Here is a 56,041-nt window from a genome sequence, read left to right as displayed (position 1 = left end):
GTGTGAGCGCGACGTCGCGCGGCCCGGCCGAGGTGGCCAGGCGTGGGCCGAGGTCGCGGCGCACGAGCCGGAGCCGGGCGTCGTCGAAGGACCCGATGCACACCCGGTCGGTGGCGTCATGGCGGCGGATGGCGTCGACGAGCGGCCCGATGGCCCCCGGCGCCTTGATGTCGATGTTGAAGCGTGCTTGGGGGAAGGTCTCGAAGAGCTCGTCCAGCGTGGGGACGGCGTCAAGGCCGTGGATGCGGGCTGCGGAGATTTCGCTCCAGGGCAGCTCGGCGATGGCACCGCAGGCGTCGGTCACCCGGTCGAGCACGTCGTCGTGGAAGGCGACGAGCTGCCCGTCGGCCGTCGCGTGAACGTCGGTCTCGAGGTAGCGGTAGCCGAGGTCGACGGCCTGCCGGAAGGCGTGGACGGTGTTTTCGCGACCGACGTTGGGGGCGTAGGTCGAGCCGCCCCGGTGCGCGAGCGCGAGCGGCGTCGCCTGGTCGAAGTAGGGGTAGTCGCTCGCGGACCTCACGTGGTCACGCTACTCGTCGGGACGGGCACCCCGTCGTCCCCAGGGCTCAGTGCTCGGCGACGCAGAACTCGTTGCCGTCGGGGTCGGCCATCGTCACCCACCGGAAGTCGCCCATCCGGCGCGGCTCGACGACCGAGGCGCCGACGCCGGTGAGCCGCTCGACCTCGGCATCGAGGTCGGATGCCCCGAGGTCGAGGTGCAGCCGGTTCTTCCCCGGCGTCGGGTCGTCGACCCGCTGGAAGGAGAGCATCGGGCCACCGGGCAGCTGGACGGTGACGAACCACCCGTCGTTGGTCTCGCGGACCTCTCCGCCCGTCTGCTCGGCCCACCAGGTGCCGAGCCGCAGGGCGTCCGTCGTGTCGGTCGTGATCATGCCGAGCGTGAGGGTCATGCCCCGACCGTAGCGACGGCCTCTGACTGCGGTCGAGACCTCAGTCGATGAAGGCGTCGATCCGCTCGATCGTCGCCGCCGTCACCGCCGCCTCGTACCCGGGGAGGTCGGGGTCGGTGAAGAGGTGGCCGTGGCCGGGTGCCACGTGGTCCTCGAAGGGAGCCCCGCTCGCCTCGACCGCCGCCCCCAGCAGGGACACGTCCGATGGGGCGATCCACGGGTCGTCGGCGKGGCGGTGCACCWGCACCGGCACGCCGGACCAGTCGTGCCGCGGGGCCGCGACGGAGTGGAGCAGGATCGCGGCGCGGGCGCGTGGACGACGTGCGGCGAGCCGCTGGGCGAACCACGCGCCGAGCGAAAATCCGGCGAGCACCGTCACCGGCGGTAGGGCCGCGGCGAGCTCGCGGACGGTCTCGAAGTACTCGGGGTGGGCGTCGCGGTGCGCGATGCCCGGCGCCTCCTCGTCGAAGACGTGCCCCTCGTAGTAGTCGGGGACGGTCACCTCGTGGCCGCACTCGCGCAGCAGGTCGGCGAAGGCGTGCACGCCCGGCCGCAGCCCGAGGGCGGAGTGCAGGAGCAGGACGTCGGCCATCAGGGCAGCTCGGCCCAGACGGCCGTGTCGGCGGGGACCCGTCCGTCGACGAGCTCGCCGGAGGCGACGAGGACGCTGGCGCCCTCGGGCAGCCCGATCTGCTCGGTGGAGAGGTTGGCCACGACGAGGGTGCGGGCCCCGTCCGGTGCGGTGGCGACGTAGCCGAGGACGTCGTCGCCCGGCCCCTCGACCTCGGCGAGGGCTGCCAGCCCGAGGCGCCGCTCGCGGCGCAGCCGCAGGAGGGTGCGGTAGAGCTCGAGCGTCGACCCCTCGACCCCGGTCTGGGCGTCGACCGCCAGGTCGGAGTAGGCCGCCGGCTGAGGCAGCCACGCGGCACCGGTGGGGGAGAAGCCCAGGGCGGGGGCGCCCTGCTCCCAGGCCATGGGGACACGGCAGCCGTCACGCCCGAGCTCCACTCCGCCGGTCCGGGCGAAGGTCGGGTCCTGGCGCACCTCGTCGGGCAGGCTCGTGTGCTCGGGCAGGCCGAGCTCCTCGCCCTGGTAGACGTAGGCGCCGCCGGGGAGGGCGAGCATGAGCGTCGTCGCCGCACGGGCCCGGCGCAGGCCGCGCTCGGCGTCCGGCTGCGGGTCGTCGGCGCCGATCCCGTTGGGGCGGGGCCGACCGTCGGGCAGCCCGAAGCGGCTCGCGTGGCGCAGCACGTCGTGGTTGCTCAACACCCAGGTCGACGGGGCACCGACGGAGTCGTTGGCCGCGAGCGAGCGGCGGATCGCCGCGCCTAGCGGACCGGCCTGCCACTGGGTCTCGAGGAAGTCGAAGTTGAAGGCCTGGTGGAACTCGTCGGAGCGCACGTAGCGGGCGAGCCGGTCGGCGGGGTTGACCCAGGCCTCCGCGCACATGATCCGGGCCGGTTCGCCGTAGCCGTCGAGCAGCTCGCGCCATGCCCGGTAGATCTCGTGGACCCCGTCCTGGTCCCAGTAGGGGGCCTCGTGGGTCACCTCCATGAGCCCGCCGGGGTGCTTGCCGAAGCTCGGGAAGGTCTGGTCCTTGACGAGGCCGTGGGCGACGTCGACGCGAAATCCGTCGACCCCGCGGTCGAGCCAGAAGCGCAGCGTCGTCTCGAAGTCCTCGCGCACCTGCGGGTTGGTCCAGTCGAGGTCGGGCTGGCTCGGGTCGAAGAGGTGGAGGTACCACTGCCCGGGGGAGCCGTCGGGCTCGGTCACCCGGGTCCAGGCGCCGCCGCCGAAGTTGGCCAGCCAGTCCGTCGGGGGCTGCGACCCGTCGTCGCCGAGCCCGTCCCGGAAGACGTAGCGGGCCCGCTCGGGGCTGCCGGGGCCGGCGGCCAGGGCCTGCTGGAACCACGCGTGGTCGGAGGAGGTGTGGTTGGGCACGAGGTCGACGACGACGCGCAGCCCGAGCTCGTGGGCCCGGGCGATCATCGTGTCCGCGTCGGCGAGGGTGCCGAAGAGCGGGTCGACGTCGCGGTGGTCGGCGACGTCGTAGCCGGCGTCGCGCTGGGGCGACCGGTAGAAGGGGGAGAGCCACACCGCGTCGACACCGAGGTCACGCAGGTGCTCCAGCCGGGAGGTGATGCCCGGCAGGTCGCCGACGCCGTCGCCGTCGCCGTCGGCCCACGAGCGCGGGTAGATCTGGTAGATCACGGCATCGCGCCACCACGGGCTGTCCGCGGGGTCGGCGGCGTGGATCTCGTGGGTCGGCAGGGTCGCGGTCACAGGCGCTGTCCGTCCTCGTCGGCGTTGACGAGCGTGTCGGCGGCTCGTCGGAAGTAGTCGCGCATCGCGGCGTCGTGGGCCTCGGGCAGCTCGAGGCTGTCCATGGCCGCCATCATGTGCCGCATCCACCGGTCACGCATGTCCGGGGTGACGGCATAGGGCACGTGCCGCATGCGCAGTCGGGGGTGCCCGCGCTCCTGGCTGTAGGTGCCGGGCCCGCCGAAGTACTGCTCGAGGAACATCCGCAGCCGCACCTCCGCCGGCCCGAGGTCCTCCTCGGGGTAGAGGGCTCGCAGCGGCTCGTCGCCGGCCACGCCCTCGTAGAAGGCACGCACGAGGCGCACGAAGGTCTCGTGCCCCCCGACCTGCTCGTAGAAGCTGTCTCCGGGCTGGGCGAACATGCCCGTCAGTCTGTCAGGTGCGCCCACCACTGCCCGAGGGGGCGGTCAGATCTGGTGCTGCCCGCCGACGGTCGGGATCGGCGGCCCGGCGATGCCTTCGCGGTCGAAGACCTCCTTGACCCGGCGGCGGATCTCGCGCTGGATGCCCCAGTTCTGGTCGGGGGCGCAGCGCGCGAGGATGCGCACGGTGACGGTGCCGCCGGTGATCGACTCGACGCCGAGGACCTGCAGCTCCTCGCGCAGCACCTGTGACCAGTGGGGTTCCTTGTCGATCTTCGCGACCTCGGTACGGATGATGCCGATGACACGCTCGACGTCCTCGCGGTAGTTGAAGGGGATGTCGACGAGGACCGTCGACCAGCCCTGGCTGCGGTTGCCGATCCGGATGATCTCGCCGTTGCGGACGTACCAGACGACCCCGTCGGGGTCGCGCAGGCGGGTGACGCGCAGCGTGACCTCCTCGACGGTGCCGACGGCCTCACCGGTGTCGATGAGGTCGCCGACGCCGTACTGGTCCTCGAGGATCATGAAGATGCCGGAGAGGAAGTCCTTGACGAGGGCCTGCGCGCCGAAGCCCAGCGCGACACCGCCGACACCGGCGGAGGCCAGCAGCGGCGCGAGTGGGATCCCGCACAGCGACATCACGGTGAGCACGGTGATGACCGCGATGGCGAAGGTCGCGATGGACCGCAGCAGCGAGCCCATCGTCAGGGTCCGCTGGCGGTAGCGCTCCCGCGCCGTCGTCGCGTCGCGGTTCGCGCCGCGGCGCTCCCGCTTGGCGCGGGAGGCCTCGCTCCGGGCGATCGAGGCCGAGACGGCTCGGGTGATCGCCCGGTGGGCGAGCCACCGCGCGAGGAAGGCCACCGCGATGGTCACGACGATCTTCAGCGGCGCGCCGAGCAGCCAGTCCGCGGTGGACTCCCAGGTCAGGTCGACGGCGGGCAACGAGGACATGTCGATCATCCGACCGAGTCTGCGTCACGCTCCTGAGCAGCAACTGCACGCGCGACCGCGTCCCGGCTCTCGGCGACGGTGCGGCGCAGCCCCGCCGGCGCGTCCGGGTGCTCGTCGAGCCAGGCCTGCGTCGTCGCGAGCAGCTCCGGGCCGGCGAGGGCCATCGGGTAGAAGCCGATGACGATGCCCTCGGCGATGGCGTGGGTCCGCGCGGACCACACCTCCTCGAGCACGTCGTGGTACCGCTGGACGAAGGGGGTGAGCAGCGCCGGGTCCGCCGTGCGGCCGAAGCCGAGCCCGTGGGCGTCGACGACCGAGTTGGGGGTGTCGGTGGCGACGACCCCCGCCTGCCAGGCGGCCTCCTTGGCCTCGGCGGTCGGGATGCTCGCGGCGGCGCGGGCGGCACGCTCACGACCGGTGGCGGTGTTGTCCCCCTGCGCCTCCGTGGCCACGGCGTCCGCGTCGGCCTCGCCGGCGGCGGCCAGGCCGGTGAGCAGGGTCCACCGCATGTCGGTGTCGACGGCCAGGCCCTCGAGCGGGGCGCTGCCGTCGAGCAGGCCCGCGACGAAGGCGGTGTCGTCGCCGGGGGCGAGCAGACCCGCGTGACCGGTGACGAGCTGCAGCTGGGCGTCGCTGCCCGGCGCAGCGCGCCGGGCGAGCTCGGCGAGGTGGGCGACGACCTGCTGACGGGTCGTCTCGCGGTGCTCGGGGGAGCTGTAGGTGAGCACGGCGGTCGAGACCTGACCGATGAGCGCTCGCAGCAGCACCGAGTCGCTCAGCCCGTCGAGCACGGGCAGGACGAGCTCGACGTAGGAGCGGGCGGCCATCTCGCCGTCGCGCGTCATGTCCCACGCCGAGGCGAGGGCCAGCGACGCGGGCAGCGAGTCGGCGAAGGCCGTCGGGTGCGCGAGCAGCGTCGCGAGAGAGCGTTCGTCGAGCCGCAGCTTGGCGTACGTCAGGTCGTCGTCGTTGAGCAGCAGCAGATCGGGCTGGCGCTGCCCCACGAGCTGGGGGAGCGGCGTGTGCTCGCCGTCGACGTCCACCTCGATGCGCTCGCGGCGCTGCAGCACACCGTCGACGAGGTCGTAGAGACCGACGGCCAGACGGTGCGGGCGCAGCGTCTCGAAGCCCTCGGCGAAGGTCTGCTCGATGACGGCGTCGACGTAGTGGCCGCGGTCGTCGACCTCGACGAGCGGACGCAGGGTGTTGACCCCGGCGGTCTCGAGCCACAGCTTCGACCAGGCGCGCAGGTCGCGCCCCGAGGTCGCCTCGAGCTCGTCGAGGAGGTCGTCGAGCGTCGTGTTGCCCCAAGCGTGCTTGGCGAAGTACGCGCGCAGCCCGTCGCGGAAGGGCTCCCGGCCGACGTAGGCGACGAGCTGCTTGAGCACGGACGCACCCTTGGCGTAGGTGATGCCGTCGAAGTTGACCTCGACGTCGGCGAGGTCGCGGATCGGGGCGACGATCGGGTGGGTCGAGCTCAGCTGGTCCTGGCGGTAGGCCCAGGCCTTCTCATGGGTGCAGAAGGTCGTCCACGCGTCGGCCCACTCGGTGGCCTCGGCCTGGCAGGTCGTCGAGGCCCACTCGGCGAAGGACTCGTTGAGCCACAGGTCGTTCCACCACTTCATCGTCACGAGGTTGCCGAACCACATGTGGGCCAGCTCGTGGAGCACGGTGAGGGCGCGACGCTCGACGAGGGCGTCGGGCACCTTGGAGCGGAAGACGTACATCTCGTGGAAGGTCACGCAGCCCGCGTTCTCCATCGCGCCCATGTTGTACTCCGGCGTGAAGACCTGGTCGTACTTCGTGAAGGGGTAGGCGCGGTCGAACTCATCCTCGAAGAAGGCGAAGCCCGCCTTCGTCAGGGCGAAGAGGTTGTCGGCGTCGAGGTACTGGGTGAGCGACTTGCGGCAGAAGATGCCGAGCGGCACCTCCTTGTCCCGCGAGGTGAGCGAGTCGCGGACGACGTCGTAGGGGCCGGCGACGAGGGCGGTGATGTAGCTGCTCATCCGCTCCGTCGGCGCGAAGGCCCACTGCGCCAGGTCCCGCCCCGCTGCGTCCTGCACGGGGGTCGGCTCGGGGGTCGGGCTGTTGCCGATGACCTGCCAGTGCGCCGGCGCGGTGACGGTGAGGGTGAAGCTCGCCTTGAGGTCCGGCTGCTCGAAGACCGGGTACATTCGGCGGCTGTCGGGCACCTCGAACTGCGTGTAGAGGTAGACCTCGCCGTCGACCGGGTCGACGAAGCGGTGCAGGCCCTCGCCGGTGTTCATGTAGCGACCGGTCGCCGCGATCGTCACGACGTTGTCCTCGGCGAGGTCGTCGAGGCGGATGCGGTGGTCGGCGAAGACCGCGGCGGCGTCCAGCTGCGTGCCGTTGAGCTCGACCGACTCCACCGACTCACCGATGAAGTCGACGAAGGTGGCGGACCCTCCCTTCGCCGTGAAGTGGATGGTGCTCGTCGTGGCGAAGGTCGTCTCCGACGTCGTCAGGTCGAGGGTGATCTCGTGACGGTCGACCGTGACGAGCGAGGCCCGCTCGGCGGCCTCCTCACGGGTGAGGTTCTTCCCGGGCACGTGTTGCTCCTTTGCCGTACGACTTTTCGCTCATGCTGTCACAGCGCCGCGGCGCGTCTGAGACGATGGCGTCATGACGCAGACCGTGGAGATGTGGTTCGACCCGCTGTGCCCGTGGGCGTGGATGACGAGCCGGTGGCTCATGGAGGTCGAGGAGGTCCGGGACGTCTCTGTGACGTGGTCGCAGATGAGCCTGTCCGTCCTCAACGAAGGGCGTGACCTCCCCGACGAGTACCGCGAGATGATGGACCGTGGCTGGGCCCCGGTCCGGGTGATCGCGGCCGCCCGCAAGGCGCACGGCGACGAGGTGACCAAGCCGCTGTACGACGCCATCGGGACCCGCCTGCACCTCGGCGGCGAGCGCGACTTCGTCGCCGCCACCGCGGCCGCGCTCGCCGAGGTCGGGCTGCCGGCCGAGCTCATCGAGGCCGCCGACACCGACGAGCACGACGCCTTCCTCCGCGAGAGCCACGACCGCGCCATCGCCCTCGTCGGTGACGACGTCGGCACCCCGGTGATCTCCGTGGAGGGCGTCGCCTTCTTCGGCCCCGTCGTCTCGCCCGCGCCGAAGGGGGAGGCCGCCGGCCGCCTCTTCGACGGATGCGTGCTCGTCGCCGGGACCGACGGCTTCTTCGAGCTCAAGCGCTCCCGCACCCGCGACCCGATCTTCGACTGAGAGGTACTGACTTGCGCGTCCACATCGGTGGCGACCACGCCGCATTCGAACTGCACCAGGAGCTGCTGACCTTCCTCGCCGACGAGGGGCACGAGGTCACCGACCACGGTCCCTTCGAGTACGACGCCGTCGACGACTACCCGGTCTTCGTCATCCGTGCGGCCCAGGCCGTTGCGGCCGACCCGGGCAGCCGCGGCATCGTCCTCGGCGGCTCCGGCAACGGCGAGCAGATGGCGGCCAACAAGGTCGCCGGCATCCGAGCGGCGTTGTGCTACAACGCCGAGCTGGCCAAGCTGGCCCGCGAGCACAACGACGCCCAGATCCTGTCGATGGGCGGCCGGATGCAGTCCGTCGAGGAGTCCAAGGAGATGGTGCGCGTCTTCCTCGCGACCGACTTCACCGGCGAGGAGCGTCACCAGCGGCGCATCGACATGATCTCGGCCTTCGAGGCCGACGGCACGGTCCCGCCGCTGCCCTGACCACACGTCCCATAGCAGGTGAGACCCCCCGCGCGGCGAGCGCGGGGGGTCTCACTTTGGTTGCAAGGCTTCCCAGACAGGCGAATCGGTGCCTAAGGTGCGGTCACGGTGCCACGAGGCGCCGTGACGACCGACAGGGGAGGGGCCGCCGAGTGTCCGCGATCTTGCCCGGTCGGCTCCCTGCGTGGGCCGAGGGACGGCGGATGACGCGCACCCTGCCCGCGGTGGAGGGCACACCGCTGCTCGTCGCGGTGCTGACCGCCCTCGTCCTCGTCGCCCTGGCCCACCACACCTGGCCCGACGCCGTCCCGCTCGTCACGCTCGTGCCCCCCTGCCTCGTCGCGACGACCCTGTGCCCGATCCGCGAGGTCCGACTGGTCTTCGGCGTTGTCCTCGCCTACGTCGCCTACTCGGTCGTGGTCGGTCAGGGCAGCTGGACCCGGCAGCTGCCGCTGCTCATCTCCCTCGGCCTGCTCTACGCGCTGGCGACCTCGCGGGCCAGCCACGGCGTGGCCACCTTTGCCGGTGACCGGATGCTCGGCGACCTGCGGACCCGCCTGCTGAAGATGGGCGAGATCCCCGCGCTCGAGCGCGGCTGGCACGCCGAGCGATCCTTCGCGACGGCCCACGGCAATGCCTTCGCCGGTGACTTCAACGTGACGACCCGCAGCCGCTGCGGTCGCAGCCTCGAGGTCGTGCTGGCCGACGTCAGCGGCAAGGGGCAGGAGGCCGGCACCCGCGCGCTCGTCCTCGCGGGCGCACTCGGCGGGGTCATCGGCACGACCGAGCCCCAGCACGTGCTGCCGATGGCCAACGAGTTCCTCGAGCGGGACGGCTGGGACGAGGGCTTCGCGACCGCCGTGCACGTCTGCCTCGACATGGCCACGGGCGAGGTGCTCGTGGCCTCGGCCGGCCACCCGCCGGCGATGCACTACGACGCCGGGAGCGGCCGCTGGTCGGCGCTCGACGAGGCACGTGGCCCGGCCCTGGGCTTCGTGGCCGGAGCCACCTACCCGCAGTCGCGTGCCGTGCTGCAGCGCGGTGACGCGCTGCTCGTCTACACCGACGGCATCATCGAGTCGCGCGTGCGCGACCTCGACGACGGCATCGACTGGATGCTCGGTGAGGCCGAGGCGCGGCTGCGCGAGGGTTTCGCGGGTCTGACCAAGCGGCTCGTGGCGGGCGGACGCGCCGGCGACGAGGACGACCGCGCCGCCGTGCTCATCTGGCGCGACTGACCCCCTTCGTCGGGGCCGTATCCTTGAGCGCCGTGACCTCCTCCGAGCCCGACCCGCACAAGCTGCCCCTGACCGACACCCCGCGCACGGCGGACGGTCGGTACCGGGCGACCGTGCGCACCTTCACCCCGCGCTGGCGGATGTCGCCGCGAGTCGAGGAGCTCATGGAGCGGCTGCTGCCGCGCTACGCCGTCCCGACGACGCCCCTGGACCCGACGCAGGTCTTCGGCCGCGACCTGCCCGTCGTGCTGGAGATCGGGTCCGGCTACGGCGAAGCCGCGGTCGCCTACGCCCGCGAGCACCCCGAGCACGGGATCATCGCGGCCGAGGTGCACGTGCCGGGCGTGGCCACGCTCATGGAAAAGGCCGAGCGCGAGGGCCTGGACAACGTGCGGACCTTCCGCGGCGACGCCCTGGAGTACCTCATCGAGTGCGTCGGCCGCGACCAGCTCGAGGCCGTGCACCTCTTCTTCCCCGACCCGTGGCCCAAGGCGCGCCACGCCAAGCGGCGCTTCGTCCAGCAGGACACCCTCGACCTGGTGCTCGAGCGGCTGCGACCCGGTGGCCACCTGCTCGTCGCCACCGACCACGCGAGTTATGCCGAGCACGTGCGTGAGCAGCTCTCGCAGCACCCCCGGGTCGCGGTGGTCGAGGGGGAGCGGCCGGCCTGGCGGCCCAGCGCGGGCTTCGAGGACAAGGGCCGTGCGGCCGGCCGGGCGATCCACGAGTTCCGGGTCACCGAGGCGGGCTGACCGCGACGGGGCCGGTCGAGGACCACCCGGTCGGCGGGTGCGTCACCAGGTGTGGGCGACGTCGATGACGAGGCGGGTCGAGTCACCGGGGCCGGTGAGCTCGGTGACCTTGAAGGGCAGTCGGGCGCGCGTGCCGACGCCGATCGTCGTCTGCCCCTCCCAGCTGCCGCCCCACGCCACCTGGCGGAGGGTGCGGTAGGACGATCCCGGCGGCGTTGACGTCACCCGGTTGCCCGGAGAAGGGGGACCAAGCGACACCAACGACGCCGGACTGTCCGCGCATCAGAAAAGTCCTGAGCCGCGACACCGTGTCAACGATGTCGCGACTCAGGACACTGGAGCGGGCGACGGGAATCGAACCCGCGTAGCCAGTTTGGAAGACTGGGGCTCTACCATTGAGCTACGCCCGCGCGCTCGCCACCGACTGCGCTGCACGGGTGGAAGAGCAGGGGCTAGCCTAGACCCCGCTCGCGGCCCGGGCACAATCGGGACGCGTCACGGGGTATGGCGCAGGTTGGTAGCGCGTCCGCTTTGGGAGCGGAAGGTCGTCGGTTCGAATCCGGCTACCCCGACCGCTGGCTGCTGCAGCCGCTGGCTCAGTACTGCTGGTAGCCGGGCGTGCTCGCTCCGCCGAAGGCCTCCGACAGGCCCGAGTGGACGCCCTCGGCGTGCAGCCCGCGCTCGAGCCTGGCCGTGATGCGCTGGGTCGGCCACACGTGCCAGGCCATCGACAGCAGCGCCCAGAAGCCTCCGACGAGGTAGGCCCACGCGCTGCCGGTGGCGAAGGCCCACACGAGGGACAGGATCGCCGGCGCCTCGGTGATCGCGAAGCGGGTGATGGTCGTCTGCTGCATCGCGTCGAGGGCCAGGGACAGCGCCGCCTCGGGCTCGGTGCTGCGCGGGATCGCCGGGGCGCGGTAGCCGACGGCCTCGGCGACGGCGAAGGCGGCGACGTTGAGCCCGAAGAGCACGGCAGCGGTGATGGCGGACGGGTACTCGTCGGTCCCGAGCACCACCACGGCGACGACCGCGAAGAGGGGGAGCGCGCCGATGAGGCTCCCGGCGAGGATGCGCAGGGACTGGACGCGTGCGGCGGGTTGCGCAGGTGTGCTGGTCATGCGCCCGAACCTAGCGGGGACCGGCCGGCTGCAGGCCCAGGGCTGTGGACAGTCCTGACCGTTCGCCCGCGCGGTCGAGCCGGCGCTCGAGCGCGCGGATGCCAAGGTAGGCGTGCATTCGGCTTGCGGGCGGTCAGCGGATACAGTGGATCTCCGTGTCCCGGACCACCGGGACGGTGCGTGCGCGCCCGAGAGTCGTCCAACCGACGCGAAGGCCTGCGCCCCAACCCCCTTCGTCGTCCAGATCGTGTGGAGTGCCTGCAGTGAAGAGTGCCGTCGAGAACCTCAGCCCGACCCGGGTCAAGCTGACCGTCGAGGTCCCGAGCGAGGAGCTCCAGCCGCACGTCGACGCGGCCCTGAAGACCATCGGGAGCCAGATCCAGGTCCCCGGCTTCCGCGCCGGCAAGGTGCCCGCTCGGATCATCGAGCAGCGCGTCGGCAAGGGCGCGGTCATCCAGGAGGCCGTCAACGAGGCCCTGCCCGAGTTCTTCGGCAAGGCCGTCGACGAGACCGGTGTCAGCCCGATCGGCCAGCCCGAGGTCGACATCACCGAGGTGCCGATGGCTGACGGAGAGCAGCTGAAGTTCACCGTCGAGGTCGACGTGCGCCCCGAGATCACGCTGCCCGACTACGACGGCATCGAGATCACGGTCGACAACCTCGAGGTCACCGACGAGGACGTCGAGGCCAAGCTCACCGAGCTGCGCGAGCGCTTCGGCACCCTCGTGGGCGTCGACCGCGCCGTCGAGACCGGCGACTTCGTCTCCATCGACCTCAAGGCCGAGATCGACGGCGACGAGATCGACTCCGTCGAGGGCGTCTCCTACGAGGTCGGCTCCGGCAACATGCTCCAGGGCATCGACGAGGCCCTCGTCGGCATGACCGCCGGCGAGACCAAGGACTTCACCGCCCCCCTCGCCGGTGGCGACCAGGCCGGCCAGGACGCCAGCTGCACCGTGACGGTCCAGTCGGTCAAGGTCCGCGAGCTGCCCGAGGTCGACGACGACTTCGCCCAGATGGCCTCCGAGTTCGACACCGCCGACGAGCTGCGTGCCGACCTCGCCAAGCAGGCCGAGCAGGCCAAGAAGTTCGAGCAGGGCATCCAGGCCCGCGACAAGGTCCTCGACCACCTGCTCGACAACACCGAGATCCCGCTGCCCGAGGGCATCGTCGAGGCTGAGATCCACCAGCACCTCGAGCAGGAGGGGCGCCTCGAGGACGACGAGCACCGCGCCGAGGTCGACGAGTCGACCCGCAAGACGCTCACGACGCAGTTCCTGCTCGACGCCCTCGCCACGGCCGAGGAGATCGAGGTCGGCCAGCCCGAGCTCATCGAGTACCTCGTCATGCAGTCGCAGCAGTACGGCATGGACCCCAACCAGTTCGCCCAGCTGCTCGACCAGCAGGGCCAGGTCGAGGCCATGGTCGGTGAGGTCGCCCGCCGCAAGGCGCTCGCCGCCGCGCTCGACAAGGCCAAGATCGTCGACGCCGACGGCAACGCGATCGACCTCGACGACATCGTCCCCGAGTCCGAGCGCGCCGTCACCGACGTCGAGGACCTCGACGCCGACGACGAGGGCACCGAGGCCGTCGAGGCGGAGACCGCCGACGAGCAGGCCTGACCCCAGCACCCCGACGAAGGGGGTCGCCGCCGGATGACCGGTGGCGACCCCCTTCGTCCGTCCCGAGGAGCGTCGGATGCAGGCCGCAGACGTGACCACCGCCCGCAACGCCGTGCTGGCGACCTTCGCCGTGAGCGGCTTCGCCTTCGCGTCGTGGGCCTCGCGCATCCCCGCGATCCGGGAGCAGCTCGACCTCACGCCCGGTGAGCTGGGGCGCACCCTGCTCGTCGGTGCGCTCGGGTCGGTGCTCGCCCTGCCGCTGGCCGGGCGGGTCATCACCGCCGTCGGCGCCGCCCGCACGGTGATGATCGGTGTCGTCACCGTGGTCGTCGGACTGCTCTCGGTGGGGCTGGCCGTCGACGTCCTGGGCGACGTCGCAGTGACCGCCGCCGCGATCTTCGTCGTCTCCGTCGGCATCTCGCTGTGGGACGTCGCGATGAACCACGAGGGTGCCGCCGTCGAGCAGCGCCTCGGGCGCACGATCATGCCGGTCTTCCACGCCTTCTTCTCCGGCGGCACCGTGCTCGGCGCGCTCGTCGCGGCGGGGGTGGTGCGTCTGGGCGCGCCGGTGCTCGGCCACCTCGCCGGGGCCGCGGCGCTCGCCCTCGTCGCGGGGCTGCTCGCCCCGCGACGGTTCCTGCCGCGCCTGCTCGAGGTCGGCGAGGGGGGTCCGGCGCCCGAGCGACCCGGCAGCGCCTGGCTCGAGCCGCGCACGCTCCTCATCGGGCTCGTCGTGCTCGTCGCGGCCCTCACCGAGGGCACCGCCAACGACTGGATCGCGCTCGCGGTGACCGAGGGTCACGACCAGCCGGAGGAGGTGGGGGTGCTCGCCTTCGCGACCTTCCTCGCGGCGATGACCGCCGGGCGCCTGCTCGGGGTGCGTCTGCTCGATCGCTACGACCGGGTGCTCGTGCTGCGGGTGCTCTTCGCCCTCGCCGTCCTCGGCTCCATGCTCGTCGTCCTCGGCACCACGGCGACCGCCTTCGTCGGGGTTGTCCTGTGGGGCGTCGGGGCGAGCCTGGGCTTCCCGACCGGCATGAGTGCGGCCGCGGACGACCCGGCGCGGGCGGCGGCCCGCCTGTCGGTCGTCTCGACGATCGGCTACCTGGCCTTCATCGTCGGTCCGCCCGTGCTCGGGATGATCGGTGATCACACGGGGGTGCTGCGTTCGCTGCTCGTCGTCGGCCTGCTCGCCGTCCCCGCCTTCGTCGCCGTGCCGGCGGTGCGGGAGCGGGAGTCGGCCCGGACCTGAATCCGCATTACCCTAGGGTGATGCGGTTGTACGAGTGTTCAACCCCGCCCCACGAGGAGGACGCATGACCGACGGGACCTTCGTCTCCCCCTTCGCCGTCGAGGACCCGGAGGCGCTGGCCGCGACCGAGCGCGTCCAGGCCGAGCTCGCCCGCACCACGGGCCAGCTCGTCGACGCCGTCGTGCGCACCCGCGTCGACGACGCGACGCTCGCCGAGGTCACCGCGCAGGTCGAGGCGCTCGCCGGGCGGCTCCTGGAGGTCGCCCAGGAGGGGCCGCTCGGTGTCGAGACGGCCAGCGACGGGCGGCTGCGCGACCACGGCAACCCCATGGTCGGGATGCGCAACCCCATCGCGCCGCCGCTGCGGGTGACCGGCGACGACACCGGGCGCACGACGTGCACCTTCACCCTCGGCGCGGCCTACGAGGGCCCGCCGGGGTGCGTCCACGGCGGCATCGTGGCCGCCGTCCTCGACCAGGTCGCAGGCTCCGTCCCCGCGCGGCTCGGCAAGCCCGGTCTGACCGCCTACCTCAACACGACCTACCGCCGCCCCACGCTCCTAGGGCGCGAGCTCGTCTGCAGCGCGTGGGTCGAGCGCGTCGACGGGTGGAAGACCTTCGTCCGCGGCGACATCCGCGACGACCAGGGCCGGGTGACCGCCGAGGTCGAGGCCCTCTTCGTCGTGCCGCGCTGGGCCCGGGAGCACGTGTCGACGCCGGCCGCGGACGCCATCGACGTCCCCTCCGCGGGCGAGGAGACGCCGGGGTCGAGCACCCCGTAGCGTGGCGGCATGACGTCCCCTGACGAGGTCGTGCCCGAGCCGGAGCAGCCGGTGGCCCTCGAGGTGGAGGACCCGGGCGAGCCCGACTTCGCCCGGATCTTCTTCCCGGCCCGGCCACGGGCTCTGCGGCCCCGAGCCCGCCTGCGCCCGCAGGGCGCACCCTCGGCCGACCAGGTGCGCTCGGGCGAGCCGCTCGGGTCCAACCCCGTCTACGTCGAGTGGTTGCGGGGGCAGTCGATGCTGCAGGACGCGAAGGAGATCGCGGCGCAGCTCACCGGGCTGGGCTCGATGTGGCAGAACCCGTACGCGCAGCCGGACCCGCGGGCCGCGGTCGAGACCGCCTCCGTGTGGTTCACCGCCTACCCGATCTCGATGATCACGCCGGCCGGCGCCTCCTTCCTCGGCTCGCTCGCCGACCCGCACCTGTGGCGCACCTTCGAGCGGATCGGCATCCACGCCCTGCACACCGGGCCGGTCAAGCGGGCCGGCGGGCTGTCGGGGTGGAGCCCGACGCCGAGCGTCGACGGTCACTTCGACCGGGTGTCCACCCACATCGACGAGCTCTTCGGCAGCGAGGAGGACTACCGGGAGATGTGCCGGGTCGCCGCGGAGCACGAGGGCACCGTCATCGACGACATCGTCCCCGGCCACACCGGCAAGGGCGCCGACTTCCGCCTCGCCGAGCTCGGCGTCGACGACTACCCGGGCATTTACCACATGGTCGCGATCCCGCAGGAGGACTGGCACCTCCTGCCCGACGTGCCGGCCGGCCGCGACTCGGTCAACCTCCACGAGGCCGCCGAGGCGGCGCTCGCCGAGGCCGGCCACATCATCGGCGCCCTGCAACGGGTGATCTTCCACGTCCCCGGCCTGAAGGACACCAACTGGTCGGCCACCGCCCCCGTGACCGGCCCCGACGGCGTGACCCGACGCTGGGTCTACTTGCACTACTTCAAGGAGGGGCAGCCGTCGATCAACTGGCTCGACCCCACCTTCGCCGGGATGCGGCTGGTCATCGGCGACGCGCTGCACAGCCTCGGCGACCTCGGCTCGGGCGGACTGCGGCTGGACGCCAACGGCTTCCTCGGTGTGGAGCGCTCGCTCGAGGGGCCGGCCTGGTCGGAGGGTCACCCGCTCTCGCTGGCGGCCAACCAGCTGATCGGGTCGATGGTGCGCAAGGTCGGCGGCTTCACCTTCCAGGAGCTCAACCTGTCGATCGAGGACATCCGCGACACCGCCACCGGCGGGGCCGACCTCTCCTACGACTTCGTCACCCGGCCCGCCTACCACCACGCCCTGGCGACGGGGGAGACCGAGTTCCTCCGGCTCTGCCTGCGGCAGGCGATGGATCTCGGGGTCGACGCCGCCGGCCTCGTCCACGCCCTGCAGAACCATGACGAGCTGACCTACGAGCTGGTCCACTTCGCCAGCCGGCACCGCGACGACGACTTCACCTTCCGCGGGCGGACGACGAAGGGGGCCCAGCTCGCCGAGACGATCCGGCAGGAGCTCACCGACGCCCTGACGGGCGAGGCGGCGCCCTACAACCTCGTCTTCACGACCAACGGCATCGCCTCGACGACGGCCTCCGTCGTCACCGCCGCGCTCGGGCTGCGCGACCTCGACGCCCTGACGGCAACGGACGTCGAGCGGGTCCGGCGGGCCCACCTGCTGCTCGCGATGTTCAACGCGCTCCAGCCCGGGGTCTTCGCCCTGTCCGGATGGGACCTCGTCGGGGCGCTGCCGGTGCCGGTCGACGACATCGCCGAGCTCGTCCGCGAGGGTGACACGCGCTGGATCCACCGGCCCGCCTACGACCTGCTCGACGTGGCGCCTCAGGCCAGTGCCTCGGCCTCGGGCATGCCCCGGGCCCGCACCCTCCACGGCCCGATCGACGCCCAGCTCGACGACCCGACATCCTTCGTCTCCCGGCTGCGGGACCTGCTCCACCTGCGCGGGTACTTCGCCATCGCGACGACCCGCCAGGTCGACGTGCCCGACGTCGCCCACCCCGCGATGCTCGTCATGGTCCACGCCTACGAGCAGGTGCCCGGTCAGCTGCAGGTGACCGTGCTCAACTTCGGCGAGGAGCCGATCAGCGGCACGGTGATCAGCGAGCACCTCGAGCCCGGCTCCCGCCTGATGGACATGGGCGACGGGTCGGCCTTCGGCGAGGTCGACCAACTGCACGGTTTCCACGTCGAGCTCGACGGCTTCGCCGGCCTCGCCCTCCTCGTCACCGCCCCCAGATCCGAACTTGCCTAGGTTTCTGTCATCCGCCGGGGAATGTTCGCAGGCGCCTCGTCAGGATCCTCGGCGGATCCGGGCGGAGGGGACGAAGGAGGAGTTCCGCACCTGTTTGCGCAGGTCAGGGTGGGTTACCGTCGGGACGTGACCCACGACCCGAACCGGCGCCGCGTCCAGATCCGCCCCCTCGGCGGTGCACCCGGGTGCCTCGCGATGATCCTCTTTTCGATACTCGCGAGCGTCGTCCTCACCGTGCTCCTCAACCTCGTCTTCTGAGGTCGGAGTCACGGCCACGGCCGCGGCACCGCACCACCCTTCGCCAGTCCCCCTTCGCCCGTCGCCCTCCGACGACGACTCGAGCGACGACCACCAGGACGACGACAACACCTGAGCCGTGGCCGACGTTGCGCTCAGGGCGAACACGTGCGGGAGGCGGGAAACATGCGCAGGGAGCGGGCGTTAGGGTCAGTGAAAGTCGTGAACCACGAGAGCAACCGCCCCACGGCGGAGAAGCGAGTGAGCGTGAGCAACAGCAGCGAGATCGTCGCGGCCGGCCCGCAGGGCGGGATGGGTCTCGACGACCACATCTACCAGCGCCTCCTCAAGGAGCGCATCATCTTCCTCGGCTCGGATGTGCGAGACGACAACGCCAACGCCATCTGCGCGCAGATGCTCCTCCTCGCCGCGGAGGACCCGGAGAAGGACATCTGGCTGTACATCAACAGCCCCGGTGGCTCCATCTCCGCCGGCATGGCGATCTACGACACGATGAAGTGGATCCCCAACGACGTCGCGACCGTCGCGATGGGCCTGGCCGCCTCGATGGGCCAGTTCCTCCTCTCCGCCGGCACCCAGGGCAAGCGGTACGCGACGCCCCACGCCCGCGTGATGATGCACCAGCCCTCGGGCGGCATCGGCGGCACCGCCTCGGACATCAAGATCCAGGCCGAGCAGATGCTCTTCGTCAAGACGCAGATGGCCGAGCTCATCGCCGAGCACACCGGGCAGAGCGTCGAGCAGATCCACAAGGACTCCGACCGCGACCGCTGGTTCGGCGCCCAGGAGGCCAAGGAGTACGGCTTCGTCGACCACGTCTTCGAGCGCTCCGACCAGGCCGGCCGGGCCGACAACCCGGTCAGCGACTGAGCCCCGACCCGCGAGCCCTCCAGGAGACACCATGAACTTCGACGCCCAGCTGCGCACCCACCAGCCCGGGGGTGCCCCCCTTCGCCCGGGGCCGTCCAACCGCTACGTCCTGCCCAACTTCGAGGAGCGCACCTCGTACGGCATGAAGCGGATGGATCCGTACACCAAGCTCTTCGAGGACCGGATCATCTTCCTCGGCGTGCAGGTCGACGACGCCTCGGCCGACGACATCATCGCCCAGCTCCTCGTCCTCGAGTCGATGGAGCCCGAGCGCGACATCCTCATGTACATCAACAGCCCCGGTGGCTCGTTCACCGCCATGACGGCGATCTACGACACCATGCAGTACATCCGCCCGGACATCCAGACCTTCGTCATCGGTCAGGCTGCCTCCGCCGCGGCGGTGCTCCTCGGTGCCGGCGCCCCGGGCAAGCGCTTCGCCCTGCCCAATGCGCGCGTGCTCATCCACCAGCCGGCCCTCGCCGGCGGTGAGTACGGCCAGGCCTCCGACATCGAGATCCAGGCCAACGAGGTGCTGCGCATGCGCACCTGGCTCGAGGAGACCTGGGCCAAGCACTCGGGCAAGACCGCCGAGGAGGTCCGCGAGGACATCGAGCGCGACAAGATCCTCTCGGCCGCGGAGGCCAAGGAGTACGGCCTCATCGACGAGGTGCTCACCCCGCGCAAGGCCTCCCTGGAGGACTGAGCGCGCCGCGCACGGCGTGTCGTCCTGCAGTTCGCGCGACACCACCACGAAGGGCCCCGGGAAGCCGGGGCCCTTCGTCGTGCCCGACCCTGAACTGCAGGACGACATGCGGGAGCGACCGGTCTGACCGGCCCGTTCCGCTGTCAGCGGAACGGCGCGACGCGCCCCCGTCGGACGGTGTCCAATGGGTCCTGAGACGGACCGCTTTGGGTACCGTCGAGGCACGCGGCCCACCGTGGTCGACCCGGGATCGAGAGGACACCTGACGTGGCACGAGTCGGAGAGAGCGGCGATCTGCTCAAGTGCTCCTTCTGCGGCAAGTCCCAGAAGCAGGTCAAGAAGCTCATCGCCGGGCCCGGGGTGTACATCTGCGACGAGTGCATCGACCTGTGCAACGAGATCATCGAGGAGGAGCTCACCGACGGCGGTGACCTCGGCCTCGACGAGCTGCCCAAGCCGCGCGAGATCTTCGACTTCCTCGAGACCTACATCATCGGCCAGGACACGGCGAAGAAGGCGCTCGCCGTCGCCGTCTACAACCACTACAAGCGCATCCAGGCCGACGAGGGCGCCGCCGCCAAGCGCGACGAGGACCACGTCGACATCGCGAAGTCCAACATCCTGCTCATCGGCCCGACCGGCTGCGGCAAGACCTATCTCGCCCAGACCCTCGCGCGGATGCTCAACGTCCCCTTCGCCATCGCCGACGCGACGGCCCTGACGGAGGCCGGCTACGTCGGCGAGGACGTCGAAAACATCCTGCTCAAGCTCATCCAGGCCGCGGACTACGACACCAAGAAGGCCGAGCAGGGGATCATCTACATCGACGAGATCGACAAGGTGGCCCGCAAGTCCGAAAATCCGTCGATCACCCGTGACGTCTCCGGCGAGGGCGTGCAGCAGGCGCTGCTGAAGATCCTCGAGGGCACGACGGCGTCGGTGCCTCCGCAGGGCGGGCGCAAGCACCCGCACCAGGAGTTCATCCAGATCGACACGACCAATGTCCTCTTCATCGTCGGCGGGGCCTTCGCCGGGTTGGAAAAGATCATCGAGTCGCGCGTCGGCAAGAAGGGGTTGGGCTTCGGCTCCGAGCTGCACAAGGCGACCGACCTCGCCCAGGCGATCACCGACGTCATGCCCGAGGACCTGATGAAGTTCGGCCTCATCCCCGAGTTCATCGGCCGCCTGCCGATCATCACGACCGTCACGCCGCTCGACCGCGAGGCCCTCGTCCAGATCCTCGCCGAGCCCAAGAACGCGCTCGTCAAGCAGTACCGCAAGATGTTTGCCATCGACGGGGTCGAGCTCGAGTTCACCGACGACGCCCTCGAGGCGATCGCCGACTCCGCGATCTCGCGCGCCACGGGTGCCCGCGGGCTGCGCGCGATCCTCGAGGAGGTCCTCATGCCGGTCATGTTCGACACCCCGAGCGACGACGGCATCAAGCAGATCGTCGTCACCGCTGAGGTCGTCCGCGACAACGTCCTGCCGACGATCGTGCGCCACGAGGAGAGCGGCAAGCGCAAGCACAAGCGCTCCGCCTGACCCACCACGGTGGCTGAGGAGGCCCCCCGCGGCCGCCTACGCCCACCACGCTGGCTGAGGAGGCCGCCCGCGGCCGCCTACGCCCACCACGCTGGCTGAGGAGGCCGCCCGCGGCCGTCTCGAAGCCTGACAAGATGTGGCTGTGAGCGCCCCCTACCGACTCGTCCAGGGTTCCTCGGGTCCCCGGCAGCAGAGCCCGACGACCTGCGGGTCCGCTTGCGCCACGGTCGCCCGCATGCTCGTCGACGCTCCCTTCGCCCGCTGGATCACCGCCGGTGAGGGCCAGCCCGTCCCCGGGGCCGAAGGGAGCACCCAGGCCGAGCGCTTCGCCGCCTGGGAGCGCACCGTCCACGCACGGACCAATGGCTGGCGCGGGCCGAGCGGCGCCCTGGCGCTGGGCTGGCCACGGGCGCTCGGGACGCCACCGTGGGGACTGCGTCGTGAGCTCGAGCAGGGGGCCTCGCGGGTGGGGACGCGCTACCGCCTCGTGTCCGTGCGTGGGCACTCCGAGGAGTCGCTGCGCGCCCGCTACCGCCGCCTGCTCGACCTCGTCGTCGACGGGGAGCCGGCGGCGCTCTACGTCGGCAGCCGCCTGCTGCCGCGGCACGTCACGCTCGTGCTGCCGGGGCAGCGAGCCGATGCGCTCGACGTCTACGAGCCGGCCAGCGGGAGCGTGCAGCTCCTCGACGAAGATGCTTTTGCTCGGCGTCGGCTGCGCTTGGGCGGGTGGTCGGTGCCGTGGATCCTCGTCCAGCCCACCGGTCACCGCCGGGTGGTCGAGGGGGCGCCAGCGACCAGCCCTTGGCGGGTGCCCCGGCTGGCCCCCGAGCCCTCGCCCGACCTGCTGCGGGAGGCCGACCCCGACTCGGTGTGAGCGGGGCCGGCCCGGCCGTCAGTTCTTCGGCGGCTTGACGAAGGGGATGAGCTCGACGTCGCGCAGCGTGACCTCGTCACCCTCGACGTAGTCGAAGCTGCCCGTGAGGCGCCCCGCGGCCCGCAGGTCGGCCTCGCCGGCGCGCACCCGCTCAGCGGTCGCCGCCGGGGCGACGAGGGTCGCCGAGGTGATCTCGCTGCGCATGCCGACCTTGGCGTCGGACTTGGCCTTGCGCACCTGGCTCAGCGCGGTGCCGACGGCCGTGAGGACCTGTGGGTCGCCGGCCTCGGAGAGCGCCAGCTCGCTGGCCTCGGGCCAGGTCGCGCGGTGCACCGAGCCCCCCTGCCACCAGGACCAGACCTCCTCGGTCGCGTAGGGCAGCACCGGGGCGAGCAGGCGCAGCAGCACCGACAGGGCCAGTCGCAGCGCGGCCCGGGCCGAGGGGTCGCCGCCGTGGGCGCGGTCCTTGACCAGCTCGATGTAGTCGTCGCAGAAGGTCCAGAAGAAGGTCTCGGTGACGTCGAGCGAGCGGGTGTAGTCCCACGCCTCGAAGCCGTTGGTCGCGTCCTTGACCACCTGCTCGAGCGCGGCGATCATCGCCCGGTCGAGCGGCTCGGTGATGACCGACGCCAGGCCCTGCCGGTCAGCGAGCTCGGGCTCGCCGAAGCCGAGGGCGAACTTGCTCGCGTTGAGCAGCTTGATGGCCAGGCGGCGGCCGATCTTCATCTGCCCGGTGTCGTAGGCCGCGTCGGTGCCCAGACGACCCGAGGCGGCCCAGTAGCGGACCGCGTCCGCGCTGTGCTCGACGACGACGTCCTCGGGCGTGACGACATTGCCCTTGGACTTGCTCATCTTCTTGCGGTCGGGGTCGAGGATCCACCCGGAGATCGCGGCGTTCTTCCACGGCGCGGTGCCGTGCTCGAAGTGGGCGCGCACGACGGTCGCGAAGAGCCAGGTCCGGATGATGTCGTGGCCCTGCGGGCGCACGTCCATCGGGAAGACCTTGTCGAAGAGGTCGCTCTCGCCGCGCTCGCCGGCGAGCCAGTCACCGGCGATCTGCGGGGACAGCGAGGAGGTCGCCCACGTGTCCATGACATCAGGGTCGCCGGTGAAGCCACCCGGCTGGTCGCGCTGGTCCTCGGTGTACCCGGCGGGCACCTGTGCCATCGGGTCGATGGGCAGCTGGTCCTCGGTCGGGACGAGGGGGGTGTCGTACTGCGGCTGGCCGTCGCCGTCGAGGGCGTACCAGACGGGGATCGGGATGCCGAAGAAGCGTTGGCGGGAGATCAGCCAGTCGCCGTTGAGGCCGGCGACCCAGTTCTTGTACCGCGACTTCATGAAGTCGGGGTGGAAGTCGATCTCGTCGCCGCGGGCCTGCAGTGCCTGGTTGAGGTCGGCGTCGCGCCCACCGTTGCGGATGTACCACTGGCGCGAGGTGACGATCTCCAGCGGCTTCTCGCCGCGCTCGTAGAAGTTGGCCTTGCGCTGGGTCTTCTGCGGCTCGCCGTCGAGGTCACCGCTGGCGCGCAGCGCCTCGACGACGACCTCACGGGCCGAGTGCACGGTCTTGCCGGACATCTGCGCGAAGGTGGCGGCGCCCCCTTCGCTCTGGATCCACTCCGGGTTCTCGCCGAGCACGCGACCGGCACGGGTGATGATCGAGCGGGTCGGCAGCTGCAGCTCACGCCACCAGATGACGTCGGTGAGGTCACCGAAGGTGCAGCACATGGCGATGCCGGCGCCCTTGTCCATCTCGGCCGAGGGGTGCGCCACGACGGGCACCTCGACGCCGAAGATCGGGGAGGTGACGGTCGAGCCGAAGAGGCCCTGGTAGCGCTCGTCGTCGGGGTGGGCGATGAGCGCGACGCAGGCCGGGAGCAGCTCGGGGCGGGTGGTCTCGATGTGCACCGGCCCGTCGGGGCCGTGGAAGGCGACGCGGTGGTAGGCGCCGGGGTAGTCACGGGCCTCGAGCTCGGCCTGCGCCACGGCGGTCTGGAAGGTGACGTCCCACAGGCCGGGCGCCTCGGCGGTGTAGGCCTCGCCGCGGGCGAGGTTGCGCAGGAAGGCGGTCTGGGCCGTCGCGCGGGAGCGGTCGTCGATGGTGCGGTACTGGATGCCCCAGTCGAGGCTGAAGCCGAGGCGGCGGAAGAGGGACTCGAAGGCCTCCTCGTCCTTGACCGTCAGCTCGTCGCACAGCTCGATGAAGTTCTGCCGGCTGATCGGCACCTGGTCGGCGGCCTTGATCGACTTCGTCGTCCCCTCGAAGGGGGGAGTGAAGTCGGGGTCGTAGGGCAGCGAGGAGTCACCGCGCACGCCGTAGTAGTTCTGGACCCGCTTTTCGGTCGGCAGGCCGTTGTCGTCCCAGCCGATCGGGTAGAAGACGTTGTAGCCCCGCATCCGCTTGTAGCGGGCCATGCAGTCGGTGTGGGTGTAGCTGAAGACGTGCCCCATGTGCAGCGACCCGCTCGCGGTGGGCGGCGGGGTGTCGATGGAGAAGACCTGCTCCCGGGCGCCCGCGCGGTCGAAGGCGTAGGTGTCCTGCTCGCGCCATACGGCGCCCCACCGGTCCTCGAGGCCGTCCAGCGAAGGACGGTCCGGGATGCGGGCGGCGTCGGGGGCGGGGGAGTGCTCGGTCATGGGGTGGATCTTCCCACTGCGGGGTGTGACCAGACCAATCGGTCAGACCCTGACGCGACCACCTACGAGACCGTAGGGTGCAGTCATGCGCCGACCTGAGCCCCTGTACCGCGCGATCATCATCGTCGCGCGGACCATCTTCCTCATCAACGGCTACCGCTTCACCATCAAGGGCGACCGCAACGTCCCCAAGCGCGGCGGCGCGGTCATGGCGATCAACCACACCGGCTACATCGACTTCGTGCTGGCCGGCCTGGGGGCGCGGCGCAGCAACCGGTGGGTGCGCTTCATGGCGAAGAAGTCGATCTGGCAGCACAAGGTGGCCGGGTTCTTCATGCGGGGCCTGAAGCACATCCCGGTCGACCGCCACGCGGGTGGGGCGGCCTTCAAGGAGGCCGTGGCCAAGCTCAAGGACGGCGAGGTCGTCGGGGTCTACCCGGAGGCGACGATGTCGCGCTCCTTCGAGATCAAGGAGCTCAAGAGCGGCACCGCCCGCATGGCGCAGGAGGCGGGTGTCCCGATCCTCCCGACGATCGTGTGGGGCGCGCACCGGATCTGGACCAAGGACGTCCCCAAGCGGCTGGGCCGCACCAACTTCCCGATCCACATCACCATCGGCGACCCGATCCACGTCGGGCCCGACGACGATGTCAACGAGGTGACCGAGCGGCTGCGCGAGGTCATGAAGCAGCTCCTCGACGAGACGATCGCGCGGTACCCGGAGCTCACGGGTGACGAGCTGCGCTTCCACCCGGCCCGTCTTGGTGGCACCGCGCCGACGTACGAGGACGCCTGGGCGAAGGACCACCGCGACATGACCCGCACCAAGGACCAGTTCACCAAGGACTGACCGTCGCCCCCGGACCTGCGCATCTCCCTAGGGAAATCACACCGGACCTGCGTATTTCCCTAGGGAAATCACACCGGACCTGCGTATTTCCCTAGGGAAATACGGCCGGGGGCGAAGGGGGAGCCCCGCACCTCACGCGGTGAGGGCGACCTCGGCCTCCCGACGGTCACCCTGCCGAGGTTCGTCCCCGGCGAGCCGGGCGTAGGCGCCGCGCCGCCGCAGCAGGCTCAGGTGCTCACCGCGCTCGACGACCCGCCCGCTTGCGAGGACGAGGATCTCGTCGGCCGCCTCGATGGTGCTCAGCCGGTGGGCGATGGTGATCGTCGTGCGGCCGCGGGCCAGGGCGTCGAGGGCCGCCTGCAGCTCGCGCTCGGTGTCGTTGTCCAGGGCGCTCGTCGCCTCGTCGAGGACGAGCACGGCCGGGTCGCGCAGGAGGGTGCGGGCGATGGCGATGCGCTGCTTTTCGCCGCCGGAGAAGCGGTGCCCGCGGGCGCCGACGACCGTGTCGAGCCCGTCGGGCAGGCTCGCGACGAGGTCGGCGGCTTGCGCGGTCGCGAGGGCCTGCCACAGCTGGGCCTCGGTGGCGTCGGGGTCGGCGAGCAGGAGGTTGGCCCGCACGGTGTCGTGGGCGAGGTAGGTCTCCTGGGTGACGATGCCGATGACGTGGGTCAGGGTCTGCGGGTCGATGTCGCGCAGGTCGACGCCGTCGACGGTGATCCGCCCGGTGCTCGGGTCGGCGAGCCGGACGAGCAGCGAGGCGAGGGTCGACTTCCCGCTGCCGGTGGCGCCGACGAGCGCGAGGTGGGAGCCGGCGGGGATGGTCGCGTCGATGCCGTCGAGGGCGAGCCGGTCGCCGTCGGGGTAGCCGTAGCCGACCCCTTCGATGCGCACGTCGCCGCGCACGGTCGCCGGGTCGAGGTCGACCGGCGCCGCCGGGGGAGCGACGCCGGGCTCGAGGTCGAGGTAGCCGAAGACGCGGCTGAAGAGGGCCATCGAGGCCACCCACGAGGCGCCGACGTTGAGCAGCCCCATGATCGGCCGGAAGATGCCCGACTGCAGCGTGGTGAAGGCGATGATCGTGCCGATCGTCATGCCACCGCTCGTCGCGGGGAAGCCGGCGGCGAGGTAGATCAGCGCCGGGATCGCGGCGAAGACGATCGACATCGTCGCCATCCGCCAGCGGCCGGCGAGCTCGCTGCGCACCTCGAGCCCGACGAGGTCGGTCGAGGTGGTGGTGAACTCGCGGGCCCCGCGCTCGGCGGTGCCGAGGGTCTTGGACAGCAGGGCGCCGCTCACGGAGAGCTCTTCGGTCACCTGGGCCTGCAGGTCCGCGAGGCGCCGCTGACGTCGTGAGGTGATCTCGCGGCGGGTCAGCGCCACCTTGCGCGTGGTCCAGATGGCCGGAGGGAGCACGAGGAGGGAGAGGAGGGACAGCCGCCAGCTCAGGGCGACCATGGCGACGGCGGTCGCGACGGCGGTCGTGAGGTTGGAGGCGATCGACACGGCGGTGCTCGTGACGATCGACTGCATGCCGGCGACGTCCTGGCTGATGCGTGACTGGATCTCGCCGGAGCGGGTCCGGGTGAAAAAGCTCATCGACTGGCGCTGCAGGTGGGTGAAGACGTCGGTGCGCAGGCGGTGCATGACGGCCTGGCCGACGCGCGTGGAGATCCACGTCTGCTGCACGCCGATGAGCGCGGTCGCGATGGTCACGAGGAGCATGCCGCCGACGGCGAGCAGGAGCAGCCGGACGTCCTGGTGCGGCAGTGCGTCGTCGATGACGGTCCGCAGGAGGAAGGGGGAGGCCATCGAGACCAGCGAGCTGGCGACGATGAGGGCCACGACCGCGGCGACCTGCCAGCGGTAGGGGCGGAAGTAGGCGATGACCCGGCGCGCGCTCACGGGGCTCTCGGCGAGCTGGGCGCGGTCTCGGGGGTCGATGCGGCGGGGTCCGTGCCCGCCGCCGGTCTTGGGGGAAATCATCGGGGTGTCCATGTGGGCCCCTTTCGTTCGATCCGTTCGCGATGCTGAGGTTACCTCACTATGAGGGGAGCGGGCAAGTCGGCTAGCGTGCTCACCATGACGCAGCGCACGGCCGGGCAGAGCTCGGAGGACCTCGGTGAACAGCTGCTGCGGGTGGCCCGCGGCCTGCGGCGAGCGTGGATGGTCGACCTCTCGGAGCACGACCTGTCACCCCACGAGTCGCGCGCCCTGCGCGTCGCCGCCGATCGTGACGAGTCGCCGCGGCTGCGCGACCTGGCTGATGCCCTGCGCATCTCCCCGCGGTCCGTCACCGACGTCGTCGACGCGCTCGAGCGCAAGGGTTATGTCGTCCGCGAGCCGGACCCGCACGACCGGCGGGCGAGCGTGGTCGTCGTCACCGACGCCGGGCGGCAGGTGCGGGCGGCGGTGCGCGAGGCGCGTCGCCGCAGCGTCGGTGACCAGATGGGGGCGCTCACGGCGACCCAGCGCGCGGCGCTCGCCGACGCGCTGACGACGCTCGAGGAGGGGCTGGGCTGCTGAGGGGCGTCGAGACGGCCCTTCGAGACGGCTCGTTCCTTGCCTCCTCAGGGGCCGGGGTGTGGGCTCAGCCAGCGGGAGTTCAGAAGGAGCTGTGGCCCAGGTGGGCCAGCGCCTGACGCAGCAGCGCTCCTTGGCCACCGGCCATCTCGGCCTGCAGTCCGGTCTCGGCGGCCTCGTCGAGGGTGAGCCAGGCGAGGTCGAGGGCGTCCTGCTGCGGCGCGCAGTCGCCGCGCACCGGGACGATGAAGCTCAGCGCGACGGCGTGCTGGCGCGGGTCGTGGAAGGGCGTGACCCCCGGCGTCGGGAAGAACTCGGCAACCGTGAAGGGGATCGGCGAGGCCGGCACGCTCGGCAGGGCCATCGGGCCGAGGTCCTTCTCGAGGTGACGCACGAGGGCGTCGCGCACGCGCTCGTGGTAGTTGACCCGGCCGGCGATGAGCTCGCGCTCCATCGTGCCGCTCTCGCTGGCCCGCAGCAGCAGCCCGACCGCGGTGACATCGCCGTTGTCGGCGACCCGCACCGGCACCGCCGCGACGTAGAGGATCGGCACGCGGCCGCGCACGTTGTCGAGCTCCTCGCGGCTGAGCCACGCTTCCTGACGGTCGAGGTCGGTCGGCATGCGGCCATCCTCGCACGCGGTTTCGGCCCTCCACCGGGGCGCCCTACACTGGTGGCACAGGCGCCTGAGCCGTCATCAGCGGCGAGCCTTCCGGAAGAACGGGAGCCCAGCTCCTCACTAGACCCGGACGGGTGGTCACGACACGACCGGTGGACCAAGGAGCGGTCTACTCCCTTCGTCGCGAAGGGGGTGGGCAAGCGGGGTGGTACCGCGGAGGCCGACCGGCCGCCGTCCTCGTGGCAGTAGCCGAGTTGACCCGCCGAGTACCCCCGGAGCCGCAGCGATGACCTACCCCAAGGTCTCCACCACCGACGCGACGACCGTCGCCTCCTCCCCGAGCTTCCCCGAGCTGGAGCAGCACGTCCTGAGCTACTGGGAGGCCGACGGGACCTTCCAGGCCTCCATCGACGCGCGCGAGCCCGGCGAGGACGGCGGCAACGAGTTCGTCTTCTACGACGGACCCCCCTTCGCCAACGGTCTGCCGCACTACGGCCACCTGCTCACCGGCTACGTCAAGGACGTTGTCCCGCGCTACCAGACGATGCGCGGCAAGCGGGTCGAGCGGCGCTTCGGCTGGGACACCCACGGACTGCCCGCCGAGCTCGAGGCGATGCGCCAGCTCGGGCTGAAGACGACCGACGAGGTCCGCGAGCTCGGCATCGAGAAGTTCAACGAGGCCTGCCGGGAATCGGTGCTCAAGTACACCGGCGAGTGGCGCGACTACGTGACCCGCCAGGCGCGCTGGGTCGACTTCGACAACGACTACAAGACGCTCAACCCCGGCTTCATGGAGTCGGTCATGTGGGCCTTCAAGTCGATGTACGACCAGGGGCTGGTCTACGAGGGCTTCCGCGTGCTGCCGTACTGCTGGCAGGACGAGACGCCGCTGTCCAACCACGAGCTGCGCATGGACGACGACGTCTACCAGATGCGCCAGGACCCGGCCGTCACCGTCGGCCTGCGGATGGACTCCACCGGTGCGGACCCGGTGCTCGACGGTGCCCACCTGGTCGTGTGGACGACGACCCCGTGGACCCTGCCGAGCCACCTGGCCGTCATGGTCGGCTCCGAGATCGACTACGTCGTCGTCGAGGCGCCCGTGCCCGGTGTCGAGGGTGCCACCGCGAAGTACGTCCTCGCCGAGGCGCGACTGGGCCACTACGCCCGCGAGCTCGGCGACGAGCCGACGGTCCTCGGCCGCTACACCGGTGCACAGCTGCTCGGCCGCACCTACACGCCGCCGATGTCCTACTACGCCGGCCACGAGGGTGCCTTCCGCGTCGTCGCCGCCGACGACGCCGTGACGACGACCGACGGCTCGGGCCTGGTCCACACGGCCGGCGCCTTCGGTGAGATCGACAAGGAGGTCACCGACCGCGAGGGCATCGCCGCCGTCATGCCGGTGGCCAAGGACGGTCGCTTCACCGCGCCGGTCACCGACTACGAGGGCATGCTCGTCTTCGATGCCAACGGCCCGATCATCGACGCGCTCAAGGCCGCCACGAGGTCGCTGGGCGAGGCCCTTCGAGACGGTGGCTTCGCGACCTCCTCAGGGACCGATGGAGGGGCGGCGACGGACAGCGTCAGCCCCGGCACGATCCTGCTGCGCCGCGAGTCCTACGAGCACTCCTACCCGCACTGCTGGCGCTGCCGGCAGCCGCTGATCTACAAGGGCGTCGAATCGTGGTTCGTCGAGGTCACGGCGATCAAGGACAAGATGCTCGCCAACAACGAGCAGATCACCTGGACGCCCGACCACGTCAAGCACGGCCAGTTCGGCAAGTGGCTCGACAACGCGCGTGACTGGTCGATCACCCGCAACCGCTTCTGGGGCAGCCCGGTGCCGGTGTGGAAGTCGGACGACGCTGCCTACCCGCGGATCGACGTCTACGGCTCCTTCGAGGAGATCGAGCGCGACTTCGGGCGGCTGCCGCTCGGCGTCGACGGCCAGCCGGACCTGCACCGACCCTTCGTCGACGAGCTGACCCGTCCCAACCCCGACGACCCGACGGGCCAGAGCACCATGCGCCGCGTCGAGGACGTGCTGGACGTGTGGTTCGACTCGGGCTCGATGAGCTACGCGCAGGTGCACTACCCCTTCGACAACGCGGAGTGGTTCGAGCAGCACTTCCCGGCCGACTTCATCGTCGAGTACATCGGGCAGACGCGCGGCTGGTTCTACACGCTGCACATCCTCGCGACCGCGCTCTTCGACAAGCCGGCCTTCAAGTCGGTCATCAGCCACGGCATCGTCCTGGGCAGCGACGGGCAGAAGATGTCCAAGTCGCTGCGGAACTACCCGGACGTCTCCGAGGTCTTCGACCGCGACGGCGCCGATGCGATGCGCTGGTTCCTCATGAGCAGCCCGATCCTGCGCGGCGGCAACCTCGTCGTCACCGAGCAGGGCATCCGCGAGGGCGTGCGGCAGGTGCTCATCCCGCTGTGGAACAGCTACTCCTTCTTCGCCCTCTACGCCAACGCCCTCGGCGAGGGCTACGAGGCGAAGTGGTCGACGGACTCCACCGACCCGCTCGACCGCTACCTGCTGGCCAAGCTGCGCGAGTTCGTCGAGGACACCACCGCACGCATGGACGCCTACGACATCGCCGGCGCCTGCGACAGCACCCGCAGCTTCACCGACGTGCTGACGAACTGGTACATCCGGCGCAGCCGGGAGCGCTTCTGGGCCACCGGTGACGACCGTGCGGATGCAGAGGCCGCCTGCGACACGCTCTACACGGCACTCGAGGTGCTCTGCCGCGTCGCCGCCCCCCTTCTGCCGCTGATGACCGAAGAGGTCTGGCGCGGGCTCACGGGGGAGCGGTCGGTGCACCTGGCCGACTGGCCGCAGGCGCAGGACCTGCCGGCCGACCACGACCTCGTCGTCGCCATGGACACCGCCCGCGCGGTGTGCAGCTCGGCCAGCGCGCTGCGCAAGGCCAACAAGCTGCGCAACCGCCTGCCGCTGCGTGACCTGACGGTCGTCGTGCCCGACGCGGCGAAGCTCGCGGACTTCGGCGCGATCGTCGCCGACGAGGTCAATGTGCGCCAGGTGAGCCTGCTCGACATCACCGACCCGGCGGCGGCGGACTTCGGCGTGAGCCAAAAGCTCACCGTCAACGCCCGTGCCGCCGGTCCGCGCCTGGGCAAGCAGGTCCAGGTCGCGATCAAGGGCAGCAAGTCGGGCGACTGGTCCGTCGCCGACGACGGCACCGTCACCTCCGGCGGCATCGCGCTGGTCGAGGGCGAGTACACGCTCGAGACCGTCGCGGCCGATGACGAAGGGAGCCAGCGCGCCACCGCGATGCTCCCCGCCGGCGTGGGCGGCTTCATCGTGCTCGACACCGAGGTCACCGACGAGCTGGCGGCCGAGGGTCTGGCGCGCGACGTCATCCGTGCCGTCCAGGAGGCGCGCAAGCAGGCCGGGCTCGAGGTCTCCGACCGGATCAGCCTGACGATCACCGGCTCGCAGCAGGTGTGGCAGGCGACCGTCGCCCACCAGGGCCTGATCGTCGACGAGACCCTCGCCGGTCAGTTCGGCTCCGCTCCCAACCTCGAGGCGCTGCCGCTCGGCGACGGCGTCGTCGAGACCGAGCTCTCCGGCAGCGAGAGGGTCCGGGTCAAGGTCACGCGCCTGTGAGCCGCCGATGATCAACGGGATCCTGTGGGTCCTCGGCTGCCAGCTCGTCGGGGAGGTCTTCGTCCGGAGCCTCGGCCTGTCGATCCCCGGGCCGGTCGTGGGGATGGTGCTGCTCTTTGTGGTGCTGTCCGTGCGCCGGCCGGGGGAGGTCTCGGGCACGTTGCGTTTCTCCGACGGGCTGCTGCGACACCTGCAGCTCTTCTTCATCCCGGTGACCGTCGGGATCATGGTCCACGCCTCCGAGCTGGGGAGCCAGTGGCTGCCGGTCACCGGTGGTCTCGTCCTGTCGTGGCTGCTCGGTCTGGTGACCGTCGCCGGTCTCGCCTCGTGGCTGCAGCGGCGGCGGGGAGTACGGGTGAGCTCGCATGACTGAGGCCCTGGACTGGCTGCGCGACTCGCCCCTGACGTGGGTCTTCGTCACCCTGCTCGCCTACCGGGCGGGGCTGTGGGTGCGCGATCGCACCGGGGGTCACCCGCTCGCCCAGCCGGTGCTCGTCGCCGCCGCGCTGCTCATCACGTTGCTGGCGGTGCTCGGCATCGACTACGACACCTACATGACCGGCGGCACGCTCATCCACGTCGTGCTCGGCCCGGCGACCGTCGCGCTCGCGGTGCCGCTGCACCGGCAGGCGCACCACCTGCGCGAGATGGCCCTGCCCCTGGCGATCGCCCTGCCGGCGGGTGCCCTCGTCTCGATCGGGTCGGCCGCGCTCACCGTGCGGGCCCTCGGCGGCTCCGAGGTGCTCGAGCACACGATCGCGCCCAAGGCGGCGACGACCCCGGTGGCCATCGCGATCGCCGACCACATCGGGGGAGTGCCGGCGCTCGTCGCCGCCTTCACCATGCTCGCCGGCATGCTCGGGGCGGTCTTCGGCCCGTGGCTGCTGGACTCCCTTCGCGTCCACGACCGGCGGGTGCGTGGTCTGGCCATGGGCGCGGTCTCCCACGGCGTCGGGACCTCCCGGTCGCTGCACGACCACGCCACCGAGGGCGCCTTCGCCGGCCTCGCCATGGGCCTGACCGCGCTGCTGACGAGCGTGCTCGTCCCGCTCGTCATCGCCCTGCTCTGACTGGGCTCAGGCGGCGCCGTCGGCGGCGCTCGGCTCCATCGCCTCGCCCGTCTCGAGGACGGTCTTGATGCCGGAGAGCACCCAGGGCCAGCCGCCGCCCCCTTCGTTGGTCGGGTCGGGGTTGCCGGCCACCTGCTCCGCCGTCGTGGGGCGGCCCGTGAGGTCGTGGGTGAGGGTCAGGCGGACCGAGCCGTGCGCGCTCGGCTCGATGTCCCAGGTGAAGGTGCCCGGCTCCTCGTCCTCGATCCACACCGGTGCCCAGGTCTGGACGAGGCGGCGCGGCGGGTCGGCCTCGAGGACCTCGCCGGTGACGACGACGTCGGGCATGCCGACGGCCTTCATGTCCTCGCCCGCCCGGTGCTCGAAGTGGCCACCCGGCTGCAGGTCGTAGTCGACGTCGCCGGCGTAGCCGTAGAGCCGGCTGAACTCCGGGGACGTGATGGCCGCCCACACCCGCTCGGGCGTGGCGTTGATGAAGATGCGGTGGATCTGGATCTCGGTGTCGCTCATGACTCGTCGTCCTCCAGGACTCGCTTGAGATCGAGCAGCGCGGAGGTCCGCGCCGCCGTGTACTTGCCGATCCACCGGTCGTGGATCGCGCGGATGGGGACGGCGTTGAGGTGGTGCAGCTTGGTCCGCCCCTGCTTGCGGGTGACGACGAGGTTCGCTTCCTCGAGCAGCCGCAGGTGCTTGGCCACCCCGAACCTCGTCATCTCCGTGTGCTCGCGCACGACCTCCTCGAGCTCGGACTGGCTGCGCCCGTCCCGCTCGAAGAGTGCGTCCAGCAGCACCCGGCGGATCGGGTCCGCCAGGGCCTTGAAGACGAGGTCGTCATCGCTCACGTGATCCACCATAGGTGACCATATTGTCACCTATCAAGGCCTAGGGTCGAAGTCATGGACACGACTCTGCACTCCGTCTCCGGCCTCCTCGACCTCGCGCCGACGAGCGAAGGGGGTCGCCCCGGCGTCAAGAAGGCGCTCGTCGGCCACGGCTGCCGCGTGGTGATGTTTCGCTTCGCGGCCGGGCAGGTCCTCGCCGAGCACACCGCGGCCTTCCCGATCCTCGTCCAGTGCCTCTCCGGCACGGTGGAGCTCGTGGCGGGGGAGCAGTCGGTGAGCCTCGGCCCCGGGGTCGTCGCCAACCTCGACGCGCGGGTGCCGCACGAGGTGCGGGGAGTCACCGACGCCGTGGTCCAGCTGGTCATGCTCGACCCGGCCGCTGAGCCGGACTGAGCCGTCGAGAGGCGCACGAGTCATCGACTGTCGCACCAGATATCTCTCGCGCGTGACTCGATGACCAGGGCGGGAGTCGAGAGGCGCCCATGATGGTTGGGCGCCTCTCGACTTCATCCCTTCGGTCAGGACCAGTGCTGGTACGCGTTGCTGGAACTGCAAGGGTTTGTGTACACGCTTCCAGCGTAGGAAGAGTCCAAACAGAGGCCCGTCGCCCGGTTCTTGAGGCGATAGAAGCCGGTGCCCTCCTTCACGAGGAGCCAGTTCTGGAAGTTGTTCCCAGTAGAGCAAGATCGCAGGTAGACGTTGCCGCTGCTGTTCGAGTCCAAGCAGAGGCCAGTGGCCTTGCTTCGGTAAAGGCGATAGCTGCCGTTGGCCGTGGCAGTCCAGCGGCCGTATGAGGTCACCTGAGACTCCGACGACTTCCCCAATGCCACGACATCGCGGTCAGTTTGCGCGTACAGGTACTTCAGACTCACCCGGTTCTTCCAGATGTACTCGGTCGCCGCTGCAGATGACACATCCGTTGCGGAGGCTGCCGCGCCAGGTGTCATCTTCACGTCGCCTTGAGCCGGCGCCGCCGAGATCGCGCTTGCTCCGAGCACTGCTGCGATGCCGGTCGAGAGTCGCTTCAGCTTCATGGTGTTCCTCCCCTAGTAGTTGGTGCGTGAAAGTCAGCATGTCGCAACGCGAACACCTTGTCGCGGCGAGCGAGGATGACCCCATGACGGGGGAGCGACTCGATGAGCGGGGGCCAGGTCTGGTGGCCGTCGCCGCTCTCGTCTCCTCCACGCTCCTCTGCTGGATCGGCGTCGCGCGGTACGGGCGAGGGGAATACGGCAACTACGACCTCGGGATCTTCCTCCAGGCGGCTGACTCGTGGACGGCTCGCGGCTACCCCTACTCGGAGCTCAAGGGCATCAACCTCTTGGGCGACCACTTCAGCCCGGTCACGCTGGTTTTCGCCGCCGCGCATGCTCTGTGGCCAGATCCGCGCTCGCTGATCCTGGCCCAGGCCCTCTGCCTCGGCGCCTTGGTGGGCTGTGTCGTCTGGGCGGCTGGCCGTGCCGGGCTGTCGCCTGGGCTCAGCGCGGTGGTCGCGACCGTTGCGACGTTGTGTCTGCCTGTCATCGCCGCCGCGGGTTTCCAAGTCCATGAGACGGCGCTCGGCGCGCCGGTGGTGGCCGTCCTCGCATGGTCCGTGTGGCAGCGGTCGCTGTTGCCAGCCGTCGTGTCGGCCTTGCTCCTCCTGACGGTCAAAGAGGATCTGGGCCTCATGGTGGTGGGCGCTGCCATCGCGTGGTTCCACCTGCACCGTGACCGGCGAACCGCGCTCTGGCTGGCCGCCATCGGCTCCAGTGGATTCGTCCTGAGCAACCTCGTCATCGTGCTCGTCAACCCGGGCCACCAGAGTCCGTACCTGAAGTACCTCACCGGTGGAGCGTCAGGGGGGGGTGGCGGATGGACAGCGCAGGAGGTGGCGGCTCGGGCCATCCCCTGGATCGTCTACGCCCTCCTGTGCGGCCTGAGGCTCTCGCCGCTGCACCTGATGGCCCTGCCGTCGCTGGCGTGGCGGTCGCTGTCGTCCAACGAGCTGTACTGGTCGGTGCACCTGCACTACGACGTCATCACGGCGCCGATCGCGCTCGTCGTGCTGGTCCACGCGCTGGGTCGAGTCGACCTGCGTCGACCGGCAGGGTTCGTGGTGATGGTTGCGATGGCCCTGTCAGCGGCCTGGGGGACGTCACGGATGCTCACGACCCAGCAACCGTGGACGTGGGACGGGCGGCTGAGCGATCGCCAAGTAGGCGCTCGTGCCCTGGCCGAGCAAGTCCCTGATGGATCGGTGGTCGTGGCGGATCAGTACCTAGGTCCTGATCTGGTGAGCACCCATCGGGTGCGGATGCTCAGTCAGAGCCACGATGCGACCGGCCGCTACGTCCTCCTGGAGTCAGGCCGCGACACGCTCGCGGCCCCGGCGTGCGCCAAGTACATCTTCATCGACCGTCATCACGTTGCGGCGCGGTCTGGCGATCTCGTGCTGGTGGACCTGGGACGAGTGCAGAAGTTCCGTCTACCGACCTGCCCGGTCAGCTGACGCGCACGTGCGGCACGACCATCGGCGTGCCCGACTGAGGGTCGTCGAGGACCTCTGCGCCCAGGCCGAAGACCTCGCGCACGAGCTCGCTCGTGAGCACCTGAGCGGGCGGACCGTCGCCGCGGATCCTCCCTTCGTGCATGACGACCAGACGTGAGGCGAAGCGCGCCGCCTGGTTGAGGTCGTGGAGCACGGCGACGATCGTGCGGCCCTCGCGGTTGAGCCCGGCGAAGAGCTCGAGCAGCTCGTACTGGTGCGCGATGTCGAGGAAGGTCGTCGGCTCGTCGAGCAGGATCACCTCGGTGTCCTGCGCGAGGACCATCGCGACCCAGGCCCGCTGCCGCTGACCGCCCGAGAGGGTCGCCACGGGGGTGTCGGCGAGGTCGGTCAGGTGGGTGCGCTCCAACGCCGCCGCGATCGCCCGGTCGTCGTCCGGCGACCACTGCCGCAGCAGGCTGTGGTGGGGGTGCCGGCCACGCGTCACGAGCTCGGCGACGGTGATCCCCTCGGGGGCATTGGCGCTCTGCGACAACAGCGAGATCCGTTGTGCCGCAGCGCGTCCCCGCATCCGGTGCAGGTCCTCGCCGTCGAGCTCGACCCGGCCGTCAGAGGGCCGGTTGACCCGGCACAGCGTCTTGAGCAGGGTCGACTTGCCGCAGCCGTTGGGGCCGACGACGACGACGAAGTCGCCCCGCTCGATCGTCAGGTCGAGCGAAGGGATGACCGGCTCACCCCCGTAGCCGACGGTGAGCTGGCGGGCAGCGAGGAGGGTCATGTGGCCTTCTTCCATTCGCCGACGAGCAGGGCGCCGAGGTAGACGCCGCCGATCGCCAGGGTGAGGATGCCGACGGGCAGCCCGTCGAAGATCGGGACCTGCTGGGTCGCGAGATCGGCGGCCGACAGCAGGAGGGCGCCGGTGACCGCGGAGAGCCCGAGCAGCGGGCGGGCGCTGCGGGCGAGCAGTCGGGTGATGTGCGGCGCGGTGAGCGCGACGAAGGCGATGGGGCCGGCGACCGCGACCGCCCCGCCGGCGAGCAGGACGGACAGGACGACCGCCCTGCGGCGGATGGCGCCGGAGTGCACGCCCAGGGAGGCGGCCACCTCGTCGCCCATCTCGGTCAGGCCGAGCGGGATCGACAGCAGCGCGAGCGGCACGACGGCCACGGCGAGCACGATCCAGATGGTCGCGACGTGGTCCCAGCCGCGGGCGTTGAGGCTGCCGTTGAGATAGGCCGACAGGACCGTCGCCTTGTCCCGCGCGACGACGTAGACGACGTACTGCGTGAAGGCGTAGGCCATCGCGGAGACGCCGATGCCGGCGAGGATCATCCGCATCGGGTTGGACAGGCCGGTGCCGGTGCTCACCGCGACGAGACCGACGGCCAGTGCCGCGCCGAGGACCGAGCCGAGCACGATCGACGTCGCGCTCGGCATGAGCAGCCCGACGAAGGCCGCGCCGGCCCCCGCGCCGGCGCTCACGCCGATGACGTCGGGCGAGCCGAGCGGGTTGCGGGTCACGGACTGGAAGAGGGCACCGGAGGCCCCGAGCGCGGCGCCCGCCCCGAGGGCGACGAGCAGTCGTGGGCCGCGCAGGTGGCCGAGGACGAAGCGGGCCTTGCCCGTCGCCTCGCCGCGGGCGACCTCGATGATGCCCGAAGGGAGGTCCGTCAGCGCCATGCCGAGCCGCCCCATCGTCAGCGTGGCCAGGGCCGTCGCGACGACGAGCGCGACGAGCGCGAGCCCGAGGAGGGTCGACCGGCGGCGGGCCGGTGCCAGCGCGCTCATGCCTGGGCCCTGCGACCGAGGCGGCGCACCGCGAGCAGCAGGATCGGCGCGCCGACGAAGGCGGTGACGACCCCGACCATGAGCTCCTGCGGGCGCAGCAGCACCCGGCCGACGACGTCGGCGCCGAGCAGCACGACGGGCCCGACGAGCAGGCACCCGATGAGCTGGCGACGCATGTCGAGCCCGAGCAGCCCGCGGACGATGTGGGGGACGGCCAGCCCGATGAAGGCGATCGGCCCGACCGCCGCGGTGGCCGCCGCGCACAGCAGGGTGGCCGCGCCGAGGGCCGCGGTGCGCACGAGCGTCGTGCTCACCCCGAGCCCGGCGGCCGTCTCCGAGCCGAGGGCCAGCGCGTTGAGACTGCTCGCGCACAGCAGGGCCAGCGCCAGACCGACGACGACGAAGGGGGTGACCGCCCGCAGCTGGTCGAGGCCGCCGTCGCCGAGCGAGCCGACGACCCAGAAGCGGTAGTTGTCGAAGTGTCGCGGCAGGGAGAGCGCCACGGCCTGGACGTAGGCGTTGAGCACGGCCGCGACGACCGCGCCGGCGAGGACGAGGCGCACCATGCTCGCGCCGCTGTCGCCGGCGGTGCCGATCGTGTGGACGACGAGGGCGGCGATGCCGCCGCCGAGCAGGGCCACCCAGGCGGCCGCGACCGACCCGGTCGAGACGCCGAGCCAGACGCTCGCCGTCACCATCGCCGCGGCCGCACCTGCGTTGATGCCGAGCAGGCCGGGGTCGGCGAGCGGGTTGACGGTCACGCCCTGCATGAGGGCGCCGGAGACGGCGAGGGCCGCGCCGATGACGACCGCGAGGATCGTGCGCTCGATCCTCGCGTCGAGGACGTTGGCCAGGTGGGCGTCGGGGCGCCCCGTGAGGGCGTCGACGACCTGGGGGAGGGTGGTCGGCTTGGAGCCCACGGTCAGGGAGAGGAAGCAGACGAGGGCGAGCACGACGACGCACCCCAGGAGGACCAGGGTGGTCCGTGGGGTGCGTCGCGCGGTCGTGCTCGAGGTCACGCGGCGGAGGCTACTTCTTCTCGGCCTTGGCGATGGCCTCGTCGATCATGTCCGGGTACGTCTTGAGGGCGTAGGGCACCGTGAGCGGGTTGATCATCGACGACGCGGTGACGAAGGAGTTGTCCGTGCTCGAGACGACCGCGCCGGACTTGATCGCCGGGATCGAGGCGTAGAGCTTGTTGGACATCGCCTGCTTCTTGGCCTTCGGGTCGCTGTAGAAGGTGAAGATCAGGTCGCTGTCGTTCAGCTGGTCGGCGTTTTCGTACCCGATGACCGCGGAGTCGGTGCCCTCGGTCTCCTCCATCTTGTCGATCGCCGGGTCGCTCTTGAGGCCGAGCTTGCGGACCATGTCGGCACGCTGCTCGGTCGGCTTGAAGACGCCGAGCGTGTCCGGCGTCGTGTAGACGTAGCTGAAGGTGTAGTTCTTCCAGTCGGGGTGCTTCTTGGCCTCGTCGGCCAGCTGCGTGTCGAGGTCCTCGACGAGCTCGGCCGCGTCGTCCTCCTGGCCCAGGGCCTTGCCGATGATCTCGATCTGCTCGTCCCAGTCGATGCTCCACGCCTGGTCGGGGTAGGCGACGGTCGGGGCGATCTCGCTCAGCGAGTCGTACTGCTCCTGGGTGATGCCCGACCACGGGGCGAGGATGACGTCGGGCTCGAGCTCGAGGATCTTTTCCATGTCGAGCTCCTCGCCGGCGCCGACGAACTCGGGGAGCTTGCCCCCTTCGTCCTTGACGGCCTCGCTGACCCACGGTGTGTAGCCGGAGTCGTCGGCCGCCCAGGCGTACTCCTCCATGCCGACGGGGATGGTCCCGAGGGCGATGGAGGTCTCGGTGGAGCCCTGGCCGAGGGTGACGACCTTCTTCGGCTTCTCGGGGATCTCGGCGGTGCCGAGGGAACTCTTGATGGAGACGGGGAAGGCGCCGTCGCCGGATCCCGACGTCGCGTCGCTGTCGGAGGCGTCGGAGCCGCAGGCCGTCAGGGCCACGGTGGAGGTCAGCAGGAGCGCGACACTGGTGGTGCGCAGGCGGTTCAGGGGCATGCTCGTGATCCTTGCGAAGGGGAAGTGCCGGCCACCTCGACCGGCGAACATTAGGAGACCCTAACCTAACTCTTGGGTGCCTCGCGCGCGGGTTCGCCGACTACGCCCCGTCGTGCCGGTGGGCGCGGTGCCCGTCCCGGTCGAAGATCATGATGACCTCGGCCGGCGAGTCGAGCGCGGCGAAGGCGTGCGGTGTCATCGTCTCGAACTCGGCCGCCTCGCCGGCCTCGACGACGATCTCGCGCTCGCCGAGGAGCAGCTGGATGCGGCCCTCGAGGACGAAGACCCAGTCGTGCCCCGGGTGCACCCGCTGCTCCGGAGGGGTGCCCGGCTCGAGGCGGACCTTCATCGCGGTGGTCGCCCCGGTTGCCTTGCTGAGCAGCCAGGTCGTGCGGCCCCCTTCGCTGCTCGGGGTCGGGCGGATGACGACGTCCTCGTCGACGTCCTCGGCGAGGAGGGTCTCGACGTCGGTGCGCAATGCGCGGGCCAGGGGCAGCAGCACGTCGAGGCTGATCGCTCGGCGGCCGGTCTCGATGCGGCTGATCGTCGAGGGGCTGAGGTGCGAACGCTCGGCGAGGTCGTCGAGGGAGAGGCCCTGCGCCGTCCGCAGTCCGCGCAGCCTGGTCCGCACCATCTGCTCGATCTCGCTCATCTCTCTCCTCGTCCCCTGCTCTGCTCGGTCTGCTGCTCTGCTTCCCCTGCTCCGCCTCCCGCACACCCACCTGCGTATTTCCCTAGGGAAATACGCACTGCCTCCGTATTTCCCTAGGGAGATGTCCACCCTTCCGGTGATCTCCCTAGGGAAATGCGAAGGGGAGGGTGTCTTGCGAATACTGCAAGAGTGTAGGCGATATCCGCAAGTCCGGTCTACCGTGGACATCATGAGCGCACCCGAGCACCACACCCCCCAGGACCACGCCGCCGAGCAGCACGCCGACAGTGCCCACCGCCACGGCGCCCACGCCACGATCGAGCGCACCGTCGACGTCGCCGTCGTCGGCGGATCCGCCGCGGGCCTCGCCGCGGCGCTCCAGCTCGCCCGCCAGCGCCGGTCGGTCGTCGTCATCGACTCCGGCGAGCCCCGCAATGCCCCCGCAGCCCACATGCACAGCTATCTCGGGCACGAAGGGCGTCCCCCTGCCGACTTCCTGCGCATCGCCCGCGAGGAGGTCCGCTCGTACGGCGTCGAGGTGCTCCGCGGCTGCGTCACCGACGTCACCCGCGACGAGACCGGTCTGCGCGCCGCCCTGACGGGTGGTCACGTCGTCCGGGCCCGCCGGGTCGTCGCAGCCACCGGTCAGGTCGACGAGCTGCCCGACGTCCCCGGCCTGGCCGACCACTGGGGCGGGGCCGTCATCCACTGCCCCTTCTGCCACGGCTACGAGGCACGCGACCAGCGCATCTCCTCCCTCGTCACCTCCCCGATGGGCCTGCACCCCCTCCCGCTCCTGCGCACCCTGACCGCGGACCTCACCGTCGTCGTCCACGACGGCGTCCCCGCCGACGATCCCTAGCTGCAGCAGCTGCGCGATGCCGGCGTGCGCGTCGTCGTCCAGGCGGCCACGGCCGTCGAGAGCGACGCGGCCGGTGCCCTCGCCGGCATCCGGCTCGCCGACGGCACCCTCGTCGAAGCCGATGCGATCCTCGTCGGGACCCGCCTGCACGCGCGGGTTGCCCCCTTCGCCGGGGTGGGTCTGCAGGCCGTCGAGCACCCGAGCGGTGTGGCCACCCACGTCGAGGCCGACCCGATGACCGGGGCGACCGCCGTGCCCGGGCTGTACGCCGCCGGCACCCTCACCGACCCCATGCTCCAGGTGCTGCCGACCGCCGCGGCGGGCAGCCGGGTCGGCAGCCTCGTCGCCTTCGACCTCGCCCGTGAGGACCTCGAGGCGGCCGCCCGACCCAGCGCGCACGCCGCCGACTGGGACGGCCGCTACTCCGGCGACCTGCAGTGGAGCGGCAACCCCAACGGCTCGCTCGTCGCCGAGGTCACCGGCACGACCCCCGGCACCGCCCTCGACGTCGGCGCCGGCGAAGGGGGCGACGCCATCTGGCTCGCCGAGCAGGGCTGGCAGGTCACGGCCAACGACATCTCGGCCCTCGCGCTGGACCGGGGGCGCGCCGGCGCCGCCCGGCGCGGGCTCGACATCGCCCTCGTGCAGGCCGACGCCAATGCTGCGACCCCCTTCGGAGGGCAGCAGTACGACCTCGTCACCGCCGCCTACGCGTCGATCCCGCGCACCCCCGACGGCCGCGGGGTCGCCAACCTCCTCGATGCCGTCGCCCCGGGCGGCACCCTGCTCGTCATCGCCCACGACTCGCACGACATGGCCGGTGCGGCCGCCGACCCGGAGCAGACCCGCGCCTTCGACCACGAGGCCTACGTCGACACCGACGCCATCGCCGCGGCCCTCGCCGCCCGCGCGGGATGGACCGTCGACGTGCACGACCGGCGCGAGCGACCCGCCGGCGCCGTGTCGACCCATCACGTGCACGACGTCGTGCTGCGGGCACGGAGGGCCGGCTGACGGGTGCGACAATCGGGGCCATGAGCCCCGCCTCCGATGCCGCCCAGCGGCAGGCCATCGCCGACCTCGAGCTGCGTGAGCGCATGCGCCGCGTCGAGGAGGGCATCCTCGAGCGCGCTCCCGAGCACGACCTCGAGCCGAGCCTGGACCGCATCCGCGCCGTGCTCGACCTGCTCGGCGAGCCGCAGCGCACCTTCCCCGTCATCCACGTCACCGGCACCAACGGCAAGACCTCGACCGCCCGGATCGTCGAGTCGGTGCTGCGAGAGTCGGGCCTGAAGACCGGGCGCTTCACCTCGCCGCACCTGCAGGACATCCGCGAGCGGATCACCATCGGCGGCGAGCTCATCACCCGCCGGGCCTTCCTCGACGCGTGGGCCGACATCGCCCCCTTCGTCGACGCGGTGGACACCCGCTCGGTCTCCGAGGGCGGACCGCGGATGACCTACTTCGAGGTGCTCGTCGCGCTGGCCTACACGGCCTTCGCCGACGCGCCGGTCGACGTCGCGATCGTCGAGGTCGGCATGGGCGGGTCCTGGGACGCGACCAACGTCGTCGAGGCCGACGTCGCCGTCATCACGCCCGTCGGCATCGACCACCAGCACTTCCTCGGCGACACCATCGAGGAGATCGCGACCGAGAAGTCCGGGATCATCCACCCCGACGCCATCGCCGTCAGCGCGCCGCAGGTGCCCGAGGTCCTCGAGATCCTGCGTGCCCGCGCCGACAAGGTCGGCGCCCGTCTCGTCGTCGAGGGCGAGGACTTCGGTGTCCTCGAGCGCGACGTCGCCGTCGGCGGCCAGATGATCTCGCTGCGCGGGCTGGCCGGCGACCACCCCGACCTGCTGCTCAACCTCCACGGAGCCCACCAGGCGAGCAATGCCGCGCTCGCGGTCGCGGCCGTCGAGGCCTTCCTCGGGGGAGGGGAGCAGCCCCTCGGCGAGGAGGTCCTCGCCGCGGGCCTCGCCGCCGCCACCTCGCCGGGGCGGCTCGAGATCGTGCGTCGCAGCCCGACCGTCGTCGTCGACGCCGCGCACAACCCGCACGGGGCCGCGGTCCTCGCCGAGACGCTCAAGGACTCCTTCACCTTCACCCACCTCGTCGGTGTCGTCTCGATCTTCAAGGACAAGGACGTCGTCGGGATCCTCGAGGCGCTCGAGCCGGCCCTCGACGAGATCGTCGTCACCCGCTCGACCTCCCCGCGGGCCATGCGGCCGGAGCGGCTCGGCGAGATCGCCGCGGAGGTCTTCGGCGACCACCGCGTCACCGTCGTCGACGCCCTGCCCGATGCCCTCGACCACGCGGCCCAGCTGGCGGACGAAGGGGGAGTCGCCGGCGGTGTGGTCGCCACCGGATCCATCGTCACCGTGGGCGAGGTGCGTCTGCTCCTCGGCGTCACCGACGTCGAGCGGCCCGTCGCGCCGCCGGTCGAGGTGCCCGTCGAGGTCGAGGACGAGGACTGACCTACCCTTGTCGACCGTGACGTCAGACCAGCAGCCGCGCCCGCAGGGCAAGTTCATGTGGCGGATGCTCGCCACCGTCGTCGGCGGTCAGGCGCTCGTCATCTTCTTCGGTGCCCTGACCAGCCGCGGCCTCGACCAGGAGCAGGCGCCCGTCGTGGCCGGCCTGACCCCCTTCGCCCTGCTGTGCGGCCTGGCCGTCCTCGCGCTCGTCTCCGCGGCACTCATGCGGCGGCCCTTCGGGCCGGCGCTCGGATGGATCGTCCAGCTGCTGTCCATCCTCTCCGGAGTCTTCGTGACGATGATGTTCGCCGTCGGGGTGATCTTTGCGCTGCTGTACTTCTCCTGCGTCCGCATCGGCCGCCGCGTCGACCACGAGCAGGCCGAGCGGGCCGTGACCGAGCAGGAGAGCTGACCACGTGGACTACTTCACCGCGATCGTCCTGGGCCTCGTCCAGGGCCTGACCGAGTTCCTCCCCGTGAGCTCGAGCGCGCACGTCTCGATCGTCGGCCAGCTGATGGGTCAGGAGGACCCGGGCGCGGCCTTCACCGCGATCACCCAGCTCGGCACCGAGGCGGCCGTCGTCATCTACTTCTGGCGCGACATCACGACGATCATCCGCAAGTGGTGCCTCTCGCTCGCGGGCAAGGTCGCCACGGACGACCCCGACGCGCGCATGGGGTGGCTGGTCATCATCGGCACGATCCCCATCGGCCTGCTCGGCGTGCTCTTCCAGGACCAGATCGAGACGACCCTGCGCAGCCTGTGGATCACGGCGACGATGCTCCTCGTCTTCGCGCTCGTCATCATGGCCGCCGAGCGGGTCGGCACCCAGCGACGCGAGCTGACCGACCTGACGTGGCGGCACGGCATCGGCTACGGGCTCTTCCAGGCGCTCGCGCTCATCCCCGGCGTCTCCCGCAGCGGTGGCACCATCGCCGGTGGTCTCTTCATGGGGTACACCCGCAAGGCGGCTGCCCGCTACAGCTTCCTCCTCGCCATCCCGGCGGTCATCGCCTCCGGCGGCCTGCAGGTCGTCAAGATCGCCGGCGGCGAGGGCACCGGCGAGACCGGCTGGGGGCCGATCATCATCGCCACGGTCATCGCCTTCGCGGTCGGCTACGCCGTCATCGCGTGGTTCATGAAGTTCATCGAGACGCACACCTTCACGCCCTTCATGATCTACCGGATCCTCTTGGCGCTCGGCCTCTTCGCCCTGCTGGGTACGGGCACGATCTCGGCGTGACTACGCTGGGCCCCGTGACCGAGACTGCGCAGACCGAACGTTCCCTGATCCTCGTCAAGCCCGACGGCTTCCGCCGTGGCCTCACCGGTGAGGTGATCCGCCGCATCGAGGCGAAGGGGTACACCCTCGCCGCCCTCGCCGTGGTCACCCCGACCCGCGAGCAGCTGGCCGCGCACTACGCCGAGCACGAGGGCAAGCCGTTCTACGAGCCGCTGCTCGACTTCATGTCCTCCGGCCCGGTCGCCGCGGTCGTCATCGAGGGCCAGGAGTGCATCAAGGGCTTCCGCTCCCTCGCCGGCGCGACGAAGCCGACCGAGGCCGCCCCCGGCACGATCCGCGGCGACCTCGGCCGCAAGTGGGCGGGCACGGTGGACGAAAACATCGTCCACGGCTCCGACTCCCCGGAGTCCGCCGACCGCGAGATCGGCATCTGGTTCCCGAGCCTCTGACGTGACGGGAGCCCGACGAGGACGCCGAGCTCTCCCGACGCTGGCCCGCGACCTGGCGATCGACCTCGGGACGGCCAACACCCTCATCCACCAGCAGGGTCGCGGCGTCGTGCTCGACGAGCCGAGCGTCGTGGCGCTGAGCGTCGAGACCGGCGGTCTCGCCGCAGCCGGTGGCCGGGCCAAGGAGATGCTCGGGCGCACCCCGGGCGCCCTGCGTGCCGTGCGACCGCTGCGGGCCGGCGTCATCAGCGAGCCGGACGCCGCGGAGGCGATGCTGCGCTGGTTCACCGACCGCGTCGGGGTCTCCAGCGTCTTCCGACCCCGCATGGTCGTGTGCATCCCGAGCGATGTCACCGGGGTGGAGCGGCGCGCGGTCGAGGAGGCCGCGCTGCGGGTCGGCGCCCGACGCGTCTACCTCGTCGAGGAGCCGATGGTCGCCGCCATCGGCGCCGGCCTGCCGGTGACCGACACCGAGGCCTCGATGGTCGTCGACATCGGCGGTGGCTCGACCGACGTCGCGGTCATCGCCCTCGGCGGCATCGTCGCCTCGCGCAGCACCCGCGTCGCCGGTGACGCCCTCGACGACGCGATCGTCGACCACGTCCGCCGTCACCTCTCGCTGCTCCTCGGGGAGCGCAGCGCCGAACTCATCAAGGTCGAGGTCGGCTCCGCCTTCCCCCTCGCCCGCGAGGTGACCACCCGGGTGCGTGGTCGCGACCTCGTGACGGGTCTGCCCAAGACCGTCGACGTCGGCTCCGCGGAGATCCGCCGGGCCATCGCCGCACCGGTCGGGCAGATCGTCGCCCTCGTGCGTGACGTGCTCGACCGCTGCCCGCCGGAGCTGGCCGGTGACGTCCTCCAGCGCGGCATCACCCTCACCGGGGGCGGCGCCCTGCTGCGCGGCATCGACGCCCGCCTGCGCCACGAGCTCGGTGTGCCGGTGACCGTGGCCGAGACACCTCTGCGGGCCGTCGTGCGCGGCGCGGGCCGGTGCGTCGACGACTTCGCCGCCCTGCAGCCCGTGCTCGTCGACGGTCATCGCTTCTGATGCGTCGCCGAGTCCTGCCGGTGCTGCTGGTGCTCACGGCCCTGGTGCTCCTCGCCGACCTCGCGGGGGCGCCCCTCGGGCCGCTGCGCGGCGTCGGAGACCAGGTGCTCGGGCCGGTCGAGCGCCTCGTCGCGCCGGGGCCGGACGAGACCGACCGGCTCGAGCAGGACAACCTGCGCCTCGACGAGCAGGTGCGCCGCCTTGAGGACCGCGAGGGCGTGGGCGACGAGCTCGAGCGCCTCGACCCCGACCTCGAGTCCGTCACGGCCCGAGTCGTCGCCCTCGACCGCGCGGGCGCCTCCGGCCCCGAGCGGGTCACCGTCGACGTCGGCCGGCGCGACGGTGTGCGCGCCGACAGCGCGGTCATCGCCCCGGATGGTCTCGTCGGTCGCGTCGTGTCCGTGGGGGAGTGGACGAGCGACGTCGAGGTCATCGGTGCCGACTCCTCCGTCGGCGTCCGTACGGGCGCGAAGGGGGTCATCGGCACACTGTCGGGGTCGCACCCCACGACGACCCATGCCGCGGACGAGCTCGTCATCACCCAGCTGACCCGGGACCGGGCCCGCGAGGGCGACGAGGTCGTCACCCTCGGCAGCCCCGGCCAGCGGCCCTACCCGCCGGGTGTCCCGGTCGGCACGGTGACCCGGGTGGAGCGGGCCCCCGGCCAGCTGACCGATACGGCCGTCGTCGAGCCCGCCGCTGACCTGGCGACCGTCGACGTCGTCGCCGTCGTCACCGGACCCGGGCGAGCCGCAGGCGGCTCGTCGTGACCGGTCTGCGGTGGCCGGTGCGTCTGGTCCTGCTGGCCCTGGCGCTCGTCGCCGTGCTCACCCTGGGCGCGCGCGGCGTCGTCGCCCCACCCGACCTCGTCGTCCTCGTCGTCGTCGGCGTCGCCCTCGCCGCGGGCTCGGGAGCCGGTGCGCTCACCGGCCTCGTCGGCGGGTGGCTCGTGGACCTCGCGCCACCCGTCGGGGTCCCCCTCGGTCTGTCCGCCCTCGGGTACGCGGCGGCCGGGTGGCTCGCCGGCTCGGCGCACCGTCGTGCCGGGCACCCCTGGTGGTGGTCCCTGCCGGTCGTCGTCGGCGCCTGCCTCGTCACCCGTGCCGCGCCGGTGCTCGTCGACCTCGGCAGCGCGCGCCCGGTCGCCTGGGGCGCCCTCGCCTGGCAGGTCATCGCCACCGCGACGATCGGCCTGGTCCTCGTGACCCTCGTCGAGCGCGTCGAGGCCACCCTCGTGCAGCGGCGGTGGGCATGAAGCCTCGCGCCCCGCGGATGCAGGCGCGGATGCTCGCCTCCCTCGCCGTGCTCACCCTGCTCGCCGGTGTCCTCATCGGTCGCCTCGGTCAGCTGCAGCTGACCGACCACCCGGCAGGCGCCGACGGCGCGAGCGGTCCCGGCACCTCCCGCGTCACCCTGCCGGCCCTGCGCGGCCGCATCCTCGACCGCGAGGGTCGGCCGCTCGTCGACAATGCGGTGCGCACCGACGTGACGATCGACCGACGCGCTCTGGCCGACGCCGACGACGGTGGCCGAGCCACGGTGCGCCGCCTCGCGCAGGCGCTGGACCTCCCCTTCGACCGCATGTGGGGCCGCACGGCCCTGTGCGGTGCGCCCGGAGCCGCCGACCCGCCGGACTGCTGGGCCGGCTCCGCCCTCGTGCCCGTGCCGCTCGCCGTCGACGTCGACCCGCAGGCCGCGGCGACGCTCACCGAGCGACCAGAGCTCTACCCGGGCGTCACCGTGACCAACCAGCCGGTGCGGGCCTACCCCCGCGCGGCCGGCGGTGGCGCTCCGCAGACGACCGGCTACCTCACCCGGTCGGAGGGGGACGACGGTGGTCTCGTCGGCGCCGCCGGCCTGGAGCTGCAGTACGACGAGATGCTCCGAGGCACCCCGGGCCACAGCGACGTGCGCGTCGACGCCCGTGGCGTGCCGGTCGAGGAGACCGACCGGGAGGAGCCGGTCGCGGGCTCCGACCTCGTGACGACCCTCGACCTCGACGTGCAGCGCACGACCGAGCGGGCCCTCGCCGACGGGGTGGCCGATGCCCGCGACCGGGGCCACCGCGCCGACACCGCGGCCGCGGTCGTCCTCGACCTACGTGACGGCGGGGTCGTCGCCTCGGCGAGCGTGCCCACCTACGACCCCTCGGTCTGGTCCCAGGGGGTGACCCAGACCCAGTACGACCGGCTGACGTCGGGGGAGGGCAGCCCGCTCATCGACCGGGTCACCGGGGTGGCGCAGCCGCCGGCCTCGACCTTCAAGGCGGTGACGCTGCCCGGCGCGGTCGCCGCCGGCACCGACCTCGACGACGAGGTCAACTGCTCGTCGTCGTACCGCACCGGGGGGCGGACCTTCAACAACTTCGAGTCACGGGCCTACGGCATGATCAGCTGGCGCGAGGCGATCAAGGTCTCGTGCGACACGGTCTTCTACCGGGTCGCCGACCGGGTCTGGCGCGACCAGGGCGGTCTCTCGGGCGACGACGCCGGCGACCCCCTGATCAGCACCGCCCGCGACCTCGGGCTCGGCGCCCCGACGGGCATCGACCTGCCGGCGGAGTCCAGCGGCCGCATCCCCGACCGGAAGTGGAAGCGCGAGTGGTGGCGCACGACGAAGGACTCCTCCTGCCGCGCTGCGAAGCGCGGCCACCCCGAGGTCGAGGACCGCACCCAGCGGGCCTACCTGACCGCCCTCGAGCGGGACAACTGCCGCAGCGGCTACCAGTTCCGCCCCGGCGACGAGGTCAACCTGTCGATCGGGCAGGGCGACGTCACCGCCACGCTCCTGCAGATGGCCCAGGTCTACGGCACGATCGCCACCGGTGGCACCGAGCCGAGCCCCCACCTCGGTCGGTCGACCATCGCCCCCGACGGCCGGCGCACCCGGCTCGACGCGCCGGCGACGCGTGAGGTCGACCTGCCCGGGGAGTCCGGCAGCCTGCTGCGCTCGGCGCTCGGCGACGTCGTGGACCGGCCCGGCGGCACCGCCCGGTCGGCCTTCGCCGGCTTCCCGCTGCGGCAGTGGCCGGTCGCCGGCAAGACCGGGACGGCCGAGGTCTACGGCAAGGAGGACACGGCGTGGTTCGTCTCGTACGCCCCGACGACCCGGCCGCGCTACGTCGTCGCGGTCGTCGTCTCCCAGGGCGGCACGGGCGGCGGCACGGCCGCGCCGATCGCCCGCGCGATCCACGAGGACCTCGCGGGCGTCGACGACTGACTCAGCAGCAGCGCGTGCCCGGGTTGCGCTCCTGCCGGGCGTAGTGCTCCCGCCAGAAGTCCGCGCGCGACGGCACCGGCCGGTCAGGGTGGACCCGCCCGAGGTGCTCGACGTACCGCTCGTAGCGGTCGGCCCCGGTCACCCCGGACACGAAGCGGCCCATCCGCCGCACGACGTCGAAGGGAGAGCCCGTCGCCGCGGTCACCCGTGACCACCTCGTGCGGCGGGTGACGGGTCGAGGCCCGCCTCGCGCCACTCCTGCAGCACCGCCTTCTCGTGCTCGGTGGCCATCGGTCCCGACGGGGCGAAGATCCTGGAGGGGACCCCCTTCGTCTCGCTCGTCGGCAGGCCGCCCGCCCGCGCGGCCCGGACCATGACGGCCACCGCGGCAGCGACGACGATGATGACGAGCACCGCGAAGATGATCGACAGGGTGCCCTGGACGCCGGAGTTGAAGATGATCTTGTCCATGTCGGCCGCCGACTTCGCGCCGGTGAGCAGCTCGCCGCGGTCGCGCGCCTCGACGAAGGCGTCACGCTGGGCGAAGTAGCCGATCTTGGGGTTGCTGCTGAAGATCTTCAGCGCCGAGGCCCACAGGGTGATGAGCAGGTCCCAGACGAGGGCGACGCCGGGGATCCACGCCCACCGCAGGTTGCCCTGCTTGACGATGACCGTCGTGACCACCGCCAGCGCGATCGCCGCCAGCAGCTGGTTGGCGATGCCGAAGAGCGGGAAGAGGGTGTAGATGCCCCCGAGCGGGTCGAGGATGCCCATGACGAGGATCGACCCCCAGCCGGCGACGACGATGAGGCTGCACAGCCACGCGCCGGGTCGCCACGACGGGTCCTTGAAGCGGCCCAGGCCGGGGACGTTGCCCAGGGCGTCGGAGAACATGAAGCGGGCGACGCGGGTGCCGGCGTCGACCGTCGTCAGGATGAAGAGGGCCTCGAACATGACGGCGAAGTGGTACCAGAAGGACTTGAGGGACTCGCCGCCGAAGACGCTCATCACCTCGCTCATGCCGAAGGCGAGCGTCGGTGCGCCTCCGGTGCGGGAGATGATCGTCTCCTCGCCCACGCTGTCCGCGGCCTGCTGGAGCGTGGCCGCGTCGACCGGCGGGACAGGGGTGCCCGAGGGCGTGAGCAGCGGCAGGCCGTTGACGTAGTCCGCCGCGCTGCCCGGCTCGCCGCCGGTGAGGGCGACCGGGGCGTTCATCGCGAAGTAGATGTGCTGGTCGATGCTCACCGCGGCGACCATCGCCATGACCGCGACGAAGGACTCGGTGAGCATCGAGCCGTAGCCGATGAAGCGGGCCTGGCTCTCCTTCTCGATGAGCTTCGGGGTCGTGCCCGAGGAGATCAGCGCGTGGAAGCCGGAGAGGGCACCGCACGCGATGGTGATGAAGAGGAAGGGGAAGAGCGACCCGGCGAAGGCGGGACCGGTGCCCGTCGAGGCGAACTCGGTGACGGCCGGCATCTTCACCTCCGGGCGGGCCACGAGGATGCCGACCGCGAGGAGGGCGATCGTGCCGACCTTCATGTAGGTCGACAGGTAGTCGCGGGGAGCGAGGAGCAGCCACACGGGCAGGACCGAGGCGGCGAAGCCGTACCCGATGAGCGCCCAGGCCAGGGTGATCGGCTCGAGGGTGAAGGTCTCCGACAGCGTGGGGTGGTCGGCGACCCAGCCGCCCGCGACGATCGCGACGACGAGCAGCCCGACACCGATGAGCGAGACCTCGCCGACGGCGCCGGGCCGCAGGTAGCGCAGGTAGAGGCCCATGAAGAGGGCGATCGGGATCGTCATCGCGATGGAGAAGACACCCCAGGGGGAGTGGGCCAGGGCGCCGATGACGACGATGCCGAGGACCGCGATGAGGATGAGCATGATCGTCAGGACGCCGAGGATGGCGGCGATGCCACCGACCCGGCCGAGCTCGTCACGGGCCATCTGGCCCAGGCTGCGCCCGCCGCGACGGATCGACAGGTGCAGGACCATGTAGTCCTGGACCGCGCCGGCGAAGACGACGCCGATGACGATCCACAGCGTGCCCGGCAGGTAGCCCATCTGGGCGGCGAGCACGGGCCCGACGAGCGGTCCGGCGCCGGCGATGGCCGCGAAGTGGTGGCCGAAGAGCACCCGCCGGTCGGTCGGCATGAAGTCCGTGCCGTTTTCGAACTCCTCTGCGGGAGTGGCGCGCTCGTCACGCGGCTTGAGCACCTTGTACTCGATGAGCCGGGCGTAGAAGCGGAAGCCGATGATGTAGGTGCACACTGCCGCGAAGACGAACCACACGGCGTTGACGTGCTCGCCGCGCACGACGGCGATCATCGACCAGCCGACCGCCCCGAGCAGGGCGATGAGGGCGAAGACGAGCTTCTCCCTTCCCGTCACCAGGTGCGGTGCCCGCACGGCGACCGGAGGGCGGTCGGGGTCGGTGCGGACCCGCTCGACGCCGTCGCGCTCCTCGACGAGGGGTTCCGTCTCGACGTGCTTGCTCATGTGACTCCTCGGCTCACCACGGTGTGATCTGGACTACGTGTCAGAACCTAACCGACCAGTGGCTAGGCTGTCGGACATGGCTGATTTCGACGTCGTTGTGCTCGGTGCTGGACCCGGTGGCTATGTGGCGGCGATCCGCGCCGCGCAGCTCGGCCAGAAGGTCGCGGTGATCGAGAAGAAGTACTGGGGCGGTGTCTGCCTCAACGTGGGCTGCATCCCGAGCAAGGCGCTCATCAAGAACGCCGAGCTGGCGCACACCCTGACCCATGACAAGAAGAAGTTCGGCATCGAGGGCGACGCCACGATGTCCTTCGGCCCGACGCACGCCCGCTCCCGTCAGGTGAGCGCTGGCATCGTCAAGGGCGTCCACTTCCTCATGAAGAAGAACAAGATCACCGAGATCGACGGCTGGGGCACGATCACCTCCGCCAACACCGTCGACGTGGCGCTCAACGACGGCGAGACCAGGACGGTCTCCTTCGACAAGCTGATCATCGCCGCCGGCGCGACCACCCGCATGCTCCCGGGCGTCGAGGTGAGCAAGAACGTCGTCACCTACGAGGAGCAGATCCTCGACGACAACCTGCCCGGCTCGATCATCATCGCCGGCTCCGGCGCCATCGGCGTCGAGTTCGCCTACGTGCTCAAGAACTTCGGCGTCGACGTCACCATCGTCGAGTTCCTCGACCGGATGGTCCCGACCGAGGACGCCGACGTGTCCAAGGAGCTGGCCAAGCACTACAAGAAGCTCGGCGTCAAGGTCATGACGAGCACCAAGGTCGAGTCCGTCGAGGACACCGGCTCCGGCGTCAAGGTCACCGTCACCCCGGCGAAGGGGGGCGACGCCCAGGTCCTCGAGGCCGACCGCCTCCTGTCCGCCATCGGCTTCGCCCCGCGCACCCAGGGCTACGGCCTGGAGTCGATCGGGGTCGAGCTCACCGAGCGCGGCGCCATCGCGATCGACGAGTACTGCCGCACCAACGTCGACAACGTCTACGCCATCGGTGACTGCACCGCGAAGATGATGCTCGCCCACGTCGCCGAGGCCCAGGGTGTCGTCGCCGCCGAGCACATGAGCGGTGCCGAGACCATGCCGGTCGACTACGACTTCATCCCGCGCGCGACCTACTGCCACCCGCAGATCGGCTCCTTCGGCTACTCCGAGGAGCAGGCGAAGGACAAGGGCTTCGACGTCAAGACCGCGACCTTCCCCTTCACCGCCAACGGCAAGGCCATGGGCCTGGGCGACGCGGTGGGCTTCGTCAAGGTCGTCGCCGACGCGGAGCACAACGAGATCATCGGCGCCCACATGATCGGCCCCGACGTCACCGAGCTGCTCCCGGTCCTCACCCTCGCGCAGAAGTGGGACCTCACCGCCGACGAGGTCGCCCGCAACGTCTTCGCGCACCCGACGCTGTCCGAGGCGGTCAAGGAGGCCGTCGAGGGCATCGCCGGCCACATGATCAACTTCTGATTAGGGACGAAGGGGAGGCCGCTGCTAACCTTCAACGGTTGCCGTGAGAATCGGCCGCGGATCCACAGAGCCCCGGTGAACCAGCCCGGGCGCGCCGCGCAACGAACCAAGAATGGAGCAGTGTCGCAGCATGCCGCTGACCGCTGAAGTCAAGAAGCAGATCATGGCCGAGTACGGCACCGTCGAGGGCGACACCGGCTCCCCGGAGGTCCAGGTCGCGCTCCTCACCCAGCGCATCAAGGACCTCACCGAGCACGCTCGTGAGCACAAGCACGACCACCACAGCCGTCGTGGTCTGCTGCTCCTCGTCGGCAAGCGCCGTCGGCTCCTCCGCTACCTGGAGAGCACCGACATCGAGCGCTACCGTGCGCTGATCAAGCGCCTCGGCCTTCGCCGATAACAGCTTCGTGAAGAGCGGTTCCCGTCCCTGGGGGCCGCTTCTTCGCGTATCCGGGGGGATCCTCCCTCCGGCACAACTGAAGAGTGACAACCGAAGATCGTCCAGACCGAAGACCTGACCGGGGCACAACGACGATGCTCCCGGTAGTAGAGAGAAAAGGAGGACCCGATGGAGGGTCCTGAGATCCAGTTCGCCGAGGCCACGATCGACAACGGCCAGTTCGGCACCCGCACCATCCGGTTCGAGACCGGCCGCCTCGCCAAGCAGGCCGGCGGCGCCGTCGCCGCCTACCTCGACGGCGAGACCATGCTCTTGTCGACCACGACGGCCGGCAAGACCCCCAAGGACCACTTCGACTTCTTCCCGCTGACGGTGGACGTCGAGGAGCGCATGTACGCCGCGGGTCGCATCCCCGGCAGCTTCTTCCGCCGTGAGGGCCGTCCCAGCACGGACGCCATCCTCACCTGCCGGCTCATCGACCGCCCGCTGCGCCCGACCTTCCGCAAGGGTCTGCGCAACGAGGTCCAGGTCGTCATCTCGGTGCTGTCGGTCCACCCCGACCACCAGTACGACGTGCTCGCGATCAACGCCGCGTCGGCGTCGACCCAGATCTCCGGTCTGCCCTTCTCGGGCCCGATCGGTGCCGTCCGCGTCTCGCTCATCGACGGCCAGTGGGTCGCCTTCCCGAATTTCAGCGACATCGAGCGCTCGACCTTCGACATGGTCGTCGCCGGCCGCGTTGTCGACGGCGGTGACGTCGCGATCATGATGGTCGAGGCCGAGTCCACCGAGTCGACCTGGGACCTCGTGAAGACCCAGGGCAAGACCGCCCCGACCGAAGAGGTCGTCGCCGAGGGCCTCGAGGCCTCCAAGCAGTTCATCAAGACGCTCTGCGACGCGCAGGCCGACCTGGCTGCCAAGGCCGCCAAGCCGGTCCAGGAGTTCCCGATCTTCCTCGACTACGAGGACGACGCCTACGCCGCCGTCGAGGCCGCCACCTCCGGTGACCTCGCCACCGCGCTGACCATCGCCGGCAAGCAGGAGCGCGAGTCGCGCCTCGACGAGATCAAGGACGCCATGAAGGCCTCCCTCGCCGGGACCGAGGAGGCTCCCGGTGAGTTCTTCGGCCGTGACAAGGAGCTGTCCGCGGCCTTCCGCTCCGTGCAGAAGGCGCAGGTCCGCCAGCGCATCCTGCGCGACAAGGTCCGCATCGACGGCCGTGGCCTCGCCGACATCCGCGCCCTGGGCGCCGAGGTCGAGGTCCTGCCGCGCGTGCACGGCTCGGCGCTCTTCGAGCGCGGCGAGACCCAGATCATGGGTGTCACCACGCTCAACATGCTCAAGATGGAGCAGCAGATCGACTCGCTGAGCCCGGTCACGCGCAAGCGCTACATGCACAACTACAACTTCCCGCCCTACTCGACCGGTGAGACCGGCCGCGTGGGCAGCCCGAAGCGCCGCGAGATCGGCCACGGTGCGCTCGCCGAGCGTGCGCTCCTGCCGGTGCTGCCCTCCCGCGAGGAGTTCCCGTACGCGATCCGTCAGGTCTCCGAGGCCCTCGGGTCCAACGGCTCGACCTCGATGGGCTCCGTGTGCGCCTCGACGATGTCGCTGCTCAACGCCGGTGTGCCGCTGCGCGCCGCCGTC

54 protein-coding genes, 2 tRNA genes and 1 pseudogene (2 of these 57 only partly in view) are annotated in these 56,041 nt (G+C 71.1%); 34 read left to right on the top strand and 23 right to left on the bottom strand.

From position 1 onward, the window contains the following. The 7 genes in view from AB4Y78_RS09770 to pepN are tightly spaced (at most 46 nt apart) and all read right to left on the bottom strand, a layout consistent with a single transcriptional unit that may run on beyond the window. Window positions 1-520 carry the 5' portion of a glycerophosphodiester phosphodiesterase gene (locus tag AB4Y78_RS09770; RefSeq protein ID WP_128276756.1) on the bottom strand. It extends 278 nt beyond the left edge of the window, so 520 of the gene's 798 nt are visible here — the first part of the coding sequence; the start codon lies at window positions 518-520; the stop codon falls past the left edge of the window. Window positions 521-566: 46 nt separating this feature from the next. Then, window positions 567-911 (bottom strand): VOC family protein, encoded by a 345-nt coding sequence (locus AB4Y78_RS09765; RefSeq protein ID WP_007926005.1) that lies wholly within the window; start codon window positions 909-911, stop codon window positions 567-569. Between the two features lie 40 nt (window positions 912-951). After that, a complete protein-coding gene (locus AB4Y78_RS09760; protein ID WP_441737082.1) occupies window positions 952-1,503 on the bottom strand; it encodes a dienelactone hydrolase family protein in 552 nt (183 codons plus the stop codon). After that, the gene (locus AB4Y78_RS09755; protein WP_128276755.1) at window positions 1,503-3,194 is read right to left on the bottom strand and encodes a glycoside hydrolase family 13 protein; all 1,692 of its coding nucleotides are present in this window, start codon (window positions 3,192-3,194) and stop codon (window positions 1,503-1,505) included. Before AB4Y78_RS09755 ends, AB4Y78_RS09760 begins: the two co-directional genes overlap by 1 nt. Continuing rightward, window positions 3,191-3,595 carry a globin gene (locus AB4Y78_RS09750; protein WP_007926007.1) on the bottom strand — a complete coding sequence of 135 codons (405 nt, stop codon included), beginning with the start codon at window positions 3,593-3,595 and terminating at the stop codon, window positions 3,191-3,193. Before AB4Y78_RS09750 ends, AB4Y78_RS09755 begins: the two co-directional genes overlap by 4 nt. A gap of 45 nt (window positions 3,596-3,640) precedes the next feature. Continuing rightward, a complete protein-coding gene (locus AB4Y78_RS09745) occupies window positions 3,641-4,558 on the bottom strand; it encodes a mechanosensitive ion channel family protein (RefSeq protein WP_007926008.1) in 918 nt (305 codons plus the stop codon). Beyond that, window positions 4,555-7,119, bottom strand: coding sequence for an aminopeptidase N (pepN, locus tag AB4Y78_RS09740; protein ID WP_441713512.1), 2,565 nt, complete (start codon window positions 7,117-7,119; stop codon window positions 4,555-4,557). Before pepN ends, AB4Y78_RS09745 begins: the two co-directional genes overlap by 4 nt. Before the next feature lie 73 nt (window positions 7,120-7,192). On the opposite strand from pepN, the gene AB4Y78_RS09735 reads away from it, so the two are divergent. The 4 genes from AB4Y78_RS09735 (at window position 7,193) to trmB (ending at window position 10,264) form a co-directional block, all read left to right on the top strand. Beyond that, complete coding sequence (locus AB4Y78_RS09735; protein WP_007926010.1) at window positions 7,193-7,795, top strand: mycothiol-dependent nitroreductase Rv2466c family protein; 603 nt, start codon at window positions 7,193-7,195, stop codon at window positions 7,793-7,795. 11 nt (window positions 7,796-7,806) lie between these two features. Next, window positions 7,807-8,274: a ribose-5-phosphate isomerase gene (locus tag AB4Y78_RS09730; RefSeq protein WP_007926011.1), complete on the top strand. Its 468-nt coding sequence runs from the start codon at window positions 7,807-7,809 to the stop codon at window positions 8,272-8,274. Window positions 8,275-8,477: 203 nt separating this feature from the next. Next, window positions 8,478-9,512, top strand: coding sequence for a PP2C family protein-serine/threonine phosphatase (locus AB4Y78_RS09725; protein ID WP_282070729.1), 1,035 nt, complete (start codon window positions 8,478-8,480; stop codon window positions 9,510-9,512). A 32-nt stretch (window positions 9,513-9,544) separates the two neighbouring features. Then, window positions 9,545-10,264, top strand: coding sequence for a tRNA (guanosine(46)-N7)-methyltransferase TrmB (trmB, locus tag AB4Y78_RS09720; RefSeq protein ID WP_259909697.1), 720 nt, complete (start codon window positions 9,545-9,547; stop codon window positions 10,262-10,264). A gap of 42 nt (window positions 10,265-10,306) precedes the next feature. On the opposite strand, the pseudogene AB4Y78_RS09715 reads toward trmB, so the two are convergent. Beyond that, window positions 10,307-10,501: pseudogene (locus AB4Y78_RS09715) on the bottom strand (AMIN-like domain-containing (lipo)protein); the annotation flags it as partial. A 99-nt stretch (window positions 10,502-10,600) separates the two neighbouring features. Further along, window positions 10,601-10,674, bottom strand: a tRNA-Gly gene (locus AB4Y78_RS09710). A gap of 88 nt (window positions 10,675-10,762) precedes the next feature. Here AB4Y78_RS09710 and AB4Y78_RS09705 point away from each other — a divergent pair. Then, window positions 10,763-10,836: transfer RNA gene (locus AB4Y78_RS09705), tRNA-Pro, on the top strand. A 24-nt stretch (window positions 10,837-10,860) separates the two neighbouring features. Here the strand turns inward: AB4Y78_RS09705 and AB4Y78_RS09700 are convergent. Continuing rightward, entirely contained in the window at window positions 10,861-11,382 is a 522-nt protein-coding gene (locus AB4Y78_RS09700) for a hypothetical protein (RefSeq protein ID WP_441713513.1), read from the bottom strand. A 263-nt stretch (window positions 11,383-11,645) separates the two neighbouring features. Between AB4Y78_RS09700 and tig the strand changes: the two genes are divergently transcribed. The 9 genes from tig (at window position 11,646) to AB4Y78_RS09655 (ending at window position 21,555) form a co-directional block, all read left to right on the top strand. Beyond that, window positions 11,646-13,004, top strand: a complete 1,359-nt coding sequence (tig, locus tag AB4Y78_RS09695; protein ID WP_306514044.1) for a trigger factor — start codon at window positions 11,646-11,648, stop codon at window positions 13,002-13,004. A gap of 76 nt (window positions 13,005-13,080) precedes the next feature. Next, window positions 13,081-14,256, top strand: coding sequence for an MFS transporter (locus tag AB4Y78_RS09690; protein ID WP_441737079.1), 1,176 nt, complete (start codon window positions 13,081-13,083; stop codon window positions 14,254-14,256). Window positions 14,257-14,320: 64 nt separating this feature from the next. Next, a complete protein-coding gene (locus AB4Y78_RS09685; protein ID WP_259911846.1) occupies window positions 14,321-15,037 on the top strand; it encodes a PaaI family thioesterase in 717 nt (238 codons plus the stop codon). A gap of 9 nt (window positions 15,038-15,046) precedes the next feature. Beyond that, entirely contained in the window at window positions 15,047-17,302 is a 2,256-nt protein-coding gene (gene treS, locus AB4Y78_RS09680; protein ID WP_441713515.1) for a maltose alpha-D-glucosyltransferase, read from the top strand. A gap of 126 nt (window positions 17,303-17,428) precedes the next feature. After that, window positions 17,429-17,560 (top strand): hypothetical protein, encoded by a 132-nt coding sequence (locus tag AB4Y78_RS09675; protein ID WP_259911850.1) that lies wholly within the window; start codon window positions 17,429-17,431, stop codon window positions 17,558-17,560. A 291-nt stretch (window positions 17,561-17,851) separates the two neighbouring features. Beyond that, window positions 17,852-18,430, top strand: coding sequence for an ATP-dependent Clp protease proteolytic subunit (locus tag AB4Y78_RS09670; RefSeq protein WP_051987910.1), 579 nt, complete (start codon window positions 17,852-17,854; stop codon window positions 18,428-18,430). Window positions 18,431-18,461: 31 nt separating this feature from the next. Further along, entirely contained in the window at window positions 18,462-19,136 is a 675-nt protein-coding gene (locus tag AB4Y78_RS09665) for an ATP-dependent Clp protease proteolytic subunit (RefSeq protein ID WP_007926022.1), read from the top strand. 267 nt (window positions 19,137-19,403) lie between these two features. Next, window positions 19,404-20,681 (top strand): ATP-dependent Clp protease ATP-binding subunit ClpX, encoded by a 1,278-nt coding sequence (gene clpX / locus AB4Y78_RS09660; protein ID WP_007926023.1) that lies wholly within the window; start codon window positions 19,404-19,406, stop codon window positions 20,679-20,681. Between the two features lie 142 nt (window positions 20,682-20,823). Next, a complete protein-coding gene (locus AB4Y78_RS09655) occupies window positions 20,824-21,555 on the top strand; it encodes a hypothetical protein (protein WP_265229734.1) in 732 nt (243 codons plus the stop codon). A gap of 18 nt (window positions 21,556-21,573) precedes the next feature. Here the strand turns inward: AB4Y78_RS09655 and valS are convergent, their stop codons facing one another. Next, window positions 21,574-24,192, bottom strand: coding sequence for a valine--tRNA ligase (gene valS / locus AB4Y78_RS09650; protein ID WP_441713516.1), 2,619 nt, complete (start codon window positions 24,190-24,192; stop codon window positions 21,574-21,576). An 85-nt stretch (window positions 24,193-24,277) separates the two neighbouring features. Here valS and AB4Y78_RS09645 point away from each other — a divergent pair, with 85 nt between their 5' ends. Then, window positions 24,278-25,042: a lysophospholipid acyltransferase family protein gene (locus AB4Y78_RS09645; protein WP_007926026.1), complete on the top strand. Its 765-nt coding sequence runs from the start codon at window positions 24,278-24,280 to the stop codon at window positions 25,040-25,042. A gap of 132 nt (window positions 25,043-25,174) precedes the next feature. Here the strand turns inward: AB4Y78_RS09645 and AB4Y78_RS09640 are convergent, their stop codons facing one another. Further along, entirely contained in the window at window positions 25,175-27,037 is a 1,863-nt protein-coding gene (locus tag AB4Y78_RS09640; RefSeq protein ID WP_441713517.1) for an ABC transporter ATP-binding protein, read from the bottom strand. 84 nt (window positions 27,038-27,121) lie between these two features. On the opposite strand from AB4Y78_RS09640, the gene AB4Y78_RS09635 reads away from it, so the two are divergent. Then, window positions 27,122-27,565 carry a MarR family winged helix-turn-helix transcriptional regulator gene (locus AB4Y78_RS09635; RefSeq protein WP_441713519.1) on the top strand — a complete coding sequence of 148 codons (444 nt, stop codon included), beginning with the start codon at window positions 27,122-27,124 and terminating at the stop codon, window positions 27,563-27,565. 79 nt (window positions 27,566-27,644) lie between these two features. On the opposite strand, the gene AB4Y78_RS09630 is transcribed toward AB4Y78_RS09635, so the two are convergent. Beyond that, complete coding sequence (locus AB4Y78_RS09630; protein ID WP_282070735.1) at window positions 27,645-28,184, bottom strand: NUDIX hydrolase family protein; 540 nt, start codon at window positions 28,182-28,184, stop codon at window positions 27,645-27,647. Between the two features lie 283 nt (window positions 28,185-28,467). Between AB4Y78_RS09630 and ileS the strand changes: the two genes are divergently transcribed. From ileS to AB4Y78_RS09615, 3 genes are read left to right on the top strand one after another with little or no spacing between them, the layout of a single operon-like run. Further along, on the top strand, window positions 28,468-31,824 hold the full coding sequence (ileS, locus tag AB4Y78_RS09625; RefSeq protein ID WP_441713521.1) for an isoleucine--tRNA ligase: 3,357 nt from the start codon (window positions 28,468-28,470) through the stop codon (window positions 31,822-31,824). A 7-nt stretch (window positions 31,825-31,831) separates the two neighbouring features. Then, entirely contained in the window at window positions 31,832-32,197 is a 366-nt protein-coding gene (locus tag AB4Y78_RS09620; protein ID WP_441713522.1) for a CidA/LrgA family protein, read from the top strand. Continuing rightward, entirely contained in the window at window positions 32,190-32,894 is a 705-nt protein-coding gene (locus tag AB4Y78_RS09615) for an LrgB family protein (RefSeq protein ID WP_387355126.1), read from the top strand. Before AB4Y78_RS09620 ends, AB4Y78_RS09615 begins: the two co-directional genes overlap by 8 nt. Window positions 32,895-32,900: 6 nt before the next feature. On the opposite strand, the gene AB4Y78_RS09610 is transcribed toward AB4Y78_RS09615, so the two are convergent. Both AB4Y78_RS09610 and AB4Y78_RS09605 read right to left on the bottom strand, forming a co-directional pair. After that, complete coding sequence (locus AB4Y78_RS09610) at window positions 32,901-33,404, bottom strand: SRPBCC domain-containing protein (RefSeq protein WP_441713523.1); 504 nt, start codon at window positions 33,402-33,404, stop codon at window positions 32,901-32,903. After that, window positions 33,401-33,736, bottom strand: coding sequence for an ArsR/SmtB family transcription factor (locus tag AB4Y78_RS09605; protein WP_040880940.1), 336 nt, complete (start codon window positions 33,734-33,736; stop codon window positions 33,401-33,403). The genes AB4Y78_RS09610 and AB4Y78_RS09605 overlap by 4 nt, the downstream gene beginning before the upstream one ends. A 54-nt stretch (window positions 33,737-33,790) precedes the next feature. Here AB4Y78_RS09605 and AB4Y78_RS09600 point away from each other — a divergent pair, with 54 nt between their 5' ends. Then, the gene (locus AB4Y78_RS09600) at window positions 33,791-34,129 is read left to right on the top strand and encodes a cupin domain-containing protein (RefSeq protein ID WP_265229725.1); all 339 of its coding nucleotides are present in this window, start codon (window positions 33,791-33,793) and stop codon (window positions 34,127-34,129) included. A 125-nt stretch (window positions 34,130-34,254) separates the two neighbouring features. Here AB4Y78_RS09600 and AB4Y78_RS09595 read toward each other — a convergent pair whose 3' ends face one another. Next, complete coding sequence (locus tag AB4Y78_RS09595) at window positions 34,255-34,770, bottom strand: RICIN domain-containing protein (RefSeq protein WP_265229724.1); 516 nt, start codon at window positions 34,768-34,770, stop codon at window positions 34,255-34,257. Between the two features lie 26 nt (window positions 34,771-34,796). Here AB4Y78_RS09595 and AB4Y78_RS09590 point away from each other — a divergent pair, with 26 nt between their 5' ends. Then, window positions 34,797-36,227, top strand: coding sequence for a DUF2079 domain-containing protein (locus AB4Y78_RS09590; RefSeq protein ID WP_259920889.1), 1,431 nt, complete (start codon window positions 34,797-34,799; stop codon window positions 36,225-36,227). On the opposite strand, the gene AB4Y78_RS09585 is transcribed toward AB4Y78_RS09590, so the two are convergent. From AB4Y78_RS09585 to AB4Y78_RS09565, 5 genes are all read right to left on the bottom strand, one after another. Then, window positions 36,220-37,002, bottom strand: coding sequence for an ABC transporter ATP-binding protein (locus AB4Y78_RS09585; protein WP_265229722.1), 783 nt, complete (start codon window positions 37,000-37,002; stop codon window positions 36,220-36,222). The two genes, AB4Y78_RS09590 and AB4Y78_RS09585, sit on opposite strands and share 8 nt — an antisense overlap. Further along, window positions 36,999-38,012, bottom strand: coding sequence for a FecCD family ABC transporter permease (locus tag AB4Y78_RS09580; protein WP_128276750.1), 1,014 nt, complete (start codon window positions 38,010-38,012; stop codon window positions 36,999-37,001). The genes AB4Y78_RS09585 and AB4Y78_RS09580 overlap by 4 nt, the downstream gene beginning before the upstream one ends. Further along, the gene (locus AB4Y78_RS09575; RefSeq protein ID WP_441713524.1) at window positions 38,009-39,031 is read right to left on the bottom strand and encodes a FecCD family ABC transporter permease; all 1,023 of its coding nucleotides are present in this window, start codon (window positions 39,029-39,031) and stop codon (window positions 38,009-38,011) included. Before AB4Y78_RS09575 ends, AB4Y78_RS09580 begins: the two co-directional genes overlap by 4 nt. 10 nt (window positions 39,032-39,041) lie before the next feature. After that, on the bottom strand, window positions 39,042-40,070 hold the full coding sequence (locus AB4Y78_RS09570; RefSeq protein WP_282070740.1) for an iron-siderophore ABC transporter substrate-binding protein: 1,029 nt from the start codon (window positions 40,068-40,070) through the stop codon (window positions 39,042-39,044). 100 nt (window positions 40,071-40,170) lie between these two features. Continuing rightward, entirely contained in the window at window positions 40,171-40,722 is a 552-nt protein-coding gene (locus AB4Y78_RS09565; RefSeq protein ID WP_282070741.1) for a helix-turn-helix domain-containing protein, read from the bottom strand. A gap of 229 nt (window positions 40,723-40,951) precedes the next feature. On the opposite strand from AB4Y78_RS09565, the gene AB4Y78_RS09560 reads away from it, so the two are divergent. The 10 genes from AB4Y78_RS09560 to AB4Y78_RS09515 are packed head-to-tail and all read left to right on the top strand — an operon-like array spanning window position 40,952 to window position 50,021. Beyond that, window positions 40,952-41,584, top strand: a complete 633-nt coding sequence (locus AB4Y78_RS09560) for an FAD-dependent oxidoreductase (RefSeq protein WP_441713525.1) — start codon at window positions 40,952-40,954, stop codon at window positions 41,582-41,584. A 24-nt stretch (window positions 41,585-41,608) separates the two neighbouring features. Continuing rightward, on the top strand, window positions 41,609-42,598 hold the full coding sequence (locus tag AB4Y78_RS09555; protein WP_441713526.1) for a class I SAM-dependent methyltransferase: 990 nt from the start codon (window positions 41,609-41,611) through the stop codon (window positions 42,596-42,598). Window positions 42,599-42,618: 20 nt separating this feature from the next. After that, window positions 42,619-44,061: a bifunctional folylpolyglutamate synthase/dihydrofolate synthase gene (locus AB4Y78_RS09550; RefSeq protein ID WP_441713528.1), complete on the top strand. Its 1,443-nt coding sequence runs from the start codon at window positions 42,619-42,621 to the stop codon at window positions 44,059-44,061. A gap of 16 nt (window positions 44,062-44,077) precedes the next feature. Continuing rightward, window positions 44,078-44,473: a DUF4233 domain-containing protein gene (locus tag AB4Y78_RS09545; protein WP_265229718.1), complete on the top strand. Its 396-nt coding sequence runs from the start codon at window positions 44,078-44,080 to the stop codon at window positions 44,471-44,473. 4 nt (window positions 44,474-44,477) lie between these two features. Continuing rightward, window positions 44,478-45,305 carry an undecaprenyl-diphosphate phosphatase gene (locus tag AB4Y78_RS09540; RefSeq protein WP_441713529.1) on the top strand — a complete coding sequence of 276 codons (828 nt, stop codon included), beginning with the start codon at window positions 44,478-44,480 and terminating at the stop codon, window positions 45,303-45,305. Between the two features lie 14 nt (window positions 45,306-45,319). Continuing rightward, entirely contained in the window at window positions 45,320-45,754 is a 435-nt protein-coding gene (ndk, locus tag AB4Y78_RS09535; RefSeq protein WP_007926078.1) for a nucleoside-diphosphate kinase, read from the top strand. 1 nt (window position 45,755) lies between these two features. Beyond that, the gene (locus AB4Y78_RS09530) at window positions 45,756-46,802 is read left to right on the top strand and encodes a rod shape-determining protein (RefSeq protein WP_441713530.1); all 1,047 of its coding nucleotides are present in this window, start codon (window positions 45,756-45,758) and stop codon (window positions 46,800-46,802) included. Next, window positions 46,802-47,572: a rod shape-determining protein MreC gene (gene mreC, locus AB4Y78_RS09525; protein ID WP_441713531.1), complete on the top strand. Its 771-nt coding sequence runs from the start codon at window positions 46,802-46,804 to the stop codon at window positions 47,570-47,572. Before AB4Y78_RS09530 ends, mreC begins: the two co-directional genes overlap by 1 nt. After that, the gene (locus AB4Y78_RS09520) at window positions 47,569-48,057 is read left to right on the top strand and encodes a hypothetical protein (protein ID WP_441713532.1); all 489 of its coding nucleotides are present in this window, start codon (window positions 47,569-47,571) and stop codon (window positions 48,055-48,057) included. Before mreC ends, AB4Y78_RS09520 begins: the two co-directional genes overlap by 4 nt. Further along, window positions 48,054-50,021, top strand: a complete 1,968-nt coding sequence (locus AB4Y78_RS09515; RefSeq protein ID WP_441713533.1) for a peptidoglycan D,D-transpeptidase FtsI family protein — start codon at window positions 48,054-48,056, stop codon at window positions 50,019-50,021. The genes AB4Y78_RS09520 and AB4Y78_RS09515 overlap by 4 nt, the downstream gene beginning before the upstream one ends. A gap of 1 nt (window position 50,022) precedes the next feature. Here AB4Y78_RS09515 and AB4Y78_RS09510 read toward each other — a convergent pair whose 3' ends face one another. Further along, window positions 50,023-50,226 carry a YbdD/YjiX family protein gene (locus AB4Y78_RS09510; RefSeq protein WP_265229714.1) on the bottom strand — a complete coding sequence of 68 codons (204 nt, stop codon included), beginning with the start codon at window positions 50,224-50,226 and terminating at the stop codon, window positions 50,023-50,025. Next, window positions 50,223-52,520, bottom strand: coding sequence for a carbon starvation CstA family protein (locus AB4Y78_RS09505; RefSeq protein WP_441713534.1), 2,298 nt, complete (start codon window positions 52,518-52,520; stop codon window positions 50,223-50,225). The genes AB4Y78_RS09510 and AB4Y78_RS09505 overlap by 4 nt, the downstream gene beginning before the upstream one ends. A 76-nt stretch (window positions 52,521-52,596) precedes the next feature. Here AB4Y78_RS09505 and lpdA point away from each other — a divergent pair, with 76 nt between their 5' ends. From lpdA to AB4Y78_RS09490, 3 genes are all read left to right on the top strand, one after another. Next, the gene (gene lpdA, locus AB4Y78_RS09500; protein WP_282070748.1) at window positions 52,597-53,994 is read left to right on the top strand and encodes a dihydrolipoyl dehydrogenase; all 1,398 of its coding nucleotides are present in this window, start codon (window positions 52,597-52,599) and stop codon (window positions 53,992-53,994) included. A 130-nt stretch (window positions 53,995-54,124) separates the two neighbouring features. Continuing rightward, a complete protein-coding gene (gene rpsO / locus AB4Y78_RS09495; RefSeq protein WP_007926089.1) occupies window positions 54,125-54,394 on the top strand; it encodes a 30S ribosomal protein S15 in 270 nt (89 codons plus the stop codon). A gap of 168 nt (window positions 54,395-54,562) precedes the next feature. Next, window positions 54,563-56,041, top strand: the 5' portion of a protein-coding gene (locus AB4Y78_RS09490) for a polyribonucleotide nucleotidyltransferase (RefSeq protein ID WP_441713536.1). Its footprint extends 942 nt past the window's final position; 1,479 of the gene's 2,421 nt are visible here — the first part of the coding sequence; it begins with the start codon at window positions 54,563-54,565; the stop codon falls past the right edge of the window.

The sequence above is a fragment of the Janibacter sp. RAF52 genome, from assembly GCF_052114035.1.
Taxonomy (GTDB): Bacteria; Actinomycetota; Actinomycetes; order Actinomycetales; family Dermatophilaceae; genus Janibacter; species Janibacter hoylei.
This window is presented reverse-complemented; position numbering and strand designations above follow the sequence as displayed.

Coding starts and splice junctions, on each gene's coding strand:
- AB4Y78_RS09645 (WP_007926026.1), top strand. CDS start 24,278: ATGCGCCGACCTGAGCCCCTGTACCGCGCGATCATCATCGTCGCGCGG.
- lpdA (WP_282070748.1), top strand. CDS start 52,597: ATGGCTGATTTCGACGTCGTTGTGCTCGGTGCTGGACCCGGTGGCTAT.
- AB4Y78_RS09600 (WP_265229725.1), top strand. CDS start 33,791: ATGGACACGACTCTGCACTCCGTCTCCGGCCTCCTCGACCTCGCGCCG.
- AB4Y78_RS09640 (WP_441713517.1), bottom strand. CDS start 27,037: ATGGACACCCCGATGATTTCCCCCAAGACCGGCGGCGGGCACGGACCC.
- AB4Y78_RS09670 (WP_051987910.1), top strand. CDS start 17,852: ATGGGTCTCGACGACCACATCTACCAGCGCCTCCTCAAGGAGCGCATC.
- AB4Y78_RS09635 (WP_441713519.1), top strand. CDS start 27,122: ATGACGCAGCGCACGGCCGGGCAGAGCTCGGAGGACCTCGGTGAACAG.
- AB4Y78_RS09610 (WP_441713523.1), bottom strand. CDS start 33,404: ATGAGCGACACCGAGATCCAGATCCACCGCATCTTCATCAACGCCACG.
- AB4Y78_RS09665 (WP_007926022.1), top strand. CDS start 18,462: ATGAACTTCGACGCCCAGCTGCGCACCCACCAGCCCGGGGGTGCCCCC.
- AB4Y78_RS09550 (WP_441713528.1), top strand. CDS start 42,619: ATGAGCCCCGCCTCCGATGCCGCCCAGCGGCAGGCCATCGCCGACCTC.
- AB4Y78_RS09565 (WP_282070741.1), bottom strand. CDS start 40,722: ATGAGCGAGATCGAGCAGATGGTGCGGACCAGGCTGCGCGGACTGCGG.
- AB4Y78_RS09630 (WP_282070735.1), bottom strand. CDS start 28,184: ATGCCGACCGACCTCGACCGTCAGGAAGCGTGGCTCAGCCGCGAGGAG.
- valS (WP_441713516.1), bottom strand. CDS start 24,192: ATGACCGAGCACTCCCCCGCCCCCGACGCCGCCCGCATCCCGGACCGT.
- AB4Y78_RS09735 (WP_007926010.1), top strand. CDS start 7,193: ATGACGCAGACCGTGGAGATGTGGTTCGACCCGCTGTGCCCGTGGGCG.
- AB4Y78_RS09750 (WP_007926007.1), bottom strand. CDS start 3,595: ATGTTCGCCCAGCCCGGAGACAGCTTCTACGAGCAGGTCGGGGGGCAC.
- AB4Y78_RS09745 (WP_007926008.1), bottom strand. CDS start 4,558: ATGATCGACATGTCCTCGTTGCCCGCCGTCGACCTGACCTGGGAGTCC.
- treS (WP_441713515.1), top strand. CDS start 15,047: ATGACGTCCCCTGACGAGGTCGTGCCCGAGCCGGAGCAGCCGGTGGCC.
- AB4Y78_RS09505 (WP_441713534.1), bottom strand. CDS start 52,520: ATGAGCAAGCACGTCGAGACGGAACCCCTCGTCGAGGAGCGCGACGGC.
- AB4Y78_RS09615 (WP_387355126.1), top strand. CDS start 32,190: ATGACTGAGGCCCTGGACTGGCTGCGCGACTCGCCCCTGACGTGGGTC.
- AB4Y78_RS09595 (WP_265229724.1), bottom strand. CDS start 34,770: ATGAAGCTGAAGCGACTCTCGACCGGCATCGCAGCAGTGCTCGGAGCA.
- AB4Y78_RS09570 (WP_282070740.1), bottom strand. CDS start 40,070: ATGCCCCTGAACCGCCTGCGCACCACCAGTGTCGCGCTCCTGCTGACC.
- AB4Y78_RS09560 (WP_441713525.1), top strand. CDS start 40,952: ATGAGCGCACCCGAGCACCACACCCCCCAGGACCACGCCGCCGAGCAG.
- AB4Y78_RS09515 (WP_441713533.1), top strand. CDS start 48,054: ATGAAGCCTCGCGCCCCGCGGATGCAGGCGCGGATGCTCGCCTCCCTC.
- AB4Y78_RS09725 (WP_282070729.1), top strand. CDS start 8,478: ATGACGCGCACCCTGCCCGCGGTGGAGGGCACACCGCTGCTCGTCGCG.
- ileS (WP_441713521.1), top strand. CDS start 28,468: ATGACCTACCCCAAGGTCTCCACCACCGACGCGACGACCGTCGCCTCC.
- AB4Y78_RS09690 (WP_441737079.1), top strand. CDS start 13,081: ATGCAGGCCGCAGACGTGACCACCGCCCGCAACGCCGTGCTGGCGACC.
- AB4Y78_RS09585 (WP_265229722.1), bottom strand. CDS start 37,002: ATGACCCTCCTCGCTGCCCGCCAGCTCACCGTCGGCTACGGGGGTGAG.
- AB4Y78_RS09765 (WP_007926005.1), bottom strand. CDS start 911: ATGACCCTCACGCTCGGCATGATCACGACCGACACGACGGACGCCCTG.
- AB4Y78_RS09700 (WP_441713513.1), bottom strand. CDS start 11,382: ATGACCAGCACACCTGCGCAACCCGCCGCACGCGTCCAGTCCCTGCGC.
- mreC (WP_441713531.1), top strand. CDS start 46,802: ATGCGTCGCCGAGTCCTGCCGGTGCTGCTGGTGCTCACGGCCCTGGTG.
- AB4Y78_RS09620 (WP_441713522.1), top strand. CDS start 31,832: ATGATCAACGGGATCCTGTGGGTCCTCGGCTGCCAGCTCGTCGGGGAG.
- rpsO (WP_007926089.1), top strand. CDS start 54,125: ATGCCGCTGACCGCTGAAGTCAAGAAGCAGATCATGGCCGAGTACGGC.
- AB4Y78_RS09685 (WP_259911846.1), top strand. CDS start 14,321: ATGACCGACGGGACCTTCGTCTCCCCCTTCGCCGTCGAGGACCCGGAG.
- AB4Y78_RS09580 (WP_128276750.1), bottom strand. CDS start 38,012: ATGAGCGCGCTGGCACCGGCCCGCCGCCGGTCGACCCTCCTCGGGCTC.